This is a genomic window from Epilithonimonas pallida (assembly GCF_900182975.1).
GTDB classification, from domain to species: Bacteria; Bacteroidota; Bacteroidia; order Flavobacteriales; family Weeksellaceae; genus Epilithonimonas; species Epilithonimonas pallida.
This window is the reverse complement of the sequence record NZ_FXUO01000002.1, coordinates 519044-576714: the sequence shown is the minus strand read 5'-3', so window position 1 is coordinate 576714 and position 57671 is coordinate 519044. Positions and strand designations below refer to the sequence as shown.

General features: G+C 35.8%; 52 protein-coding genes (2 of these 52 running past the window's edge). 28 read left to right on the top strand and 24 right to left on the bottom strand.

All coding sequences use genetic code 11. The features are described from left to right. The 4 genes in view from miaB to QOL71_RS05790 are tightly spaced (at most 53 nt apart) and all read left to right on the top strand, a layout consistent with a single transcriptional unit that may run on beyond the window. Positions 1-991 carry the 3' portion of a tRNA (N6-isopentenyl adenosine(37)-C2)-methylthiotransferase MiaB gene (gene miaB / locus QOL71_RS05805; RefSeq protein ID WP_283416021.1) on the top strand. The gene continues 443 nt to the left of window position 1, outside the view, so the window shows 991 of its 1434 coding nt (coding positions 444-1434); its start codon lies beyond the left edge, outside the window; it ends in the stop codon at positions 989-991. A gap of 53 nt (positions 992-1044) precedes the next feature. Continuing rightward, a complete protein-coding gene (locus tag QOL71_RS05800) occupies positions 1045-2331 on the top strand; it encodes a sigma-54 interaction domain-containing protein (RefSeq protein ID WP_120212238.1) in 1287 nt (428 codons plus the stop codon). 14 nt (positions 2332-2345) lie between these two features. Continuing rightward, positions 2346-2897 carry an LPS assembly lipoprotein LptE gene (lptE, locus tag QOL71_RS05795; RefSeq protein WP_283416020.1) on the top strand — a complete coding sequence of 184 codons (552 nt, stop codon included), beginning with the start codon at positions 2346-2348 and terminating at the stop codon, positions 2895-2897. 3 nt (positions 2898-2900) lie between these two features. After that, positions 2901-4670, top strand: a complete 1770-nt coding sequence (locus QOL71_RS05790) for a hypothetical protein (RefSeq protein WP_283416019.1) — start codon at positions 2901-2903, stop codon at positions 4668-4670. A gap of 28 nt (positions 4671-4698) precedes the next feature. Here the strand turns inward: QOL71_RS05790 and QOL71_RS05785 are convergent, their stop codons facing one another. Both QOL71_RS05785 and QOL71_RS05780 read right to left on the bottom strand, forming a co-directional pair. After that, entirely contained in the window at positions 4699-5514 is an 816-nt protein-coding gene (locus tag QOL71_RS05785) for a GLPGLI family protein (RefSeq protein ID WP_283416018.1), read from the bottom strand. A 3-nt stretch (positions 5515-5517) separates the two neighbouring features. Continuing rightward, positions 5518-6480, bottom strand: a complete 963-nt coding sequence (locus QOL71_RS05780; protein WP_283416017.1) for a GLPGLI family protein — start codon at positions 6478-6480, stop codon at positions 5518-5520. A 224-nt stretch (positions 6481-6704) separates the two neighbouring features. On the opposite strand from QOL71_RS05780, the gene QOL71_RS05775 reads away from it, so the two are divergent. The 7 genes from QOL71_RS05775 (at position 6705) to QOL71_RS05745 (ending at position 12368) form a co-directional block, all read left to right on the top strand. Then, on the top strand, positions 6705-7034 hold the full coding sequence (locus QOL71_RS05775) for a HesB/IscA family protein (RefSeq protein ID WP_120212233.1): 330 nt from the start codon (positions 6705-6707) through the stop codon (positions 7032-7034). A 3-nt stretch (positions 7035-7037) separates the two neighbouring features. Continuing rightward, entirely contained in the window at positions 7038-8486 is a 1449-nt protein-coding gene (gene sufB / locus QOL71_RS05770; RefSeq protein WP_283416016.1) for a Fe-S cluster assembly protein SufB, read from the top strand. A gap of 137 nt (positions 8487-8623) precedes the next feature. Next, positions 8624-9016 (top strand): GxxExxY protein, encoded by a 393-nt coding sequence (locus tag QOL71_RS05765; RefSeq protein ID WP_283416015.1) that lies wholly within the window; start codon positions 8624-8626, stop codon positions 9014-9016. A gap of 104 nt (positions 9017-9120) precedes the next feature. Further along, positions 9121-9867, top strand: a complete 747-nt coding sequence (sufC, locus tag QOL71_RS05760; RefSeq protein WP_283416014.1) for a Fe-S cluster assembly ATPase SufC — start codon at positions 9121-9123, stop codon at positions 9865-9867. Between the two features lie 117 nt (positions 9868-9984). After that, positions 9985-11292, top strand: a complete 1308-nt coding sequence (sufD, locus tag QOL71_RS05755; protein ID WP_283416066.1) for a Fe-S cluster assembly protein SufD — start codon at positions 9985-9987, stop codon at positions 11290-11292. A gap of 207 nt (positions 11293-11499) precedes the next feature. After that, the gene (locus tag QOL71_RS05750; protein ID WP_283416013.1) at positions 11500-12027 is read left to right on the top strand and encodes a hypothetical protein; all 528 of its coding nucleotides are present in this window, start codon (positions 11500-11502) and stop codon (positions 12025-12027) included. Next, on the top strand, positions 12024-12368 hold the full coding sequence (locus QOL71_RS05745; protein ID WP_283416012.1) for a tRNA-binding protein: 345 nt from the start codon (positions 12024-12026) through the stop codon (positions 12366-12368). The genes QOL71_RS05750 and QOL71_RS05745 overlap by 4 nt, the downstream gene beginning before the upstream one ends. A 3-nt stretch (positions 12369-12371) precedes the next feature. On the opposite strand, the gene QOL71_RS05740 is transcribed toward QOL71_RS05745, so the two are convergent. The 5 genes from QOL71_RS05740 to QOL71_RS05720 form a co-directional block, all read right to left on the bottom strand. Beyond that, complete coding sequence (locus QOL71_RS05740; protein WP_283416011.1) at positions 12372-12716, bottom strand: DUF1801 domain-containing protein; 345 nt, start codon at positions 12714-12716, stop codon at positions 12372-12374. Further along, the gene (locus tag QOL71_RS05735) at positions 12717-14555 is read right to left on the bottom strand and encodes an ABC transporter ATP-binding protein (RefSeq protein WP_283416010.1); all 1839 of its coding nucleotides are present in this window, start codon (positions 14553-14555) and stop codon (positions 12717-12719) included. It lies immediately after the preceding gene. 56 nt (positions 14556-14611) lie between these two features. Beyond that, positions 14612-15538 carry a M28 family peptidase gene (locus tag QOL71_RS05730; RefSeq protein ID WP_283416009.1) on the bottom strand — a complete coding sequence of 309 codons (927 nt, stop codon included), beginning with the start codon at positions 15536-15538 and terminating at the stop codon, positions 14612-14614. 60 nt (positions 15539-15598) lie between these two features. Next, on the bottom strand, positions 15599-16177 hold the full coding sequence (locus tag QOL71_RS05725) for a hypothetical protein (RefSeq protein WP_283416008.1): 579 nt from the start codon (positions 16175-16177) through the stop codon (positions 15599-15601). An 84-nt stretch (positions 16178-16261) separates the two neighbouring features. Next, positions 16262-16651 (bottom strand): DUF4293 family protein, encoded by a 390-nt coding sequence (locus QOL71_RS05720; protein ID WP_283416007.1) that lies wholly within the window; start codon positions 16649-16651, stop codon positions 16262-16264. A 174-nt stretch (positions 16652-16825) separates the two neighbouring features. Here QOL71_RS05720 and rho point away from each other — a divergent pair, with 174 nt between their 5' ends. Next, the gene (gene rho / locus QOL71_RS05715) at positions 16826-18574 is read left to right on the top strand and encodes a transcription termination factor Rho (RefSeq protein WP_283416006.1); all 1749 of its coding nucleotides are present in this window, start codon (positions 16826-16828) and stop codon (positions 18572-18574) included. A 78-nt stretch (positions 18575-18652) separates the two neighbouring features. Here rho and QOL71_RS05710 read toward each other — a convergent pair whose 3' ends face one another. Then, complete coding sequence (locus QOL71_RS05710) at positions 18653-18946, bottom strand: GNAT family N-acetyltransferase (protein WP_283416005.1); 294 nt, start codon at positions 18944-18946, stop codon at positions 18653-18655. Between the two features lie 93 nt (positions 18947-19039). Continuing rightward, on the bottom strand, positions 19040-20251 hold the full coding sequence (locus tag QOL71_RS05705; protein WP_283416004.1) for a type IX secretion system plug protein: 1212 nt from the start codon (positions 20249-20251) through the stop codon (positions 19040-19042). Between the two features lie 129 nt (positions 20252-20380). On the opposite strand from QOL71_RS05705, the gene QOL71_RS05700 reads away from it, so the two are divergent. After that, a complete protein-coding gene (locus QOL71_RS05700) occupies positions 20381-21019 on the top strand; it encodes an MBL fold metallo-hydrolase (RefSeq protein WP_283416003.1) in 639 nt (212 codons plus the stop codon). Positions 21020-21031: 12 nt separating this feature from the next. Continuing rightward, positions 21032-21787, top strand: coding sequence for a hypothetical protein (locus tag QOL71_RS05695; RefSeq protein WP_283416002.1), 756 nt, complete (start codon positions 21032-21034; stop codon positions 21785-21787). Between the two features lie 34 nt (positions 21788-21821). Here QOL71_RS05695 and pckA read toward each other — a convergent pair whose 3' ends face one another. From pckA to rimP, 12 genes are all read right to left on the bottom strand, one after another. Continuing rightward, the gene (gene pckA / locus QOL71_RS05690) at positions 21822-23435 is read right to left on the bottom strand and encodes a phosphoenolpyruvate carboxykinase (ATP) (protein ID WP_283416001.1); all 1614 of its coding nucleotides are present in this window, start codon (positions 23433-23435) and stop codon (positions 21822-21824) included. Positions 23436-23553: 118 nt separating this feature from the next. Beyond that, on the bottom strand, positions 23554-24456 hold the full coding sequence (locus QOL71_RS05685; protein WP_283416000.1) for a GYDIA family GHMP kinase: 903 nt from the start codon (positions 24454-24456) through the stop codon (positions 23554-23556). A gap of 161 nt (positions 24457-24617) precedes the next feature. Further along, entirely contained in the window at positions 24618-25493 is an 876-nt protein-coding gene (gene fabD / locus QOL71_RS05680) for an ACP S-malonyltransferase (protein ID WP_283415999.1), read from the bottom strand. A gap of 126 nt (positions 25494-25619) precedes the next feature. Beyond that, entirely contained in the window at positions 25620-27620 is a 2001-nt protein-coding gene (locus QOL71_RS05675; protein WP_283415998.1) for a LysM peptidoglycan-binding domain-containing protein, read from the bottom strand. 38 nt (positions 27621-27658) lie between these two features. Next, positions 27659-29233, bottom strand: coding sequence for a bacillithiol biosynthesis cysteine-adding enzyme BshC (bshC, locus tag QOL71_RS05670; RefSeq protein ID WP_283415997.1), 1575 nt, complete (start codon positions 29231-29233; stop codon positions 27659-27661). 135 nt (positions 29234-29368) lie between these two features. Beyond that, positions 29369-31291: a putative porin gene (locus tag QOL71_RS05665; protein WP_283415996.1), complete on the bottom strand. Its 1923-nt coding sequence runs from the start codon at positions 31289-31291 to the stop codon at positions 29369-29371. Between the two features lie 87 nt (positions 31292-31378). Beyond that, positions 31379-32743 carry a T9SS type A sorting domain-containing protein gene (locus tag QOL71_RS05660; protein WP_283415995.1) on the bottom strand — a complete coding sequence of 455 codons (1365 nt, stop codon included), beginning with the start codon at positions 32741-32743 and terminating at the stop codon, positions 31379-31381. Positions 32744-32883: 140 nt separating this feature from the next. Continuing rightward, positions 32884-34332, bottom strand: a complete 1449-nt coding sequence (locus tag QOL71_RS05655) for a RagB/SusD family nutrient uptake outer membrane protein (protein WP_283415994.1) — start codon at positions 34330-34332, stop codon at positions 32884-32886. A gap of 12 nt (positions 34333-34344) precedes the next feature. Beyond that, positions 34345-37389 carry a SusC/RagA family TonB-linked outer membrane protein gene (locus QOL71_RS05650; protein ID WP_283415993.1) on the bottom strand — a complete coding sequence of 1015 codons (3045 nt, stop codon included), beginning with the start codon at positions 37387-37389 and terminating at the stop codon, positions 34345-34347. 284 nt (positions 37390-37673) lie between these two features. Beyond that, positions 37674-40517, bottom strand: coding sequence for a translation initiation factor IF-2 (gene infB / locus QOL71_RS05645; protein ID WP_283415992.1), 2844 nt, complete (start codon positions 40515-40517; stop codon positions 37674-37676). A gap of 108 nt (positions 40518-40625) precedes the next feature. After that, on the bottom strand, positions 40626-41858 hold the full coding sequence (gene nusA, locus QOL71_RS05640; RefSeq protein WP_120212209.1) for a transcription termination factor NusA: 1233 nt from the start codon (positions 41856-41858) through the stop codon (positions 40626-40628). A gap of 71 nt (positions 41859-41929) precedes the next feature. Next, entirely contained in the window at positions 41930-42397 is a 468-nt protein-coding gene (rimP, locus tag QOL71_RS05635) for a ribosome assembly cofactor RimP (protein ID WP_283415991.1), read from the bottom strand. Positions 42398-42581: 184 nt separating this feature from the next. Here rimP and QOL71_RS05630 point away from each other — a divergent pair, with 184 nt between their 5' ends. Genes QOL71_RS05630 through QOL71_RS05565 form a run of 14 tightly spaced genes read left to right on the top strand, consistent with a single transcriptional unit; the run spans position 42582 to position 54937 of the window. Further along, positions 42582-43748 (top strand): nucleotide sugar dehydrogenase, encoded by a 1167-nt coding sequence (locus QOL71_RS05630; protein ID WP_283415990.1) that lies wholly within the window; start codon positions 42582-42584, stop codon positions 43746-43748. Between the two features lie 29 nt (positions 43749-43777). Beyond that, positions 43778-44857 (top strand): dTDP-glucose 4,6-dehydratase, encoded by a 1080-nt coding sequence (gene rfbB, locus QOL71_RS05625; protein WP_283415989.1) that lies wholly within the window; start codon positions 43778-43780, stop codon positions 44855-44857. Between the two features lie 10 nt (positions 44858-44867). Continuing rightward, complete coding sequence (gene rfbA / locus QOL71_RS05620) at positions 44868-45728, top strand: glucose-1-phosphate thymidylyltransferase RfbA (protein WP_283415988.1); 861 nt, start codon at positions 44868-44870, stop codon at positions 45726-45728. A gap of 17 nt (positions 45729-45745) precedes the next feature. After that, positions 45746-46597 (top strand): ABC transporter permease, encoded by an 852-nt coding sequence (locus QOL71_RS05615; protein ID WP_283415987.1) that lies wholly within the window; start codon positions 45746-45748, stop codon positions 46595-46597. A gap of 11 nt (positions 46598-46608) precedes the next feature. Next, positions 46609-47199 (top strand): acyltransferase, encoded by a 591-nt coding sequence (locus QOL71_RS05610; RefSeq protein ID WP_283415986.1) that lies wholly within the window; start codon positions 46609-46611, stop codon positions 47197-47199. Beyond that, the gene (locus QOL71_RS05605) at positions 47196-48449 is read left to right on the top strand and encodes an ABC transporter ATP-binding protein (protein WP_283415985.1); all 1254 of its coding nucleotides are present in this window, start codon (positions 47196-47198) and stop codon (positions 48447-48449) included. The genes QOL71_RS05610 and QOL71_RS05605 overlap by 4 nt, the downstream gene beginning before the upstream one ends. Positions 48450-48452: 3 nt before the next feature. Then, positions 48453-49274: a hypothetical protein gene (locus tag QOL71_RS05600; protein WP_283415984.1), complete on the top strand. Its 822-nt coding sequence runs from the start codon at positions 48453-48455 to the stop codon at positions 49272-49274. After that, a complete protein-coding gene (gene fcl, locus QOL71_RS05595; RefSeq protein WP_283415983.1) occupies positions 49274-50197 on the top strand; it encodes a GDP-L-fucose synthase in 924 nt (307 codons plus the stop codon). Before QOL71_RS05600 ends, fcl begins: the two co-directional genes overlap by 1 nt. Then, positions 50198-51025: an alpha-1,2-fucosyltransferase gene (locus QOL71_RS05590; protein ID WP_283415982.1), complete on the top strand. Its 828-nt coding sequence runs from the start codon at positions 50198-50200 to the stop codon at positions 51023-51025. After that, positions 51026-52099 (top strand): GDP-mannose 4,6-dehydratase, encoded by a 1074-nt coding sequence (gmd, locus tag QOL71_RS05585; RefSeq protein WP_283415981.1) that lies wholly within the window; start codon positions 51026-51028, stop codon positions 52097-52099. After that, positions 52100-53062 (top strand): glycosyltransferase family 10 domain-containing protein, encoded by a 963-nt coding sequence (locus QOL71_RS05580; RefSeq protein WP_283415980.1) that lies wholly within the window; start codon positions 52100-52102, stop codon positions 53060-53062. Further along, positions 53059-53589, top strand: a complete 531-nt coding sequence (locus QOL71_RS05575; protein WP_283415979.1) for an acyltransferase family protein — start codon at positions 53059-53061, stop codon at positions 53587-53589. The genes QOL71_RS05580 and QOL71_RS05575 overlap by 4 nt, the downstream gene beginning before the upstream one ends. Continuing rightward, positions 53577-54134, top strand: coding sequence for an acyltransferase family protein (locus QOL71_RS05570; RefSeq protein ID WP_283415978.1), 558 nt, complete (start codon positions 53577-53579; stop codon positions 54132-54134). The genes QOL71_RS05575 and QOL71_RS05570 overlap by 13 nt, the downstream gene beginning before the upstream one ends. After that, the gene (locus QOL71_RS05565; RefSeq protein ID WP_283415977.1) at positions 54131-54937 is read left to right on the top strand and encodes a glycosyltransferase family 2 protein; all 807 of its coding nucleotides are present in this window, start codon (positions 54131-54133) and stop codon (positions 54935-54937) included. Before QOL71_RS05570 ends, QOL71_RS05565 begins: the two co-directional genes overlap by 4 nt. Here QOL71_RS05565 and QOL71_RS05560 read toward each other — a convergent pair. The 3 genes in view from QOL71_RS05560 to QOL71_RS05550 are tightly spaced (each overlapping or abutting the next) and all read right to left on the bottom strand, a layout consistent with a single transcriptional unit that may run on beyond the window. Further along, positions 54934-55941, bottom strand: coding sequence for a glycosyltransferase family 2 protein (locus QOL71_RS05560; RefSeq protein ID WP_283415976.1), 1008 nt, complete (start codon positions 55939-55941; stop codon positions 54934-54936). The genes QOL71_RS05565 and QOL71_RS05560 overlap by 4 nt on opposite strands. After that, positions 55941-56795, bottom strand: coding sequence for a glycosyltransferase family A protein (locus QOL71_RS05555; RefSeq protein ID WP_283415975.1), 855 nt, complete (start codon positions 56793-56795; stop codon positions 55941-55943). Before QOL71_RS05555 ends, QOL71_RS05560 begins: the two co-directional genes overlap by 1 nt. Beyond that, a protein-coding gene (locus QOL71_RS05550; protein ID WP_283415974.1) for a WaaS/CpsH family glycosyltransferase crosses the window boundary here: on the bottom strand, positions 56796-57671 show its 3' portion. 129 nt of this gene lie beyond the right edge of the window; only the last 876 of its 1005 coding nucleotides appear in the window; its start codon lies beyond the right edge, outside the window; its stop codon occupies positions 56796-56798.

Genomic DNA, 57671 nt, shown 5'->3' with positions numbered 1-57671 from the left:
TATTCTCTCAAAAGAAGAAACTTATGCTGACATCAATCCGGTTCGTTTAGGCGGAAATGGCGTTACAGCTTTCGTAACGATCACAAGAGGCTGTGATAACATGTGTACTTTTTGCGTGGTTCCTTTTACAAGAGGCCGTGAAAGAAGTCGCGATCCGCATTCTATTATTGATGAATGTAAAGATCTTTGGAATAACGGTTATAAAGAAATCACATTACTTGGACAGAATGTTGACTCTTACCTTTGGTATGGCGGCGGCCCGAAAAAGGATTTTGCCAAAGCTTCAGAAATGCAAAAAGCAACCGCTGTTGACTTTGCGCAATTACTAGAGCTAGTTGCCAATGCAGTTCCGGAAATGAGAATCAGATTCTCAACTTCCAATCCTCAAGATATGAACATCAATGTTTTTGAGGTGATGGCAAAACACAAGAATATCTGCAAATATGTTCACTTGCCTGTTCAAAGCGGAAGCGACAGAATTCTTCAATTAATGAATCGTCAGCACACGCGCCAGGAATATCTGGATCTGATTAAAAAAGCTAAAGAAATTGTTCCGGACATTTCTTTTTCACAAGATATGATCATCGGATTCTGTACAGAAACGGAAGAAGATCACCAGGATACGCTTTCATTGATGAGAGAAGTGGAATATGACTACGGCTATATGTTTGCTTATTCCGAAAGACCGGGAACGCCTGCTCACAAAAAAATGGAAGACGACATACCTGCAGATGTCAAACAAAGACGTCTGGCAGAAGTCATTGCTTTACAAGGTGAACTATCCAGAAAAAGAATGGCTTCTTATGTCGGCAGAGTTCACGAAATACTAATTGAAGGGGTTTCCAAAAAGAATAAAAACCAATGGAAAGGCAGAAATTCTCAAAATGCTGTTTGCGTTTTCGATATGCTGGAAGGACAAAAAATTGGTGACATTGTTTCCGTTTTCGTTCATGGAAACACACAAGGAACGCTTTTGGGGGAAACGGTTTAATCATTCATAACCTAGAATTTTTAAACTCAAATTTCAAAAACATCAATTAAACAATGGCAGACTTACAATCTATAAAAAACCGCTTCGGAATCATCGGGAACTTTCCTGCGCTTAACCGTGCTCTGGAAAAAGCTATTCAGGTAGCGCCAACCGATATTTCCGTTCTTGTAATTGGAGAAAGTGGTGTCGGGAAAGAATTCATCCCGAAAATCATTCATTCAGAATCAAGAAGAAAACATCAGCCTTATATTGTTGTCAACTGTGGTGCAATCCCGGAAGGAACCATTGACTCCGAGTTATTTGGTCACGAAAAAGGAGCATTTACAGGCGCAACTTCTACCAGAAAAGGTTATTTTGAAGTCGCTGACGGCGGAACGATTTTCCTTGATGAAGTCGGAGAATTGCCTTTGCAGACTCAGGTTCGGCTTTTGAGAGTTTTGGAAAGCGGCGAATTTATGAAAGTTGGTTCTTCGCAGGTTCAGAAAACCAATGTAAGAATCGTAGCGGCTACCAACGTTAATATGATGAAAGCCATTCAGGATGGGCGTTTTCGTGAAGATCTGTATTACCGTTTAAACACGGTACAAATTGATATGCCTGCTTTGCGAGAAAGAAAAGGCGACATCCATTTGTTATTCAGAAAGTTTGCGATTGATTTTGCTGAGAAATACAGAATGCCTGAGCTGAGACTGACTGATGATGCGGTTTCTTATCTGGAAAATTATTCATTCCCCGGAAATGTTCGTCAGTTGAGAAATCTCGTAGAACAAATGACTGTTGTTGAGCAGAATCGTGAAATCAATTCTGTGAAATTAGCAGAATATATCCCGATGAACGCCAACTTACCTGCTGTTGTCCAGAAAAATTCCGGCGGAAACTCCGGGTCAGACTTCAGTTCTGAAAGAGAGATTATGTATAAGATCCTTTTCGATATGAGAAGCGATATTAATGATTTAAAATCCTTAACTTCGGAACTAATTAAAAACAGAGGAAACAGCGATCTGAGTTCTCAGGAAAAAAATCTGATCAACAGAATCTACACACCGGAAACTCAAACGGCTAATCCTAATTCTTTGTTATACTTCGAAAATAATAACCAGAATGAAGTTCATCATCCGACAATCATTTCGGACAACGATGATCATCATTACAATGATGTAGAAGATATCGAAATTGAAGAAGCTAAACCAGAATCCTTGTCACTTCAGAACAACGAAAAAGATTTGATTATCAAGGCTCTGGAAAAGCATAAAGGCAGAAGAAACAGGGCTGCGGATGAGCTGGGAATTTCGCAAAGAACACTTTACAGAAAAATTAAACAATATAATCTTGAGGATTAAAAAGACTCAGAAAAATGATTCCAATATATCATCGTAATTTATTATTAAGGGCATTCAAAACTTGTATACTGTTATTTGTCTCGTCTTTCTTGATTTCCTGTTACAGTTTCTCAGGTTCTTCTTTGCGGGAAGATATGAAGACGATAAAAATCAATCCGTTTCCAAATAACGCTGCGAACAACTTGCCAAGTCTGAGCCAAGATTTTACGGTGGCTTTACAGAACCGTTTTCTACAAAGATCAGGCTTGAAAGGCGCAATAGAAAATCCGGATCTTTTGATAGAAGGAGAAATTACGGATTACAACATTACACCTACGAGTGTTGGAGCTTCCACAACCACGACAACAGGAAATATCATCCAGGCACAGCAAAATAAACTGACCATTACGATAAAAGTTCACTACGAGAATATTAAAGATCCGACTTTAAATTTTGACCGAACTTACAGTGATGAAGCAGTTTTCAACAGTGATCTCGACCTGAATGCAATTGAAACGGCACAGGTTAAAATTGTAAATGAAAGAATCATCAACAAGATTTTCAATGATATTGTAGCCAACTGGTAAAATATGAATACAAGAGTTTTAGAATTAATCAAAAATCCGAAAATAATTACCGAAAACGACCTCCGGATTTTGGAATCGGAGTCGGCAAAAATGCCTTATGCACAAAGTTTAAGAGCGCTTTACCTCTACGGAATCAATCTTTATCAATCAGAAAATTATAAAGAAAATCTTTCTAAAACCGCTGCTTACACAACTGATAAAAAAATACTTTATCACTTCATTAATTCGGAAAAGAATTCGAAAAAAGAGGAAATTCCAGCTCTAATTACTCCAGAAGAAAGCACTGAAAATCCAACAGTTAATAATACGATCCCGGAAGAAATAAAACCCGCAGAACCTGAATTAATTGCTGAAATTGAAAATGAGGAAAAGCCAGTCCTGAACAAATTCGATGTTGAAAAAATCATTGAAGTTGAAGAAAATAAGCAGAGTCCGGAATTTGTAGTAGTTGACGGCGAAAAGAATCGTCTTCTGTATGAAGGTGAAGAAAATTTTCTGGAAGAAAAAGCGCCAGAAGTCGATCTTGATGCAAGCAAGGAGTCGGGTCAATTAATTCTTAAGCAAGAAATTAAGGACATCAACGCTCAGATCGAAGTTGATGAAAACCGGTCAGAAGAATCGATTACTGTACAAGAAGAACCAATTGTTGAAGAAATCAAAACACAACAATCTGATGAGGAAGCTGAGTTGGAAACTTCTAATGATATCAGTTTTGGCGGCATTCAGGATTTTCTTCCAGATATCAAATTCTCGGTCCCGAAAAATCATTTGGATTATCTCAATCCCCCTAAAAAAGAGAAAAAAGAAGAGAAACCGTTTGAAGTAAAAATCAATTCTGAATCTGAAAAGAAGAAAGTTTTCGTTGATAAAATTCCGGAAAAAGAATTAGAAATTGATGATGCTAATGGAATCAGTTTTGAAAACACTCAGGCTTTTGAAATCGAAGCAAATAAAAATCAAAACATTGAGTCTGAAATTTTAGAAAAAACTCAGGAAATCAGTTTCGAAAACACACCAACTTTTGAGACAGAAGAAGCTAAAATTGAAGAAACGGAGCAACCTGAACCGGAAATAATTTCTCAAACTCAAAAAGTTAAAATTGAGGAAACAATTGAAGAACCTGTTTCTGAATGGAAACCGATGCAATTTTCCAATAATATTCCGGATGCTTTAATCGGAAAAACGAAAGAAAGAGAAATCCCGAAAATTATAGAAAAGACCGAAGTTACTGTATCAATTGAAGAGATAAAACCTCAAATTGTATCAAAGCCAATTGTTGAAGAAGAAACAGAATCAATCGTAGAACATAAAAACGAAACAGATTCGGAAAGACCTGTTTTCAATGTTTCATTTTTTGGAAACGAAGTTTCTAAAATCGAAGAGAAAAAAGAAGCTCCGGCAATAGAGGAAAAAACCGAGCAAACCACATCAAAAGAAAGTAATGTGGGAACTTTCATCAACACCTGGCAAAGCTGGCTGAAAATCGAAAGACCTGCTGAAGACACTTCAAAAGTAAAAGAAAAAATCATTGATAATTTCATCGAGAATAATCCTAAGATCTCTCAGTTAAAAGAAGAAAGCAACTATGTTGTAAAAGAGAAAAAAGACGATATTTCTCACCTGATGACAGAGACTTTGGCGAAGTTATACACAGAACAAAAACTGTATTCCAAAGCCATAAAAGCTTACGAAACACTTTCTGAGAAACATCCCGACAAGAAAAATTATTTCGAAGAAAAAATTGAAGAGATTAAAGAAATTAGAAAATCTTAAAACAAAAAGTCCCAAATTTGGGACTTTTTTATTTCAATTCGATTGGATTATTTCTGCTTTTGATTTCAGCTTCCATTTGTTTTTGTCTTTCCTGCTGCTGCTTCGGGTCAAAAGAAGGTCCACCGCCACCGCCAGCCGGCCCTCTTCCACCTCCGCCTTGGGCATTAAAAAAGCTCACAGGATCTTTCTGGAATTTTTTCTCCATATCCGCATACTTATTTTTCGGAATGTTAATAAACTGACCTCTGGTTTGTGGCTGCTGAACTTCCGCAATTTTTTTAGTCTGCATCAAGTCAAAGGAATAATCACCTTTTGCATCCTGAACTTTTACGATCAGACCTGGTAATCCGGAAAATTTATACGGTCCATCCTGCAAAGGAACTTGTTGAGTAAACCAGGCATACCAAGTCCTTCCTCCGAATTTAGTCTCGGCTTTTTGGGTTTGATAATCTCCGATTTTCACCGTTTCCGGCAAGATTTTCCAGTCAAAAGCAGGCGATTCGTTATAAGAATATTGATCTCTTCCGATTCTTGATTTATAAACCAGACTTTGATTAGTCAGGTCCTTTTCAATCGTGAATTGCATATTACTCCGCAAATTCTGCATCTGGGTTCTGTCAAAATTTTTGGTCGCTCTCATTCTTTCCATTAGAGAGTCTCTCTTCAAAGTGTTTTCTGCGTAGAAAAAAGATTTTTTACCGTCCGTATCCAGATAGGCCTGTTCGGTTTTCTTTTCTGTGTTGGTAGAATCCGGCGTTAATGTTACCTGATAAACAAAGCGTGTGCTTTGCTGGGCCATCAGCATTGGCATTGCTAAAACACTTAGTATTTTTAATAATTTCATATCTTATTTATTACTTAATTCTATTGGGTTTGTATTTCCAAAACTCATCATATTACCATTTCCTGTAGAATTTCTTGGCATATTTCCCATTTGCATATCGGGAGTTCGCATTTCTCCATTAGGCATTCCCCCATTCATCCCCTGTCCCGGTTGGCCGCCGAATCTGCCGTTCATTTCATTTCTTTGATGCATTCCTCTTCCACCACCAGGATTGAAATTATCCAAATCAATTTCAGAATCTTTATTCTTTGCCATTTCCATTTTTACAGAAGCTTTATCACCTTGAAAATTAATTCTTGTCGATTTTCTCGCATCCGGTTTTATATCTTCAGTAAAAGAATTTGGAATTGATAATTTTTTGACGAAATTAAATTTGTAATCGCCTTTATCATCTTCCAATTTCAAAATAAGGCCTGGCAATCCTGATAATTTGTAAGGTCCGTCAGAGATTTTGATTTCCGGCGCAAACCAAGCTGTCCAGATTCTTCCTCCAAAATTGATCGTTGCCTTCTGAACTTTGTAACCATTATAATCCGAGGTTTGCGGAGAAATATTCCAATTCAATTTCCTGTCTTCCTGATAATACACCTGCTTAGAACCAATATTTTCAACAAAATTTATCGTTTTATCAGCGTAATCTTTTGTAATAAAGTATTCAAAAAAAGTCGGCTGAATTGATTTTCCATTTGCTAGTTTTGGAAATTCCGGTTTATCCTTTTTTGATTTTTTGATTTCCGGCTTTTCCTGCTGCCTCAAAACTGTTTTCAAAGAATCCCGCAACAATTTGCTTTCACTAATGAATAATGATCGATTATTTCTCACATCAAGAAAAGTGGTTTCAACCTTCATATCGACAAGATTGATCGTATCCGGATTCACTTCCGTACGATAAACATATCTTTCGGTCTGACTCATCATTTTTCCCAAAAAGGAAAACAGCATCATCAAAATAAAAATCTTCTTCATAAACTAATGGTTTGATTAACAAATCTCAGCAAAGTTAATTATAAGAACAATCAGAATTAATAATTGTTTCTTTTTTGACAACGATTTAACATTAACAAACTGTAATTCATTATAAAACGAAATGATAAAGTCTATTTAAAAATCGTTAAAATAGATGCCGTCGATTTGAGATTGCGGAAATTAGTTCGTACTTTTGTAGACTAAAATCAGTCTAAATAAAAACAATGATACAAGTAAGCGATCAGGCAAAATCAAAAGCAGCTCAGTTGATGACTGAAGAAGGCTTCAACCCTGAGACTGACTATATAAGAGTGGGCGTAAAAAGTGGCGGTTGTTCCGGGCTGGAGTACGTTCTGAAGTTTGATAATGTAAAAGGCGAAACCGACCAGATTTTTGAAGACAATGGTGTAAAGATCGTTGTTGACAAAAAGTCAATCCTTTATCTTGCAGGAACCACGCTGGAATATTCCGGAGGATTGAACGGGAAAGGTTTTGTTTTTAATAATCCGAATGCAGCAAGAACTTGCGGCTGCGGAGAATCTTTTAGTTTATAAAATATGTCTAAATACACCGAAGACGACCTGAGAGTCGATCTCGAAAATCAAAAATACGAGTTTGGATTCGAAACGGATATCGAATATGAAGATTTCCCGATAGGTCTGAATGAAGATATCATCCGTGCGATTTCTGCTAAAAAAGAAGAACCGGAATGGATGACCGACTGGCGTTTGGAATCTTTCCGAATCTGGCAAAAAATGGAAGAGCCGAATTGGGCCAACATCAAATATCAAAAACCTGATTTCCAAGCTATCCGATATTATGCTGCGCCAAAGGCAAAACCAGAATTGGCAAGTCTTGATGAAGTGGATCCGGAATTACTGAAAACTTTCGCAAAATTGGGAATCAATATCGAGGAACAAAAAAGATTAGCGAATGTTGCGGTTGATATTGTTGTAGATTCAGTGTCTGTAAAAACAACGTTTCAGGAAACTTTGAAGGAGAAAGGTATTATCTTTTGTTCTATTTCCGAAGCTATCAAAGAACATCCGGAATTGGTAAAACAATACATCGGGAAAGTCGTTCCAAGAGGCGATAATTTCTACGCCGCTTTGAACTCCGCAGTTTTCTCTGACGGAAGTTTCTGCTACATTCCAAAAGGTGTAAGATGTCCAATGGAACTGTCAACTTATTTCCGTATCAATCAGTCTGGAACAGGACAATTCGAAAGAACTTTGGTCATTGCTGACGAAGGAAGTTATGTTTCATATCTTGAAGGTTGTACAGCGCCATCGAGAGACGAGAATCAGCTACACGCTGCTGTTGTTGAATTGATTGCTCTTGACAATGCTGAAATTAAATATTCTACCGTTCAAAACTGGTATCCCGGAGATGAAGATGGAAAAGGAGGTGTTTTCAATTTCGTGACGAAAAGAGGACTTTGTGAGAGAAATGCAAAAATCTCCTGGACTCAGGTTGAAACAGGTTCTGCTGTAACCTGGAAATATCCGAGCTGTATTTTGAAAGGTGATAATTCGGTTGGTGAATTTTATTCCATTGCGGTTACCAATATGCATCAATATGCAGATACAGGAACGAAGATGATTCATATTGGAAAGAATACCAAATCAACCATTATTTCCAAAGGTATCTCCGCAGGGAAATCCAATAACTCTTATCGTGGATTGGTAAAAGTAATGCCGACCGCAAAAGGAGCGAGAAACTTTTCTCAATGTGATTCTTTGCTAATGGGTAATGAATGTGGTGCACACACTTTCCCTTACATAGAAATCAAAGACCCGACTGCACAACTGGAACACGAGGCAACGACTTCGAAAATCGGAGAAGACCAGATTTTCTATTGCAACCAAAGGGGAATCGACACAGAAAGAGCAATTGCATTGATTGTGAATGGATTCAGTAAAGAAGTTTTGAATAAACTTCCTATGGAATTTGCCATTGAAGCTCAGAAGTTGTTGGAGATTTCTCTGGAAGGTTCAGTTGGATAGATTTTTATCGCAAGGTTAAACAACTTTGATTGTTTGAAAAAATTTTAAAGAAATACAAAGCCGCTAAAGCTTAGGAAAGTAATACAAGTTTTAAATTTCTACAATTAACTTGTTTATCTTTGCGAAAAATGACACAAATGACAGAGAATGAAATTTCAAAGATTGTCTTTGAAAGTGGGTTAAAGATTCATAGAAAATTGGGCATAGGCTTATATGAAAGTATTTACGAAGAATGTCTTTTCTATGAATTGAAAAAAGCAGAAGTAAAAGTCGAAAGACAAAAACCTCTGAATATCCAATATGAAGAATTATTGCTGGAAAATGCTTTTAGAATGGATTTATTAATTGAAAACAAGGTTGTTTTAGAAATTAAATCTGTTGAAAGTTTAAATAATTTTCACGCATCACAATTAAAAAATTATTTAAGACTAGGAAATTATAAGTTAGGAATGCTTATTAATTTTAATTCTCAACTATTTAAAAATGGTGTAATGAGAATTGCAAATGGTCTTGATTATAATACAAAATAAGAAACAATAGTATTTCATTGATAAGCGTTAGCGCCTTTGTTTCACTTAAAAAAGCAAAGGAAGATAAAAAAATCTTTGTCTAGCCTTGCGATAAATTTAAAAGTATGTTAGAGATAAAAAACTTACACGCCAAAATTGAAGACGGCGACAAAGAAATTTTAAAAGGAATCAATCTTGAAATAAAACCGGGCGAAGTTCACGCGATTATGGGACCGAACGGAGCTGGAAAATCGACTCTTTCTTCTGTGATTGCAGGAAAAGAAGATTATGAAGTAACGGATGGCGAAATTCTTTTCGAAGGAGAAGAAATCGGCGAAGATGCACCCGAGGAAAGAGCACACAAAGGAATTTTCCTTTCTTTTCAGTATCCTGTGGAAATACCTGGCGTTACTGTTACTAATTTTATCAAAGCAGCTCTTAATGAGACAAGAAAAGCAAACGGTTTGGAAGAAATGGGCGCTAAAGAAATGCTTGGTTTGATTCGTGAAAACTCTGAGAAATTAGGAATCAGAAAAGATTTTCTTTCCCGTTCTTTGAACGAAGGTTTCTCCGGAGGTGAAAAGAAAAGAAACGAGATTTTCCAAATGATGATGCTGAACCCGAAACTGGCAATTCTTGACGAAACCGATTCAGGATTGGATATCGATGCTTTGAGAATCGTTGCAGATGGTGTAAACCAATTCAAAAATGAGGGCAATGCTGTTTTATTAATCACGCATTATCAAAGATTGTTGAATTACATTCAGCCAGATTTCGTTCACGTTTTGGCGGATGGAAAAATCATAAAAACAGGCGATAAATCTTTAGCACTTGAATTGGAAGAAAAAGGTTACGATTGGCTTTTGAACTAATTTGAATATTAAATATAATTGTCATTTTGAATGCAGTGCAACGGAATGAAGAATCTAGATTCCTCGTTCTTCGGAATGACAAAAACCACTCAACCGATGCAAAATCAAACCATTACAATGGCTTTATTTGAACAAACAATAAATCAACATTCAGATTTTTTGGAATCGCTTCGTCATACTTTTTTGAATGAAGAGAGAAAAAACGCTCTTCAGAAATTTGAAGCAAAAGGTTTTCCGACCAAAAAAGATGAAGAATACAAATACACGAATCTGAAGGAAATCACGGAGAAAGATTACAATTTTTTCCCTTCAGAAGCGCATCACATTACCAAAGATCAATTGGACGAATTGCATTTGGGAGAAGAACATTTTGACTGGATTGTCTTCATCAACGGAAAACTTCACAAAGAATATTCTAATATCTCTATTGAAAATGCAGAATTCCTGACGCTGAATGAAGCTCTTAATGACTCAGCAAAAAGAGAAACGTTCAATCAATATTTCAATACGATTGCGAGCAAAGAATTAGCATTTACAAACTTGAATCTGGCTTATTTCAATGAAGGATTTTTCCTGAAAGTTCCGAAGAACATCGTAATCGAAAAACCGATTCACGTTTTTTATATCTCTGACAGTCAGGAAGAAAATACATTCTACAACACAAGAAATCTTCTGATTGTAGAAGCCGGCGCAAAAGTAGAAGTGATTGAAAGCCATCATAATTTTGATGAATCTTTTGTTTTCACAAACTCTGTGACGGAGATTTTCACTTACCAAAATGCAAAAGCAGATTGGCACAAATTACAGAACGACAGCGATACTTCTTACCTTGTAGACCACACATTTGCGAAGCAGGAAAGAGACAGCTTAACGACCGTGAACACCTTCTCTTTCGGAGGAAAATTGGTTCGTAACAATCTGGATTTCATCCACAATGGAGAAAATATCAATTCGTTTATGAACGGCATCACAATTATCGGGAAAGACCAATTGGTAGACCACCACACTGCCGTTCATCATAACACACCAAATTGTGAATCTTACCAAAATTATAAAGGAATTTTCAAGGACAAATCGCACGGTGTTTTCAACGGAAAAGTGTTTGTGAACAAGATTGCTCAGAAAACCAACGCTTATCAGCAGAACAACAACATTTTGCTGGATGAAGGCGCAACGATTGATACAAAACCTCAGCTGGAGATCTTCGCAGACGATGTCAAATGTTCGCACGGCTGTACCGTTGGACAGTTGAACGAAGATGCGATGTTCTATCTCAGAGCGCGCGGAATTTCCAAGAAAGAAGCGAGAGCATTGCTGCTTTATGCATTTGCCAACGATGCGATGCAGAATATTGACATTGAGCCACTCAAAGTCAAAGTCTCCAAACTTCTGGCAGAAAAACTGGAAGTTCAAATGGAATTTTAAATATATTAAATCGCATCTCTCAGGTGCGATTTTTTATGGGCGGACATTTCGCGCTATCCACTCCTACTCCTCACTCGGCGGCTCCACTGCGTTCCGCCGCCTCGCTGCGGGGTAACCGTTACTATCGCGGCCGCAGATTCAACTTCTTTTGAAATATTTATCACTAAATTGTAAATTTGAACTCTTATAAAAACTTATTTAGCACAAATGAACTACGAACAATTACAATTCAACCTCAACGCTTACAAAGAAACCGGCGAAATACTAGATGCTGCAAGATTCCTAATCCACGAATTCGAATTGCATGATGATAATTTTTTAGGATTTGGTTTTAGGGAAGAATTAGAAAAGCATTCGATATTGTTGACTGCTAATGGGGAAATCGGGGATATGCAGGAAGTGATGATTCCAAAAAACTTATTCGATTTTGATTTGACTTTGGTTCTTAATCTATTGGCTCACGAGATGCTGCACGTTCGTCAAAAATCACCGAAAATGATGATCATGGACAAAAACGAACGCGAATGGCAGGCTTACTACGAAATGTTATTTCACATCAATTTTCCGCAGATTCCGGAGCTTTCCGATTATTACAAAAACTTCTTTGGTGAAAAAGCTTTGATCTATTATGGAAGAATGGGCGAAGGAAGTGAACTTCAATCAAAATATTTGGAGCAAAAACTTGAAGTTGAAAAGCTTTTGCAAGACATTAAAAATAAAACCAATCAACGATGACAAAACCTGAAATATCCTGGAGTGATTTTGAGAAAATTGACATCAGAGTCGGAACCATTATTTCTGTGAATGATTTTGAAAAAGCCAGAAATCCTTCCTATCAATTGGAAATCGATTTTGGAGATTTGGGAATCAAAAAATCTTCTGCACAAATCACCGCTTTAAATCAAAAAGATGATCTGATTGGAAAACAAATTCTCGCTGTGGTTAATTTCCCAAAGAAACAAATCGCCAACTTTTTTAGCGAATGTCTTGTTCTGGGAGTTTATGGCGACAATAAAAGTGAAGTGACTTTGTTGAGTCCAAGTTTACCCGTGAAAAATGGACTGGAAGTTGGATAAAATTTATTTGATATAAGTTTTTACCTCATCAAGAATACTGAAAATCAATTCCATTGGTAAATCATCATCCATATTAACAAGCAAGATTTTAAACTTTTTTCTGCCTTCGGATAAAAGCTCGGGATAATCTAATCTATCACCGTGATAAAAACTTAAGTAATATTTCTGATGCTGTTTGCTGTAATAGAAATAGCAGAGCATTTTCTTTTTATATTTCAAAAAAGGAAGTCCAAAACTGAAAGTCTCGGTAATCAGTTCATCTGAATTGAGAATTTTTTCCCGGATAAACAAAAGCGTACTTCTCGCAGGTTCATCAATCCGGTAAAAATATTCCTGAATTGGATTCATTTAATCAAAATTCTGAAGCTCAACGAGCTTTCTATAAGTGCCGTCTTTTTCCATCAATTCTTGGTGAGAACCTTGCTCTATGATATCGCCTTTTTCCATCACAACAATATGATCCGCTTTCTGAATTGTTGATAATCTGTGCGCAATTACCAAAGATGTTCTGTTCTCCATCATTTTTTCCAATGCATCCTGAACATATCTTTCAGATTCTGTATCCAATGCAGAAGTTGCTTCGTCCAGAATCATAATTGGTGGATTTTTGAGAACCGCTCTCGCAATAGAAACACGTTGTTTCTGTCCTCCCGAAAGCTTGTTTCCATCGTCTCCAATATTGGTATCATACCCTTCAGGAAGGCTTTCTATGAATTGATGGGCATTGGCTATTTTAGCAGCTTCGATGATTTCTTCTCTCGTTGCATTCTCTTTACCCATTGCAATGTTGTTGTAAACGGTATCATTGAAAAGAACGGATTCTTGTGTTACCATTCCCAAAAGAGAACGATAGTCCTTCAGGTTTAAGTTCTTAACATTTTCTCCGTCAATCTCAATACTTCCTTCGGTTACGTCATAGAAACGTGTCAGAAGATTGGCAATGGTTGTTTTTCCACTTCCGCTTTGCCCAACCAGTGCTACAGTTTTTCCTTTTTCAATTTTTAACTCAAAATTTTTAATGATCGTTCTATCCTGATTATAATAGAATCCAACATCTTTGAAATGAATATCAGACTTCAGATCGTGGATCGGAACTGGATTTGCGATTTCATCCACACGAACATCTGCATCCAGAATCTCCATAACTCTTACCAAAGAAGCTTCGGCTTTCTGAACATTTGAAATGGAAGAAGACAAACTCTTAATTGGAGGAAGAATCTGGAAAAATACCCCTAAGAAAACCAAGAAATCTTCCGGTCTGATACTTTGATTCACAATAATCTCTTTCCCTCCATACCAAGTGATTATCAGGAAAGTAACAGCTCCAAGAAACTCGCTCATCGGCGAAGCCAATTCCTTTTTACGACCAAGACTTACTGAGTTACTAATCCATTTTGACATAGAATTGGAAAACCTATTACTCAGTAATTTCTCTGCATTGAATATCTTGATAATTTTAGAAGACTTCAAAGTTTCATCAACAATAGAAAAAATATTTCCCAACTCGTGCTGAGCTTCGTGAGAATCTTTCTTAAGGCTTTTTCCAATTAATGAAATCATTGTTCCCATCACCGGCAAAACAATTAAACTGAATAAAGTCAATTGAGGACTGAGATAAAATAATGTGACCAATGTACTGATCAGCATAAACGGAGAATTGATAAGATCTACCAAACTTCCCAGGATATTACCTTCAACTTCTCCAACATCATTCGACATTCTCGACATCATATCACCTTTTCTCTGTTCTGTGAAAAACGAAACAGGCAAAGCCAAAACCTTATTATACATTGCGCTTCTCAAATCTTTGGTAACACCAACTCTGTAAAAAATCAAAAGATAAGCGCCAAAATACCGGAAGACATTCCTCAAGAAAAATGTAAATGCCGTAATGACACAAAGCCAGGCCAAAACTGTTAATGCTCCTTTTTGATTAACCTCTGACTGGATAAAATAATAAGAATATTCTTTAATATACCCGAAAAAATTAGTGATATCGCCGTCATAAACAGGTTTCACCAGGTTGGCATCCATTTTTACACTTCCGAACAACATTCCCAAAACCGGCAAAATAGTTCCTAATGATGCTATTTGGAATATTGAATACAGAATATTAAAAAATAAACTGGCGTAGATATATTTTTGATGCGGTCTGGCAAATTTTAGAATTCGTCGATATAAATTCATTGAAAAAAATTGAAATGCAAAAATACGTAAAATAAATAGCTTACTTTATCAGGACGTTAGAAATCGTATTTTACCTTATTGTTATACTTTGGCTGGAAATTTTTGGTATTGAATTTCTCAATGGTCTTTGCAAAGTTGTTGATAATATTTGTCAAATTATCGGCATCAACAATATTAATATCATCATTCACAGCGTGATAATGAAACGCTTTATTCATATCAACTGTTGAAATAGAATGCGCAATGATTTTCTTTTTCACAAAATTGACATTATCAGATCTATAGAATAATTGCTGCCCTTGATATGGATCGGGATAAACTTTCAATCCATTAACTGCATTAGCATTAATCAATTCATCGAAGTCAGAAAACTCATCGCCTGTCATAAATACAGCATTTTTCCCAAATTGAGATTCGGTCGCCAGCATTTCGAAATTGAAAAGTGCTTTGATATTATTGAAAACAGGATTAAGATTTTGATTTTCGGACAAAGCTTTTGAACCCACCAATCCGATTTCTTCCGCATTGAATGCCATAAAAACCATCGAGAAATCAGTTTTTTTATCTTTAAAATAATCCGCAAGACCAATTACCGTAGAAACGCCGCTTGCATCGTCATCTGCACCGTTATAGATGTTATCACCTTCTTTATTATTAGTTCCGATATGGTCAAAATGTGCAGAAAAAGCTAAACTCTGTTCTGATTTTCCTTTCTTGATGCCACAAACATTATAACCTTTTTGTCCTTTGTATTCGAAAGGAATTAAGTAAGAATCTCCGAAGCAGTAATCCAGGTTATTTTGTTTAAATTCTTTAGCAATATACTCCGCCGCTTTATCATTTTCAGGCGTTCCGAACTTTCTGCCTTTCATCTCATCGGAAGCTAAAGTTGAAACGACAGCCACAACTTTTTCTTTGGAAATATCCTGAGCAAAAGAAAATAAAGAATTTGCCGCTAAAACAAAAAAGATTACTTTTTTCATATGTAGATTTTGTTGATTAAAGAATTATAAGTAGATTTTTTATTCTATTTGTTACGATAATCAAGCATAAAGGTAATATCGCTTATAAATAAAGAAAATCTCAAATAAAATAAAAAAGATCAAAACACCTGCATAATAGATATTCTTTTTAGATTTAATAAAAACCAAAGCCAAGCTCAACGGAATATGTGTTATTACCCGAATACCATACAGCGGCATCAATGATTCCAGATAATCTTTGCCTTTGTAAAGCGTATCGACCAGATCCAGGCAAAACATCACGGCGAGAAATCCGAAAAGCCACTTTCTGCGAGAGAAAAAGTAAGTTTTGTAATCGTTGTTATGGTCTTTCAAATCGGCAGGATAGAGCAGTGTACACAATACAAAAAATAAAATAATATAACCAATAATGAAAATGTACTGAGTAAAAGTCCATGATGTAATAGCACGCAATCGGTATTCCCACCACCAAAAATGAATCATCAAAATAAAAATATAAAGTACAAATAGCAGGTGGATCCAGAATGGCTTGTTCCTGCCCGGATGTTGTATAAATTTGACACTGCCATTCAGCAAAGTTCCAATTCCTAAACTTAGGATAATACTGATGATTGTTTTTAAGTGATTGAATGTGTCCACGTTATAAGCTTTTAACAAATCTATTAAAATAAAAAACAGCCTCCAAAAAGGAAGCTGTTCTCACTCAAAAAAATCGTCGTAAGTCTAACGAAGTCTGTCTACAGATTTTACGAGCCTCTCATCTTTCTTGATGTAAACATTTGCCAAAAGCAAACATACTACCGAGATTAACGGGAAAATCGGCTCAATACCCTTCTCAGGAATTTGCATTCCTCCGGATAAGTTTAATAGCCAGTAAGCCAAAAGACCAATCAACAAAGCGTTTATAAAAATGCTGATACTGTTCAGCAAGATTTGTCTTTTACGGTTTTTGAAACTAAAAATACTCAGCACTCCGAATAATATTAAAATCACTGTGGAAGCATTAATTGTCAGATATTTGCCAAGGATATCAAAATCCTGCGCGGTGATGTTCAGGAAAACACTTCCTAAAACGGCTAAAAATATCCAGACTGTCTGTATTCTTTGTAACATCTTTGTTATAAATTCTTTATAAAAAAGCTTAAAATCGTCTGCAAAAATAAAATAATTTTTGCGTAATTCAAAAATTAATGTAGATTTGCACTATAATCACCTATTTAGAAATGGTAACCTCCTGGTTTTCATTCTTACATACACAAATAAAAAAATTACCCTTTACGTATTTATATGTTTAACATTGAAACGCTACGGTCAAAATCCGATGAGGAATTGGCTCAACTTTCTAAAGATTTAGGCGTTAAATTGGCAAAGAAAAGCTCTCCGGAAGATACAGTTTTTGCAATTCTGGATTATCAGGCTTCTAATCCAAAAATCATTAAAGATTATTTAAACGCCACTCAAAAGAATATGACGAAAAAAACAGAAGAGAATTCTACTGAAAAAGCTTCTCCTGCCAAAAAAAGAGGCAGAAAACCTGCAGAAAAACCGCAGGAACAGATTGAAGTGTCTCCAGTTGCAGAAGCACCTGTAAAAGAAGAAACACCAGCTGAAGAAAAAAAGACACAAAGTCCTCCCAAGAAAAAGCCAAGAGCAAGAATCAATCAAAACCAGTCAGAGGAAACAACAGCTTCTGAAACCGCTCCTAAAGCTGAAGAAGTAACAGAGGAAGTCAAAGCACAACAGCAGCAACCTCAACAACAAAACAATCAGCAGCAAAAGGCAAATCACAACAAAGGCCAGCAAAAAACACAAAGACCTCAGCAACAGCAGGCGAATCATCCTCAACAAAATAATTCGCAGCAAAATAATCAACCTACAGAAACGCAACAACCACAGGAAGCACCGAAAAAAGAATTCAACTTTGACGGAATTGTAACCATTGAAGGTGTTTTGGAAATTCTTCCTGATAATTACGGATTCCTTCGTTCTTCAGATTTTAGTTATATCTCTTCTCCGGACGACGTTTATGTTTCTACCAATCAAATCAGAAATTATGGTTTGAAAACGGGAGACACTGTAAAAGGGATCGTAAGATTGCCGAAAGAAGGTGAAAAATATTTCTCTCTTCAGAAACCCACAGAAGTTAACGGAAGAGATTTGGCTTTTATCAAGGACAGAGTTGCTTTTGAATATCTGACACCACTTTTCCCTCAGGAAAAATTCAATTTGGCTGGTAAAAACTCAACACTTTCTACAAGAATCGTTGACCTGTTTGCGCCAATCGGAAAAGGGCAAAGAGCAATGATTGTTGCACAACCTAAAACCGGTAAAACTATTTTACTAAAAGATATTGCTAATGCTATTTCTGCTAATCATCCGGAAGCTTATATGATGGTTCTTCTCATTGATGAAAGACCGGAAGAGGTGACGGATATGCAAAGAAGCGTGAATGCGGAAGTGATTGCTTCAACTTTTGATGAAGCAGCTGACAAACATGTAAAAGTAGCGAATCTGGTTTTATCAAAAGCACAAAGAATGGTAGAATGTGGTCACGATGTTGTGATTCTTTTGGATTCCATTACACGTCTGGCAAGAGCTTATAACACGGTAACGCCTGCTTCCGGGAAAATACTTTCTGGCGGTGTGGATGCAAATGCGCTTCACAGACCGAAACGTTTCTTTGGTGCAGCGAGAAAAATTGAAAATGGCGGTTCTTTAACCATTATCGCAACAGCTTTGATTGATACAGGTTCTAAAATGGATGAAGTGATCTTTGAAGAATTCAAAGGAACCGGAAATATGGAATTGCAATTGGATAGAAAAATCGCTAACAAGAGAATTTATCCGGCTGTAGATCTGGTTGCATCCAGTACAAGACGAGATGATCTTTTACAGGATGAGGCAACTCAGCAGCGTATGTGGATTATGAGAAAATATCTGGCTGATATGAATCCTCTGGAAGCTATGGAATTTGTTCAGAAACAAATGAAAGTGACCAGAAACAATGAAGAGTTTCTGATGTCTATGAACAAATAATCACAATATTTACAAAAAAGCTCGGCTCGCATATGCGAGCCGTAACTTTTTTACTACCAAGGTAATAAAATTTATTTTTTAAGCAACGAAAACATCTTCTACATCTGTTTTCCTGCTAAGAACTGCATGAGCATAAGAACAGTGCGCTTTGATAGACCATCCATTTTTTCTTGCAAAATCTACAGATTTCTCAACAAGCATTTTACCAAGACCTTTCCCTTCGAATTTTGGAAAAACCATCACATAGCTTACAATCAGTTTCTTGAGTTCAGGAACGATCGTGTAAGTCAGCCTGCCAATTTCTTCCTGTTGATTCTTCATTGAGATAAAACCGCCATTTCCAGACTTTTTATTTTCGAAGAGAAGCTCCATAAAATTTATTTTCAAAATTATTAGCTAAAATTATTCCAAAAAACCAGATTATTAGCAATGAATTACAAATTAAATTATAATTCTATCAAATAATCATCTCACCGGTGTCCTAAACTCTCCATAGCCAATCAATCCATCGAAATTTCTTCCAAAAGGTGTGTAGTATAAAAATGCCTGATAAAGATTCTCTGTCTGCCAAAAGTTTCCATTCACTTCACCATAATTTAGTTTGCCATCAGAATCTTTTGTAGCAATGATATAATTATAAAATCCTTGTTTCAGGTAGATTTTAGCGATATACTTCTGGGCTTTCTCATCATATTGCATTTGGCTAATTTTATCGGCTTTATAATCATTGAACATCCCAAGAACATAGAATTCTTTATCTGATTTTTGACTGTCTAGTGCAAAATAAACCCAGGAATAATCGCCCTCTCTGTCTGCGTTTCTTTCGATTCCAAGATCATTCCTTCGGAAATAGAAGGCTCCATTCACGTCCGGCTGATATTGGTAATCACCAGGATAAGCCCACACCGGATAGAGGTAAGTATAGTTTCTCCCATCAATGTTTTCTGTATTGGCGACCATGTCCATCGGCTGATTCATAATTTTGTTGTCAAAATAATAGAACTCATTATTTCCGGGAAAAGCTAAACTTAACTGCTGAAATAAAATCTGATTGCCGATCGTTGTACTTGGGCGGATATTATTGAGCGAAATTCCCCAGTTATTATTCTGAATCACACTCAAAGTCAAAGAAGAAAGATTATTGGTAATACCTGCGCCATTTCCGGTGCCTTGAATTTCAATCCTTTGTTTTGCAGCGGGATTTTTAGCATCAATAAATCTTGTTACATTAATCCCAAGATTAGCGCCGTCCTCATAGATTGAAAATCTTTTAGTAAAGAGAGGTTTTTCCTGAGAATCTTTATAAACAATGATTTCATAATTCCCGGAAATCTTTGGCTGAATTTTCTCATTAGGAAACACCAATTCGTAATGTGTGTATTTTTGATACGTGTTGAATGAATATTGAAAATTCTCAATCAAAGCGTTCATGCTTCCATTGGCATATTCGGTGAAAAACAAACCGTCTTCTTCCCAGTTTCTATTATAATGTTTATATGTGTAACGATATAATTGACTACTATTGGAAAGGTCATCGAACCTCAAAATCAACTGCTCATCCTTCCCAATCACAGGCGTTTCGTCATTGGTCTTAGGATTGAAAACCTGAATACTTCTGATCTCCTGAGCAAAAGAAATAATACTTAAAAAAACGAAAAGTAGTCTAGTTAGCTTCATCTGCTGATGTTGATTTTTATATTGGTGAGACGGAACGTTCAGAACATTTCTAGTTTTACCGAAAATTTGTCAAAAACGTTTTATAATGCTAAGTTAATGTTTTATATTTTTACATCTAAATTAAAAAGAATGTTGCACGTAAAATCCTTTGCATTTAATCCATTTTCTGAGAATACATACATCATTTATAACGATGAAAAGGAGGCTTTTCTTATAGACCCCGGAAATATGCCCGAAGCCGAGACCGAAACTTTGCATAATTTCATCAAAACCAATGAGCTTAGTATCAAAAATATTCTGCTGACGCACGCACACATCGACCATATTCTTGGTTTGCAATGGGCTTTTGACACGTTTGCCATTCCGGTTCTGATGCATTCTGATGAAAAGGAAATCCTTGACAGCGCTTCTTTCACAGCGAAGAATTACGGCTTTTTCTTTCCTGCATTCAAAGGAGAAATCCAATATATCAAAGAAGGCGATAAATTAAATTTAGGCACTGAAATCTTTAAAATTTATGATGTTCCGGGACATTCGCCGGGAAGCGTAGCTTTTTATAATGAAAATAACGGATTTGTGATTTCCGGCGATGCATTGTTTATGATGAGTATTGGAAGAACCGACCTTTACAAAGGTGATTACGAACAATTGATTTCAAGCATTAAAAATAAATTATTGACTTTGCCAGAAAATACAAAAGTCTACAGCGGACACGGAGAACCAACATCGATTGGTTTTGAAAAAGAGTATAATCCTTTTCTTAAATAAAATTGATTCGTAATGAAATACAAGATTTTATTTTTCTTTTTACTGATTTCTAACAGTATATTTTCTCAAAACGAAAAGCTGGATAAAACTAAGACTGAAAATATTCAAAAAGTAATTAAGTTATTTCAGACTAAAAATATTGACGGAATTACTAATATCGTTAATTATCCTCTAAGAAGAGAATATCCAATTCCTGATGTCAAAAACGAGGCTGAATTCAAGAAGAGATTTAATCAGATTTTTGATGCGAAAATCATTAATGAAATTTCAAATTCCAAAATTGAGCAATGGTCAGAAGTCGGCTGGCGAGGAATAATGCTTGATAATGGAGATTTGTGGATTGATACAGATGGAAGAATTATAGCACTGAATTATCAAAGTCCATTTGAAACAAATCAAAAAAACATCATTATCGTTAACGAAAAGAAAAATCTATTTTCCACTTTGAGACAATATAAATCGCCAGTTTATAAATTGACAACTAAAAGTTATTTGATTAGAATTGATGAACTGAGCAATGGAAAATACCGTTATGCTTCTTGGAAATCAGGCAAAAAAGAATCTACAAAACCCGATTTGATTTTGACTAATGGCGAAATCAGAATGGAAGGAAGCGGCGGTAATCATACCATCACTTTCAAAAAAGGCGAGTTCAGTTACATTATTTACAGAGGAATTATTGGCGAAAAAGATGCACCGGAAATCGATTTGACCGTTGAACAAAACAATAAAGTTATCCTACAACAAGACGGAAAATTAATACAATAAAAAAACGCTTCCAAAATTGGAAGCGTTTCTATTTTTAGTCCTGATGAACTTCTGACAATATCGGTCCCGAAGAAACCAATTCCAGAGCTTCTTCATTATCTGTAAACTGCTCAAAATATTTGATATATCTCGCAGCCAAATCTTTAGCTTTAGCTTCCCAATCAGAGCTATTCTCATAAGTATCTCTCGGATCCAGGATATTTTCGGAAACATTCGGCAATGCAACAGGGAATTCCAGATTCATTACAGGAACTTTGTTGGTTTTGGCTTTATCAATACTTCCGTCAATGATCGCATCGATAATTGCTCTTGTGTCTTTTAGAGAAATTCTCTTTCCGGTTCCGTTCCAGCCTGTATTTACCAAATAAGCTTTTGCACCGTGTTCTTTCATTTTTCCAATCAACGTTTTGGAATACATTGTTGGATGAAGTGTCAAAAATGCTTCTCCAAATGCGGGAGAAAAAGAAGGTGTCGGCTCTGTAATTCCGCGTTCTGTTCCTGCTAATTTTGATGTATAGCCGCAAAGGAAATGATATTGCGCCTGTTGGTCTGTCAGGATAGAAACCGGGGGTAAAACCCCGAATGCGTCAGCCGACAAATAAATGATTTTACTCGCGTGACCAGCTTTGGAAGGCAGAACAATTTTGCTGATATGATAAATTGGATAGGAAACCCTTGTATTTTCCGTAATCGAACCATCAGCATAATCTACATTCCCTTCGTCATCCGTAACCACATTTTCCAATAATGCATCTCTTCTGATTGCACCATAGATATCTGGTTCTTTTTCTTTACTAAGGTCAATCACTTTGGCGTAGCAACCTCCTTCATAATTGAAAACACCATTATTATCCCAACCGTGCTCATCATCACCAATCAGATAACGTTTCGGGTCAGCAGAAAGTGTAGTTTTCCCCGTCCCGGAAAGTCCGAAGAAAACAGCAACATCGCCGTCCTCGCCTACATTGGCAGAACAATGCATAGAAGCCATTCCTTTCAGAGGAAGGTAATAATTCATTATCGCGAACATTCCTTTCTTCATTTCTCCGCCGTACCAAGTTCCACCGATAATCTGCATTTTCTTGGTCAAATCGAACATTACAAACACTTCAGAATTAAGTCCGTGTTGTTCCCAGTTCGGATTGACAGATTCGGAAGAATTAATCACTACAAAATCCGGTTCTCCATAATTCTGAAGGTCATAATGAGAAGGACGAATGAACATATTCATCACAAAATGAGCCTGCCAAGCCACTTTTGTGACAAATCTCACTTTCAATCTTGTATCCTCATTAGAACCACAAAATGTATCGATAACGTAGATTCTGTCGCCAGAAAGGTCTTTGGTTACGATATCTTTTAACTCATCAAAAACTTCGACTGTAGTTGGGCGATTGATGTTTCCGTCCCACCAAATCGTATCCTGAGTAATATTGTCTTTTACAATATATCTGTCTTTTGGAGACCTCCCGGTAAAAATTCCCGTTTTTACAGCCACAGCTCCCGACTTTGTCAAAACGCCTTTAGCAAATCCGGAATTGCTTGGGTCCATTTCTGCCTGAAAAATTTCTTCGTAAGTTGGATTGTGGATAATCTCTTTCGGATTGAAAATACCTTGACGTTCAAGATAAGACTTTAACTTGTCCATTTTTAATTTTTTTTGAAGATTAAGGGTGTTGGGACAAATGTAAAAATATCAGCGAATTATCAAAGTTTTAATTAAATGACTTTCATCAGTTCAAATAAAATTGATAATTAATTAATAATCAATTAATTAAATCTGACCAGGAAAAAATTTTAGAGAAACCTTGGTTTTTGAAATAGTTAACATAATCTCCAAATTTGGACGTCAGAACGAAATCTCCACCCCAAGCTCCTAAACTTTTGACAAAGCTTGGACAATTTTGAAAATATTTTTCTTTCACAGTTGGAGTTTCGAGAAAATCGGACAGTTTTTGCTCGTGAATGGTCATTAATTCTGAAAATTCTTCCAAATTCTGACTATTCACAATCAATTTGGTTAATTCAGAATATTGATTGATTAATTCCGTTGAAGTTGGCTTAGACTTGTAAAGAGAAATTCCCTCTCTTGTATCTTGCTTTTGATTGAGATGAATGAAAATCAACTCATCTTTGAAATTTGGGTTGAAATTTATTTTATGATAAACTCTTTCAGGAAAACGACTGTATAGAACGGCAGATTTTTCTTTGGCAACAGCAACATCGTAACCACTTCCACCAAGACTTATTTCATTAAGAATAAAAGCGTCAACATCCGCCCATTCTGCAAGATTGGCCATCAATGTAGAACTACTTCCTAATCCGAAGTCTGAAGGAAACTGAAGATTGGTTTTGATGTGATACGAAATGTCGCTTTTTAGTTTGGTATCAGAAAGATTCTGAACATTTTTGAGTGTTTTAAGAATGAATTCAGCTGCTTTGAAATCATTAGTTTCAAGGATTTCCCAATTTTTATAATTGATAACAGCTTTGAGCCATAATTGATTCTGATGATAAGCTTCCCAAACAATCAATGACTTCTGGTCTTCATTCTCTGTATAAAAAAGCTCTTGTCCCAGCTTTGTTGGAACAGCCAGGACAAGAGCGCCATCAACAGCAACATATTCTGAGGTAAGCATTAACTTGCCTGGTGAAAATATCCTGTTCATTTGTTGATTATTTTAATTTATTTTAAACGTAGAATCTTATGCAGCCCGACTTGAGCGGAAATCCTTTTTGCTTTTTTGCTAAAAATTAAAAAGATTGGGAGCCCTTCGACTTCGCTCAGGATAAACTACAGGCGGATTAAGCTGCTCTAAAAATTCTATTCTTAGATTGCAGAAGCAACCGTTACTTCCGGATTGATTTTCTTAATCAAACCTTGAAGCGTTTTCCCCGGACCAACTTCTACGAAGTTACTTGCTCCGTCTTTTATCATATTCTGAACACTCTGAGTCCATTTTACCGGACCTGTCAATTGTGCAATCAGATTTTTCTTGATTTCTTCCGGATCAGAAACTGCAGTTGTTGTGATGTTCTGATAAACCGGAATCGTTGCTTTTCTGAACTTTGTATTTTCAATCGCCGCAGCCAATCTCTCCTGAGCAGGCATCATCAAAGGTGAATGGAAAGCACCATTTACAGGCAACAGTAAAGCTCTTTTTGCACCAGCCGCTTTCAAAGCTTCGCAGGCTTTTTCCACAGATGCAGTTTCACCGGAAATTACCAATTGTCCGGGACAGTTGTAATTGGCAGGAACTACAATACCTTCGATTTCTGTACAGATTTCTTCAACTTTCGCATCTTCCAGACCAAGAATTGCAGCCATAGAACTAGGATTAATATCACAAGCCATTTGCATTGCCTGTGCTCTTTCGGAAACTAATTTCAGTCCGTCTTCGAAAGACAAAACACCGTTAGCAACCAAAGCAGAAAACTCGCCTAAAGAATGTCCGGCAACCATCTGAGCGCCTAAACCGTTCGCTACTTTTACAGCAGCAACCGAGTGCAGGAAAATAGCTGGTTGAGTTACGCTGGTTTTTTTAAGGTCATCGTCTGTCCCATTGAACATTACTGAGACAATATCAAAACCAAGAATATCATTGGCAGAATCCATCAGGTCTTTCACATCCTTTCGGGAATCGTAAAGTTCTTTTCCCATCCCGACAAACTGTGAACCCTGCCCAGGAAATACAAGTGCTTTCATATATTTATAAATGATAATTGATGAATTATAAATGATTGATTCATCAATGTTTTAAATTTTATTTTATTTCTACGGGTGAAAGTGCGAATCCTGAATCAATTATCATTCATCACATATCAACTATAATTATTGCATCAATCTCACCACTCTGTAACCGTTGTTGATGTAAGCGCCGTTTGGTTTTGCTTTTACAAACTCGAATTTGGTAGCCAGTTGTGTTTGTGATTTTCCGATTTGTTTGAAGATTTCTCCTTTTTTATTTTCTCTCGTTAGCATATCATTCATCACGTCGAAACCGATTACCGCATATTTTGAAGGTGTTTTGCAGTATTTTGCTTTGTAAGCAGCAAGAATTTCTTTTTCAAAATCTCCGTCATAATTAATTTTTCTGTCCATCAGATAAACCAGACTTGCTCTGGAAAGGTCATCCACATTTTTCTCAAAACTTGGACTGTAGAACATACTGAATGCTTTTACACCTTCTGTTTGTTTTCCAAGATTAATGATTTTGGAAGCAAAAGCCGCACCTGCAGACTCGTCATCGTCCGCCAGAATGGCAATCACAGGAACCGATTGTCCAGTCATCATATTATTTTCCAGCTGAATTTCTGATGAGGAATTAACAATAACTACATTCGGTTTTGACAATGATTTTTCCAACCCGGCTTTAATTGCATTAGCATTCGCTTTGGAATTGTCTGCAACGATATAGATTTTCTGGTCCTGATAAACCTGACCAACTTCTTTTACGATTCTGTCAGAATAAACTGAATTTTCAGTTTCGATGATAATCAAATTGCTGTAATCAAAAAGGTCTTCTGAATTTGCGAATGGCGCAACGACAGGAATTTTTTTATCATTCACGAACCTTAAAACTTCAAGAACACTGGATTTGAAAAAAGGTCCGACAATCAAATCTGTATTATCCGGATTGATTTGGGAAAGGCTATTTTTGAAAGTTGTTTCGTTTCCGGCATCTACCACTTTGATGTCCAGTTTTTGTCCGTTGGTTGCGTTTCTTTCCGCAGCTAATTTCGCACCCGTCAGGAAATCCATAGACATTGTTCTGTACTTCGCATCGTTGGCATCAAACCCAAAAGGCAACATCAACACAACACTCAAAACATCTCCGCTTTTCTTGGAATACATCGGGTCTTGTTTTTTGATTTTCAAAGTCATTCCGGCTTTCAGTCCGTCAGCAAGATTTGGATTAAGGCTAATCAACTGGTCCAGCGTCACATTGAATCTGTTCATAATACTGAACATTGTATCGCCACTTTGAACTGTGTAAGTTACATAATCATCTTCTGAAGAAGCTATGTTTGACGAGTTTTTCACAGATTCGGAAACCGTAGTCTGTCTTGTCGTTTCCGTCACCGGAGCCGAAGTTGTATTGCTTTGAGAATTATCTTCAACCTTGATAGAATTATTAGAAGAAGTTGCAATAGAATCAGAACCCGAAACTCTGATTGCTTCACCTGGCTTCAAACCAGAAGATTCCAATCCCGGATTCAATGCGAATAACTGCTTCTGAGTCAGGTTGAACTGTCTTGATATTTTATAATAATTGTCTTTTGCCTGAACAACATATAAACCTTTGTCAGAAGAAGTCGTTTCAGTTTTCGTTACCGTTTTTACTTCCGTAGGTTTTTCTGTATTTGTCTGAACAACTGCTGTTGCTGCAGGCGCAGAACCACCAAATTTCTGAATGTTATCTAAAGGCAAAGTAATCTTATCCCCTATTTTCATATGAGAATCCAGTTCAGGATTCAGTTTTCTAAGGTCAGCCTCAGAAATTTGATATTGTTTTGTAATGCCGTAAATGGTTTGCTTTGGCTGCAACGTAATGGTTCCTGTTTTTCCTGTTTTAGCTACAGAATTTGTAGAAGCAGGCGTGGATGCTACATTTTTTGTACCGCTACCACCTTTTGAAACGACAATAACATCGCCGATTTTCAGCCCATTATCTTTTGCGGAAGGATTCATCCGATACAATTCATCTACCGTCAAACCATACTGTTTGGAAATCCCGTAAGGTGTTTCCTTAGCTAGAACGGTGTGGGTTTTCTGCGCAGAAAGCCCCAAAAAGCTGATAAGTCCCGATAAAATGAAAATCTTTTTAATCATCCTTTTTTTTATATTGTTACAAAAATAATGCTTTCAATTTAAATGGGCGAAATAATCAATTCCGATTTTTGAACATCCATTTGTTGATAAGTTTCGGCAATCCATTCTTTTCCTAAATCTGCGTAGAACACGCTGAAATTGAGCACTCTTTCCTGCCAGGTTCCACCCGGATGAACTTTCAGAAACAAATTTTGCATCTGGTCCAATTTCTCCGATTGTTTTATCTTTTCGGCTTTCAGAAGACGTTTTTGCATTCTTTTGAATGATTTTAATTGTCTGGTTTCTTCTGCATTCACAAGATTAGCAAAGGTTTTATCTGTCTGTTCCGCTTTTGTTTTTATTTCCGAAAACGAATGAATCAAATCCTGTTCTTTCTGTTCAAGAAGTGACTTGATTTCGTTGTTGTCTAATATTTTTTTGTTGATGGCCTCCGCAAAGTTCCCGAAGAAATCTTCAATCTTCAATCCTGAATTTTCAATTTTTCTGAAGGTTTTTTCTTCCAGAAACAACATCGAGTTTCTCGGAATCAAAATAGGAAAAGGAAGATTGATGGATTCGAAATAATCTTTCAACTCTATCCAATACATAATCTCAGCGTTTCCGCCAACATAAGCCAGATTTGGCATAATCGTTTCCTGGTAAGCCGGACGAAGAACTGCGTTGGGACTGAATTTTTCGGGATGATTTTCCAGTTCGTTGAGAATCTCTTCTTCTGAAAATTTCAAATCCGTATCAAGAATGAAATAATCATCGTTGATTTTCTCAATCCGGTTTCTGGTTTCCGTCAAATAAAAGAGATTGATTTCTCTTGGATTGACCTGAACTTTGTGATATTCTTTCTCGAGGAATTCTCTTTGATTTTTAGTTGTTTCAAAAAGCTGATTGGATAATAATTCTTTTCGGAAAATATCTTTGACCTGATTTTTCAGCTCTTTTTCGTTTCCGTCAATCGTCAGTAACCCATAATCTGCAAATAATTGATTGACCAGATATCTGATGGCTTGCGTGTGGGTTTTCGTTTGTTGATAGGCTTTTTTAATCCAAAGAATCAATTCGGTTCCATAAACATTATCTTTGAATTCTTTCTCAAATTCCTGAACAAAAAAGTTCTCATCGATTGTAATCCTACCAACATCGCCACCAGCATTACCTTTGATTTCGTAGTAATGGTCACGTGTTTTGAAGTGGTTGATTTCTTCAAAATCGTGGTCTTCTGTCGCCATCCAAAAAACAGGAACAAAATCATACTCCGGAAAATTGGATTTCAGAAATTCTGCAGTTTTGATGGTCTGCAAAATCTTATAAACAAAGAAAACCGGACCTGTAAACAGATTGAGCTGATGACCTGTTGTAATGGTGAACGTATTGTTATCTTTCAAAGAAAACAGATGTTCCAATTGTTTAGGTGATAATTGCTCTTCCTGATTCTGAGAAAAGATTGCATTGTAAAGCAATTCTCTTTTGTCATCAGAATACGAATTTTGTTTCTTCGTAATTTGATTTTTGAAGTTGTCTAAATCGAATGTTTTATTCTGAAATCCGTCCAGTTTTTTTCCTAAGAAATCTTTTACAAGCTGTGGAATACTGTGTATATGTTCGAAACCGATGGTCATTTGGTTGTCAGTTGTTGGTTGATCGTTGCTGGTTCGCAGCCCGACTTGAGCGGAAATCCTTTTTGCTTTTTTGCTAAAAAGTAAAAAGATTGGGAGCGGAAGGCGGAAATAGCTGCCATAATTATTCTAACAAAATTAATGGAAAAGATACCAAACCACACCTAAATTAAGACGAAAATCGTAAATCGGGTAATCTGGAGCCGTGAAAGATTTGTTCTGCATAAAGGTCTGGTTGATGTGCTGTCCTTCCACATAGAAAAACATTCTCTTTACTTTCATATTAATGTAAACATCAGCAATCGGCTGACCTCCAATAGAATAAGAATTAGCCCCCGGCAGAATATACTCGTTAAGAATTGGCGAAAATTCCCGTGACGCAAATTTGGTAAAGTAGTACAATTTCACTCCAGCCTGGATTTCTGCTGCTTTTTTGAATGCAGGAGTCTGATAATAAATATTTAATCTTCCGATAAAATCGGGCATCGGTAGCAAATCAGTGTTGGTCAATGCTTTTTGAAACAGTACTCTTCCGTTAAAATTGAATTTGCCATATTTCAATGTTGCATCTCCTCCAATCTGAGAAATGTTAAGTGAAGATGAACTTTGTTGTGGTTTTGCCGAATTATCAAAATAGGTATAATTATCAATTCTGTAATAATCTACAAAAAGCTGCGTGTTGAACCATTTTGCTAATCTCAGAGTTCCGCCGATTTGAGTAACAGCTTCGTTGTTGGGGTTTTGCAGATAATAGTTGTAGTTGAGATAATGTGAAGAATTGACCAAATAATTAAAACTCGGATAAGCGGACTGGAAGTTAATTCTGCCTTCTATCAAATAATCCTTAATCGGTTCAAAAACCAGTTCGTTGGTGGTTTTGATGTAATTTCCGAACTCTGAACCTTTGGAAATTTCTAAGAAAGACTTCAGTTGAATCTTATCTAGCAATTTGATTTGTAAATTCCCCACTGCTCCAAATCTCTGTTCTTTGAAATAACCCGGAATTTGTAGCAATGGAAAAGCATTTTTGTTCCCGAATGTGATGTATTGATGTCGGAATCCTGCATCCAACTTGAATTTCTCATTATCCCAAACCAAGCTGAAAGTGTTGCTAAGATTGTTGGAGAACTTTTTATTAGTTAATGGAAATCCTGAAATATCCATTCCACCAAAAAAATCTACATCCGAAGCCGTTTCTGAGAAATAATATTTATTACCCTGATGATAAATCGTATGTCTTAGCTTGAATGGATATTTTGTTGGATCAAAAGGTGCGAACTCCTGACTGAAATAATATCTTCTGTAAGAATATCGGGATTCGGCGCCCGATAAATTGGTTTCGAGGTTCTGACGGTTATTAAATCTGGAATCCCCACTTAAAAACACGTTCAAATCTGCAATTCCACCATTTTCCTGATTGTTCACATTCTGATGAATGTAATGAGCATAGGCTTCATATTTGTTATTCTTAGAAATATAATGCCCACTAAAAATGGTATTATTACTCGAAGCCAAACTATTCCGGTAAAGTCCCTGAGACCTTAATCCCATATACTCTATGGCAAAATTGAAATTCTTTCCTATATTCTGAGTATAAGTTGTATGCAACTGCCCTCCGTTTTTCATTGCGTTGTTATAGAAAAATGTGGTTGTCGGTGTTTTTACGTCATAATAGTTGATATCATTTTCCCCTAAAAGATAAAACGATTTGTTTTCAGGAAGGAGTGTCAGATTCTGTTCCGAGTTCTTTTCATAGACTAAATTCTGAAATCCCGAACCGATATTGGCATACTGAATTTTCCCGAAATTATCCTTTTTGTTATATTGGGTTACAACATAAGATTTCTGAATCGCAAAGGTGGTGTCAAAAATTTTCTTTTCTGAAAATCTTTTCTTGACCTGATAATCGTATATGGTCGGCTTGTATATCTCTAATGAATCTTTCTCCCCAGAGTCTATTTTCAATGTATCTGAAGGCAGCTTATTAGAGTCGGTTTTGTTGACTTGTTGTGCATTAATCAAAACACAAAAAACAAGGAACAGTATTGATAAATATTTCATCAAGAAAATTTGAGTACAAAAGTACTAATTATCCTCAAATAAAAACCCCCGCAGATTGCGGGGGTTTTTTATATAAAATAATCTAGATTATTTTTTGATGAATTTTGTATTCTCAACAGAACCATTACCATAATAAGCTTGCAGGATATAAGTTCCTTTTGCTAAATTAGAAACATTGATTTGTTTTGCATCATTAACGGATTTAACTTTTTTACCGGATAAATCATAGATATTAACAGATTTGATTTCTTTGTTAGCAGTAAGATTTACTACATCCACAGCCGGATTAGGATAAACCTGTAAGTTAGCTTTAGCAGAAGCTTCATTAACTGCCAATGATAAATCACCTACAAATTTAAAAATACCGGCAGAACCTGTAGGACCATCACTAAAGAATCCACACCATCCTGTAGTTGAGTTTAAGAAGCTGACAGTACCTCTTTGCCCACCACTTGCACCGGCAATATTATCAATAATAGTCCAAGTTAAACCACCATCTCGAGTGTAAGCAGAACCTGTACCTTGTGCTGCATCAGAATCGATACCTGTAGTAACATAAGTATTTGCCGTTCCCGGAACATATGTCAGATCTCCAAAGAACCAAGTTCCTGTAGCTTCAACCGGATCCCAAGTAGCTCCGCCATCATCTGTAGAATAGAGTACAGCATCAACGTCATTATCAATAGCAATCAATAATCCGTTATTAGCATCCCTGAAAGCCATTTTAGCAGAAGATCCGTCAACACCACCACCGGAAGCACCACCACCAAAGTCTAATGCTGGTGATTGAAACGCAGTCCAAGTTGCACCTCTGTCGTTTGATCTAAGGATTCTACCTTTAGTTGTTCCCAACCAAACACTATTGCCAGTCACAGTTTTTACACCTGTTAAACCATATTCAACGCCAGCAAGAGGAGCAGGAGCATTTGCAACTGCAGTCCATGTAGTTCCGCCATTGGTAGTTCTGAAAATTTGGAATGTTGAACCTACAGGATCCCCAGCGGTGAAGCCTTCATTAGCATCCCAAAAATAGATAACGTTAGCAAATGAAGCTGTTGAATAAGGCGCAGATGTTGTTCCCTGTCTTGTCCATGCAGCACCACCATTGGTTGTTTTCCAGATACCATTTCCATTAGTTCCGGTAGATGGCGCAGTTACAACCCAAGCTGTGTTTGCATCTATAGCTGATATATCGCCAACTAATGCTGCTGATACCGGACCTGTCACTGTGCCTGAAGTCCAATTGGTACCATCTACTGTTTTTGAGAAAGTTTTTGGATATGTTCCAGCTCCAGAACCATCATAAATACTTATCCATACGGTATTTGCATTGACAATAGATATTTCTCTCGGAGCAAAACTCGTAGCCTGCTTGATACCTTGCGGTGTCCAAGATTGTGCAGAAGCTAACGAAAGAGAAAGTAAACTTAAAGAAAGTAAAACTTTTTTCATAATAATTTTTTTTAATAATTAATAATTTAATGCTAAAATAGAAAAAAAAATGTGAATAAAAAAGCACGTATCTATTTTTAACATCTTTATAACAATAATAATCAAGACAATAAATTTATTGTCTTGATTATTTATAAATATTAATAACCAGGATATTGTTTCAAATTAGGGTTACTATTTAATGCTGTTTGTGTTACTGGCAATACAAATAACTTATCTCCTCCTGGTACATTGCAGTTCATCGTGCAATTAGAGTTTTTAATTAGTGGTAAATTGTGACGTTTTAGATCCAAAAATCGTTGTCCTTCTCCGTAAAATTCTTTTTCTCTTTCTTTAAGAATATCATTAAGAAGATTCGTTCCTGCATATGTAGAACCCCCTCTAGATATAGCAAAACTATTAAGTTCCGTTAAAGCTAAAGAAGTTTGCCCAGTCAAATATAATGCCTCTATTCGGTTCAATTGAGCTTCAGCAAATCTTAAAATCTTAAGATTTCTTAAGAAAACTCCTCTCTCTGTCAATCTCGGATATTTATTTGTCCAAACGCCAACAAGAGGATTTCCACCACCAGTTGTTGTTAATAAACCATTAGCACCTGTGCCTCTTCTTACATCTGTTGAAGGAAAGCTATTGTAAAAATTTAATGTAAACATAAAAGATCTATTTGGATCAGCTCTATAATATAAGCCTGGTAATGATAAATTAGAACCAATTCCAGTGTATCTATTTGTATCAAAATTTATATCTAATTCCCATATAGTTTCAGGCTGACCTTCTGATACTGCATCAAGATTACCTGAAAAGTAATTTTGATAATTCTCTTTGGATATTGGCGCAAAAGAAGAATTAGGATTGTTTTTTAAATTTACAATTTCTGTAGCGTATTGTAATGCTAATTGTGCATCCCCAGTAGCTTTCCTGGTAAGATAAACTCTTGATAACAAAAGTTTAGCTGCTGTTTTACTAAGAAGCACCCTACTTGATGGTACTTCATCAGTAGCATTCATTCCAGCCTGTAAATCAGATATGATTTGATTGTATACTTCTGCTACAGTGGCTCTTGCCGGGGTTATGGAAGAATCGTAGTTACCAAGCACAAGAGGAACTCCATATTCTTGATTAACTCCAGATATTGGAGCAGGAGAGTAGTAGCTAACCAATGTAAAATAAGCTAGACCTCTTAGAATTTTAGCTTCTGCTTTAATTCTCTTAACATTAGAACTTTCAGCAACAATATTGTTATTAATAACCATATTACATGATACAATGATATCATACATGCTTCCATAAAAACCGAAATCATTGTTTAGAGCATTATAATTTAAGTTTGCTGCAAATTGATACTTGTTGTTGACAACAAATAAATGATCTGAAAGAATATCTCCAAAAGCTAAAACCTCAGTACCATAATTTCTTGTTGAAGCCATAGAAAGATATGCAGTATTCAAAAATTGCTGCATTTTAGCCTCAGTATTCATATTTGTTATATCATCAGAAACTGGAGGAAATAGATCTAACTCCTTTTCACTACAAGAGTTAAAAATAGAAAAAAGCAATATAGTTGCTATTATATAATAGTATTTTTTCATTATAAATTATTTTTAAAAACCAATTTGAATTCCCATAGAAACCGTTCTTAACACAGGTGACGAATACCAATATCTTCCCTTACCTAACCATGACCAAGCATTGGAATTTGATTCAGGATCATAATCAAGATCCTTATCAAATACATATGTCAGCAAGTTTGTACCTCTTAAATAAACTGTAAGATTATTGATTCCTACAGATTCTTTAAATAACTTCCCAAAAGAATATGCAATTTTCATTTCTTTTAAACGGATATGATCTCCTTTATTTAAAAAACGAGATGATTCTAATCTTCCTGTCAAAGGGTCTCCAACAGTTGCTCGAGGATTTGAAGCACCAAAATTTTCTGCACCTGGCGCATCTGTCCAACTATCATATAATGCATCATTAATTTGATTCCTTACAGGAAATCTACCATCGTGAATTGTGTAAGAATGCACACCATTTTGTACATAAAAATCAAATTGTCCTGAAAGCAAAAAGCTTAAAGACCAGTTTTTATATTTAAATTCATTTGTAATACCTACGTTGTATACAGGGAAAGCACTTTTACCCATCCAAGCTGGATCCGCATCTGTTCTTTTATTAGTTACATCTGTTTTAGAGCCATCAGTATAAAACAATGGGTCACCTGCTTTGATACCTTTAGTAGGGTCATCATGTTGCGCAATTCCAGCAAATAAAACTACATAATATTCTCCAAATATGTGTCCCGGAGCAAGTGCAACCAATTCATTATCTGCATCTCCCGCCCCTGCTTCTGGATCACTTGGTCTGAATTGATATAAATCATAATTAAATTTATCCAACATTGTTTTAGAATAAGCTCCATTAGCATTAATTGACCATCTAAAGTTTTCATTTTGGATTGGAGTAGCATCAATAACAAGTTCAAAACCTTTGTTACTTATTGTTGCTACATTATCATAATACTGATTGGGACCACCTGTTTCCAAAGCTGGACGTGCATAAAATATTGCTTTATCTGTAATTTTATTATAATAATCAAATGTAAATTTTAAACGATCATTAAAAAAACCAATGTCCGCACCAACATCAAAATGCTTTGCCTCTTCCCAAGTTAAGCTTGGGTTTCCAGGATCAAGTATGTATCCATAACCATTATTGCCACCGTAACCAATATTCGAATCATAATTAACTAAAGCATAAGCATTATATTGATTTCCCCATTGATCAGCATAAGGAATATTTCCTAAAACTCCATAGCTAGCTCTAAAATTTAGCGTGGAAAATAATGCTGGAGTAAATGATTCATTTTTTACATTCCAAGATCCTCCAACAGACCAAAAATTCCCAAATTTCTCTATTCCAAGAGTAGAGTTACCATCTCTTCTAATTTGCCCTGTAATTGTATACTTATTCTCAAACGTATAGTTTAGTCTTCCAAAGTATGAGATCTGAGTCCATTCATAATCTCGGCTATCAGCTATTTGAGTGTCAGTATATTGAAAATAAGGTCTTGGATCATTAGCAGTAAACGACAAAGCTGATAAAACATTATACTGATGATTTTGGTATTCCATTCCAGCAAATAGCTCTAGATTATGCTTTTCTGCAAAAACATTTCGGTAACTAAATGTGTTAGACCAGTTCCAATCAAAAATAGTAGTTCTTGCATCTTGTAAAAAACCTTTTCCGCTAGGAATTGTCATTAATGTATATACTGGATGTCCAGCTCCAATTACCTGCAACTCTTTCATATTCTGTGCTTGAGTACCAAATAATGAATTAAATGAAACATTTTTCATAAATTGATAATCCATATTTATCGATGCAAGGAAAGTATTGATTGTAGATTTTTGATACGAATTATTTAATAATGAGACTGGATTAAAGCCTTCACTCATATCAGTTTCAATGCCATTATTTGTTGGGTGAGGATAAGCCATATCATTTCCAGTTACAGCACCCCATTGTGCCTGATTATATGTTCCATCAGGATTAAACACTGAACGTAAAGGAGAATTCATGATGGAATTAGTTACCGGATTGGCGGATGCTCTACCCCCAAAATAAGTATTTCTTTTGACATTTGAGTAACTAGCACTTAATCCAAACTTCAGTTTTTCTGAAGCTTTATGATCTACAGCCGAACTAAAACTAATTCTATCAAATTTACCTGCCTGAATTAATGGTAAATTTTGATAATAGGAACCTCCAAATCTAAAAGAAGTATTCTCTCCACCACCAGATGCTCCAAAATTATAAGTATTTACTACTGCTGATTTTCTATTAATTTGCTTTGTCCAATCTGTATAATTTCTATTATATTTTATTGGTTCTGTATCTGGAATAAAATTATCTAAATAGTATTGAGTAGCATCAGCCAAGCTTCCAAAAGTTGTAGGAATAGTAAGTTGACCACTTTGCATTCCTCTACTATTCCACATTAAAATACCTCCGTATTTAATATATTCATCACCATTCATAAGCTCAAGTTTATCATAAGCTCTATCTTGGAGACCCGTTTCAGTAGAAAATTCGAATTTTGTCTTTTGATTGAATTTTCCTTTTTTGGTTTTAATTATTATGACACCATTCGCTCCTCTTGAACCATAAAGTGCTGTTGCAGAAGCATCTTTAAGCACTGATACAGATTCAATCGAGTTAGGATCAATAGATGCTAAGGGATTCCAAGATTCCATCATTTGTGCATTATCCGCTCCCTTCCCAAGTACTACACCATCTATAACATAAAGAGGATTTGGCGTTCCTATTAAAGAACTCACACCTCTAATAATTACCATATTTGATGATCCAGGATCACCACTGGCAGAAGAAAAATTTAAACCTGCAACTCTACCATTTAATACCTCATCAACTGTAGAAAAGGGCGTAGATTCAAAATTTGCTTTTGAAACTGTATTATAAGAACCTACTTTTTGCGCAGGATCCAACTTTACACCTCCTACTAATACCACCTCTTCAATATCTTTTGTTTTTGTGGTAGTATCACTTTTCTTCTTTTGTGCCATTAATGCTTGCCCCGTGAAGAACAATACGCCAACGGATAACAATCGTAATTTTACATTCATATTAACACTATTTAATTATAATCTGCAAATATGTTAAAAAAAATTAACAAGAACAAAAAACAAAATATTTCATGGTAATTATATTAGTAAATAATTAAATTATTAATATAAAAAAAAAGAAAATATTTAAAAATTAATTGATTTACTAATTATAAATTGAGAATTACGCATCACTAGCTTAACCAAACTATTAAACATTTTTAAAAACACAAAACACTTATTTAGAATTATTCCAAATAAATGTTTTTTGCATAAAAAAACCTGCTAATCAGCAGGTTTTGATATTATTTCAACTTTTTCTTAACAGCTACTTCTTCGTAGACTTCAAGAATATCGCCGACTTCTATGTCGTTGTAGCCTTTGATATTAAGACCACATTCATAGCCTTTTGTGACTTCTTTGACATCGTCTTTGAAACGCTTCAAACTTCCCAGTTCACCATCGAATTTCACAATGCCATCTCTTAAAAGTCTAATCTTAGAATTTCTGGTTACTTTTCCTGTAAGAACCATACACCCTGCAATCGATCCAACTTTAGAAATCTTAAATACTTCTCTGATCTCAACGTTACCAATCACTTGTTCTTGTATCTCCGGAGAAAGTAATCCTTCCATCGCTTCCTTAACCTCATCAATTGCTTTATAGATAATAGAGTAAGTTCTGATTTCAACTTCTTCTTTATCAGCAATATCTTTTGCATTAACACTAGCTCTTACATTAAATCCGATAACAATCGCATCCGATGCTGCAGCTAATAGAATATCACTTTCTGTAATCTGTCCAACACCTTTGTGAAGGATGTTAACCTGAATTTCCTCAGTTGACAATCTCTGTAACTGATCAGACAATGCCTCTACAGATCCATCCACGTCACCTTTAAGAATAATATTCAGTTCTTTGAAATCTCCTAAAGCGATACGACGTCCAATCTCATCCAACGTAAGATGTTTCTTAGTTCTGATAGATTGTTCACGTTGAAGTTGTTCTCTCTTATTAGCAATAGACTTCGCTTCTCTTTCGTCAGCAAAAACCCTGAATTTATCACCCGCAGTTGGCGCTCCGTCCAAACCAAGAATGGTAACAGGAATTGATGGCCCTGCTTTTTCCATTGGTTTACCTCTTTCGTCCAACATAGCTTTCACTTTACCGTGATTTTTCCCAGCAAGTACATAATCACCAACAGTTAAAGTTCCATTTTGAACTAACATTGTAGCTACATATCCACGTCCTTTGTCCAAAGCCGCTTCAATAACAACTCCACTTGCTTGTTTATTAGGATTGGATTTGAGTTCCAAAAGTTCGGCTTGTAAGAGAACCTTTTCTAATAACAACTCAACATTGTTACCAAATTTAGCTGAAATTTCTTGCGCTTGAACATTTCCACCCCATTCTTCAACCAATACATTCATAGCAGAAAGCTGCTCTCTGATTTTATCAGGATTAGCATTTGGCTTATCCACTTTGTTGATGGCGATAATCATAGGAACGCCAGCAGCCTGTGCGTGCGCAATAGCTTCCTTGGTTTGTGGCATTACGTCATCATCGGCAGCCACTACAATAATCGCAATATCGGTAACTTGCGCACCTCTCGCTCTCATCGCTGTAAAGGCTTCGTGACCTGGTGTATCTAAGAATGTAATTCTTTGTCCATTTTCCAGCTTCACATTATATGCACCAATGTGCTGAGTAATTCCTCCGGATTCACCGGCAATAACATTTGTTTTTCTAACATAATCCAGCAATGATGTTTTACCGTGGTCAACGTGTCCCATCACCGTTACGATAGGTGCTCTTGGCAACAAATCTTCTTCTGCATCCGGTTCTTCTTCGGCTGCAGCCTCTTCGATGTCAGCATCCGAGAATTCGATTTTATAACCAAATTCGTCAGCTACCAATGTTAAGGTATCAGCTTCCAAACGCTGGTTCATTGTTACCATCACGCCTAATGAGAAACAAGCAGAAATAACTTCAGTTGCACTTACATTCATTAATGAAGCCAATTCACTTACTGTAATGAATTCTGTAACTTTTAAAGTTCTGTCTTGTGCGTCGATCTCTTGTTGAAGCTCGTCTTGCTCTCTTCTCCAGGTTCTCTTTTCTTTTCTATGTTTGGAACCTTTAGACTTACCTCCTTTGTTAGTCAGTTTTTCTAAAGTTTCTTTAATTTGATTTTTAACCTGCTCATCCGTAAGTTCAACCGGCATTACACGAGCTTGGCCTCTGTTGTTTCCACCACGGTTGTTGTTATTGCCTCGGTTGTTATTATTTCCGCCACGGTTTCCGCCTTGGTTATTGCCACCTTGACCCTGCGGACGGTTTTGACCGCCTTGGCCTGGTCTGTTTCCTCCTCCTTGCTGATTGTTACCTTGGCCCGCATTATTCTGTCCTGGAACGTCTTTAGTAATTCTTTTCCTCTTCTTCTTTGCAGCATTGTTAGAATTACCAGAAGGTTTTGGTTTGTTAAACTGAGAAAGGTCGACAGTCTGTTTTAAGATTTTCGGACCGTCTAATTTTTGATAAACCGTTTCAATTTTTTGAGGTTCATCTGATTCTGGAGCAGAAGTTACAACAGGTTCAGGTGCTTTTTCAACTTTCGCTTCAGGTTTTTTTTCTTCCTGAACGGCTGGAGCTGGCGCTTCTTTAACTTCTGCTTTTTCTTTAGAAGCTTTTGATTTGTTGCTTTCAAGTTTTGATAAATCAATTTTATCCAAAACTTTGAACTCTTGTTTCTCCTCCTTCTTTATAATTTCCGGCTTTTCCTCATGAACCTTTTCCTGTACCGGTTCTGCTGGAGTTACCTCTTCAGACGGTTTTGTAGGATTAAGATCTATTTTTCCTAGAACCTTGGTTTCAGGTTTTAGATTTGCTTTGGCTCTTATTACCTCAGGAGCTTTTTCTTCAATTGCTAATTTTTCATCAGGAACTTTAGAAATCACTACCTCATGAGAAGCTTTTCTTTGTTCTCCATCTTTTCGGAACTCAGCTTCCAATGCAGAAAATGCCTGGTCTTCTAATAGAGCGTTAGGATTACTGTCCACAGCTATGCCTTTGCTCTGGAGATATTCCACAGCTCTGGGTATAGATATGTTCAGTTCTTTAACGGCTTTATTTAATCTTATTTTTGGCATAAATATTAATTTGCTTTTGGCTTTTAGCGTTTTAAGCTTTCAAGCTTCTATTTTTCTTTTTATTAAGTTATTTGATTCTCAGAATTAATTCTGAAATAAATTTCAATCTTATTCTAATTCTTCTCTTAGAATATTTTTCACTTCTTCAATTGTTTCCTCTTCCAGGTCAACAATATTCAGCAACGCTTCTGTATCTTTATCAAGAACACTTCTTGCAGTATTCAATCCGACTTTTTTGAACTCATCGATAATCCAAGATTCGATCTCGTCATTGAATTCTACCAATTCAACATCATCGTCCTCAGACGTTTCTCTGTAAACATCGATCTCATATCCTGACAACCATGATGCCAATTTGATATTCTGACCTTGTTTACCTATCACTTTAGAAATCTCGTCAACCGGTGTATAAACCAAAGCATAATTAGTTTCCGGATTAACCTCAATCTTGTTAATTGTAATGTTTCCTAAAGCTCTTTTCACAAGAATCTCAGGATTCTTAGACCATTGGATCACATCGATATTTTCGTTTCTTAATTCTCTTACAACCCCGTGGATTCTTGAACCTTTCACACCCACACAAGCTCCAACCGGATCAATTCTGTCATCATAAGCATCTACGGCAATCTTCGCTTTTTCACCTGGGATTCTAACTACTTTTTTCAAGATAATTGTTCCATCCTGGATTTCTGGAATCTCAAGTTCCAATAATTCTTCAAGGAATTTAGGCGCTGTTCTGGAAACCATAATCTGAGGTTTTGATCCTCTGAAATCCACACTTTCCACAATCGCTCTTACATTATCACCTTTTTTGAAAAAGTCAGAAGGGATTTGGTTTTCTTTTGGAAGAATGAATTCATTCCCTTCATCATCCAACAAAATCACGTGCTTGTGACGGATATGGTGAACCTCTCCAACTACCAATTCTCCAATCTTGTCACGGAACTGATCATATAAAGCAGCATTAAAATGCTCTTGGATTTTTGTAGCCAAGATCTGCTTAAGTGTTAAGATATTTCTTCTTCCTAATTTGGAAACAGGAATCTCTTGCGTATATTCTTCACCTACTTCAAAAGTCGGGTCAATTTTTCTAACTTCAGAAATCTCGATTTCCAGGTCATCATCCTCAGACATCTCATCCTCAACAATCACTTTGTTCAAAAAGATCTGAAAATCTCCTTTATCAGGATTCACAATCACATCAAAATGGTCATCAGAATCATATCGTTTTCTAAGAAGAGTCTTAAGAGAATCTTCGATAATAGCCATTAAATCTATTTTGCTGATATTTTTTATTTCTTTAAAATCACCAAAGGCTTCTATTAAAGCTAAATTATCCATATTTAATTTATAAATGATAATTGATGATTGATAATTGATCGTATAACAAGTCAATATCTTTCATCATATTGTTAAAATTTTATTACTACTAATGCTTTTTTGATTTCGGAATAAGGAATCTCTTTATCTTCAACCACATCTTCTTTTCCTTTTCCAATTAATTTAGGTCTTCTGTATTCTAGTCGGATTACAATTTTTTCTTCATCCACATTCACCAATTCTCCTTCAACTTTGGAATCATCACTTAACAATATATCAATTGATCTTCCAATATTCTTTCTGAATTGTCTTGGAAATTCCAATGGCTCACTCAATCCAGCAGACATTACCTGCAAACTAAAATCGTGCTCTTCACGATCCATATTAAATTCAATTGCTCTGCTTGCATCCAAACAATCCTGAAGCGTAACACCATTGTCACCATCCAAAATCACTGTAATATCCGAAGATGCAGAAATTTTAAGATCTACTAAAAAAAGATCCGGTCTTGTTAAAAGAAACTCGTTGAGTAAACGATGTATTTCCGTTTTAAAATCCATAATTATCACCAGCTAATTATATCTACGAAAAAAGGCATTCTTGCGAAAGCCTTCCCATTTTTCCCGTAAATCTTTTGCAAAGATAATTATTTTTTCTTTAATATACAAGAAACCAATTATTTCAATTATACATACTGCAAGTAATTTTTTCTTATTTTTGCCAGAATTTTAAAACTTATTCTTTGTGAATATTACAATTGTTGGAACCGGATATGTTGGGCTGTCTAATGCTGTTTTGCTAGCACAACATCATAATGTGATTGCCCTGGACATTATTCCGGAAAAAGTTGAAATGCTCAATAATAAGCAATCTCCAATTGATGACCCCGAAATTACGGAATTTCTAAAAACCAAAAATCTGAATCTAAAGGCAAGTCTTGATAAAGACGAGGCCTATAAAAGTGCGGACTTTATTATAGTAGCCACCCCAACAGATTACGATCCTTCTACCAATTACTTCGACACCAGTAGTGTTGAAAATGTGATAAAAGAGGTTAAAACCAATAACCCAAAAGCAGTTGTCATTGTAAAATCTACTGTACCTGTTGGCTTTACAGAAAATCTGAAAAAAGATTTAGAGTTTGACAATATTATATTTTCTCCGGAATTTTTGAGGGAAGGAAAAGCACTTTACGATAATCTCTACCCATCGAGAATTATTATTGGTGAACAAAGTGAGCGGGCAGCGGTTTTTGCGGATCTTTTGAAAGAAGGCGCTATAAAAAAAGATATCCCCACTCTTTTTACCAATGCAACAGAAGCAGAAGCTATCAAATTATTCTCGAATACCTATTTGGCAATGCGTGTAGCTTACTTCAATGAGCTGGACAGTTATTCCCAAATCCATGGATTGGACAGCCGTCAGATTATAGAAGGTGTAGGACTGGATCCAAGAATCGGTTCTCATTATAATAATCCATCTTTTGGTTATGGCGGTTATTGTCTTCCAAAAGACACTAAGCAATTACTTGCTAATTATAATTCGGTTCCCAATAATCTTATCCAGGCTATTGTAGATGCTAATCGCACAAGAAAAGATTTTATTGCGGACTCTATTTTGGAAAAAAAACCAAAGAAAGTCGGTGTTTATCGATTAATAATGAAATCCGGATCAGACAATTTCCGGGCATCTGCAATACAAGGTATTATGAAAAGAATCAAAGCAAAAGGCGTGGAAGTAGTTGTTTATGAACCTGTTCTGAAAGAAGAAACTTTTTTCGGTTCGAAGGTTACTCGGGATTTAGATGCTTTTAAACTAGAATGTGACATTATCATATCCAACCGAAATACACCAGAATTGGAGGATGTGAAAGAAAAAGTATACACTAGAGATTTATTCGGAAACGATTAAAATTAAAAGTTATTTTTATAAAAACATTTATGAAGAATATTATTATCACCGGAGGAGCCGGCTTTATTGGGTCGCACGTTGTAAGAGAGTTTGTAAAAAACAATCCCGAGACAACGATCATCAATCTTGACGCTCTTACCTACGCGGGAAATCTTGAAAACCTTAAGGACATTGAAAATGAGCCTAATTATGTTTTCGAAAAAGCCGACATCACCAAACCTGAAGAATTAAGAAAAGTTTTTGAAAAATATAACCCGGATGCAGTTGTGCATTTAGCCGCAGAAAGTCACGTGGACAGAAGTATTACCGATCCGATGGCATTTATCAACACAAATGTAAACGGAACCGCGAATCTTTTGAATCTTTGTAAAGAATTCTGGACATTAAATCCCGATCACACTCACGGAAGATTTCCTAACGAAAAAAGAACAAATCTTTTCTATCATGTTTCTACAGATGAAGTTTACGGAAGTTTAGGAGAGACAGGATTCTTTTTAGAAACAACAGCCTATGATCCGCAATCGCCATATTCAGCTTCGAAAGCAGCTTCCGATCATTTGGTAAGAGCTTATGGAAATACGTACGGAATGCCGTTTATTATTTCAAATTGCTCTAACAATTACGGTCCGAATCATTTCCCTGAAAAACTAATTCCTCTTTGTATTTCAAATATTATTAATGAAAGGCCTTTACCTATTTATGGTGACGGAAAATATACAAGAGACTGGTTATTCGTAATCGACCACGCAAAAGGAATCCATCAGATTTTTAATGAAGCTAAAACGGGTGAAACTTACAATATTGGAGGTTTCAACGAATGGCAGAATATTGATCTTGTAAAAGAACTGATCAAACAAATGGATGCAAAACTAGGAAGACCGGAAGGCTATTCTGAAAAGCTGATCACCTTTGTAAAAGACAGACCGGGTCACGACAAACGTTACGCAATCGATGCTACAAAACTTAATTCTGATCTTGGATGGAAACCATCTGTAACGTTCGAAGAAGGTTTGGCAAAAACCATCGACTGGTATCTTGAAAATAAAGAATGGCTGGAGAATGTAACAAGCGGAGATTACCAGAAATATTACGAAAAGCAATACAATTAAATAACACAAGATGAAAGGTATAATTTTAGCCGGAGGTTCCGGAACAAGACTTTACCCTCTTACCATTGCTGTCAGTAAGCAGCTGATGCCTGTTTACGACAAACCGATGATCTATTATCCGCTATCCACTTTATTATTAGCAGGAATTAAAGATATTTTGATAATTACAACTCCACATGATCAGGCAGGATTCGTTAAACTTTTAGGTGACGGTTCTCAAATCGGCTGTAATATTGAATATGTGGTACAACCAAGTCCTGATGGTCTCGCACAGGCATTTATTTTAGGAGATCAATTTATCGGAGATGATGCCGCTGCATTGGTTTTAGGCGACAATATTTTCTACGGTTCCGAAATGGGAACTTTGCTTAAAAATAAGACAAATCCTGATGGAGGTGTAGTTTTCGCTTACCACGTTTCGGATCCGGAAAGATATGGTGTTGTGGAATTTGATGATGAATTTAAGGCCGTTTCTATTGAAGAAAAGCCTTTACAGCCAAAATCAAATTACGCTGTTCCCGGATTATATTTTTACGACAACGATGTTGTAGAAATTGCCAAAAACATTAAACCTTCTGCAAGAGGAGAACTTGAGATCACTGATGTGAACAATGTTTATCTTCAAAATGGAAAACTGGAAGTAGGCGTATTAGACAGAGGTACTGCTTGGCTCGATACGGGAACTTTCGATTCTTTAAATGATGCTTCCGAATTCGTAAGCGTAATCGAAAAGAGACAAGGCTTCAAAATCGGGTGCATAGAAGAAATTGCTTTCAGGAACAAATTCATTAATGAAGAAAAACTTCTGGAAACAGCCGCAAAATATGGTAAAAGCGGATATGGTGAATATCTGAAAAACCTTATTAAATAACTCAAACACAAGCACAAATGAGTGATTCTCATAAACATCAATGGACAGAAACGATAGAATCCAGTCATTCTCTTTTAGATCTTAATCTGAAAGAAGTTTGGCGCTACAAGGATTTGGTTTACATGTTCGTTAAAAGAGATTTTGTTTCCAGCTTTAAGCAGACTATTCTGGGACCAATTTGGTTTTTTATTAATCCGATTTTCACAACAATCGTTTATCTTGTTGTATTTGGTAATATTGCTAAATTATCAACAGACGGAGCTCCTAAAATTTTGTTTTATCTGGCGGGAATCACTTTGTGGAATTATTTTTCAACTTGTCTTAATTCCACTTCTAATGTTTTTACGGCTAATGCCAGCATTTTTGGAAAAGTTTACTTTCCAAGACTCGTAATGCCTATATCCATTGTATTTTCTAACTTAATGAAACTCGGCGTACAAATGGCATTATTCCTGGTTGTTTTCTTTTACTATTTATTTCAAGGAGAAGTACAACCCAATTGGTGGATTCTTGCAACGCCTTTTTTAATTGCATTAATGGCAATCTTTGCATTGGGATTAGGAATGATATTCTCTTCTTTAACGACTAAATACCGTGATCTTCAGATGCTTCTAAGCTTCGGGATCAGTTTGTATATGTATGCTACTCCTGTCATTTATCCTGCTTCCAGTTTGAAAGGAATTTTCAAGACGATTGCATTTTATAATCCATTAACCGGAATTTTTGAATGTTTCAAATATGCTTGGTTAGGAGTTGGAGATTTCAGCCCAATGATGTTGATCATAAGTACTGTTATTATTTTCATTATTCTGGCAATCGGAACAGTGATCTTTAACAAAGTTGAAAAAGGCTTCATGGATACCGTATAAATCTGAAACTGATGAATTGGATCAAATTTTTCAAAACATTAAAAAAATACTATTATCTGGAACCTGCTTTCGATAATATCATTACAGATTTCAGAAAAGTCGAAAACCTTAAAAAAAAATATAATTGTAATATCGATTATCGTGTAAGAATCTCTTATGATGATATAGATAATTTTGAAATTGGGAAAAATGTTTATATCGGCGCTTATTCAGTCATTTTTGTGACGAATGAAAATGATAAAAGAGATTGCAAATTAATCATCGGGGAAGATACTTATATCGGTGAACAAAATAATATCAGAGCAGCCGGCGGAACAATCAAAATCGGAAAGAAATGCTTAATATCTCAACAGGTAAGCATTATAGGATCCGACCATACTTATAAAAAAGGGATATACATCCAGGATCAGCCATGGAAACAGGAAAACGGAGGCGTTGAAATTGGCGATGATGTTTGGATTGGCTGTTCGGTACAAATAATGGCAGGCGTCAAAATAGGAAACGGAGCAGTCATTGCAGCCGGAAGTGTTGTTACAAAAGATGTTGAAGAGAATACAGTAGTCGCAGGAGTTCCCGCAAAATTTATAAAACACAGAGAATGAAACCTATCGCAATAAAAGCAGAAGACATTTCGAAACAATACCGCCTTGGACAGGTCGGAACGGGAACTTTGTCTCACGATCTTAACCGTTTTTGGCACAGAATCAGGGGAAAAGAAGATCCTTATTTAAGAATTGGTGAAGTTAATGACAGAACAACAAAGGGCAACAGTGACTATGTCTGGTCTCTCAGAGATATTAATTTCGAAATAGAACAAGGTGATGCCGTAGGAATTATAGGAAGAAACGGAGCCGGAAAATCGACTTTGCTAAAATTATTAAGCAAGGTTACAAAACCAACTACCGGAAAAATATATACCAACGGGAGAATCGCTTCATTGTTAGAAGTAGGAACAGGTTTTCATCCTGAAATGACAGGTCGTGAAAATGTTTTTCTGAATGGTGCTATTCTTGGAATGACAAGAAAAGAAATCACGAGAAAATTTGATGAAATTGTTAACTTTTCCGGTGTTGAGAAATATATTGACACGCCGGTAAAACGATACAGTTCCGGGATGTATGTCCGCCTGGCATTTGCTGTTGCGGCACATTTGGAATCAGAGATTTTGATTGTTGATGAAGTTTTAGCGGTTGGAGATCTGGAGTTTCAGAAAAAGTGTCTCGGAAAAATGGGAGATGTAAGTAACGGCGAAGGAAGAACCGTTCTTTTTGTAAGTCATAATATGGCTTCGATAAAACAGCTTTGTAACAAAGGAATTTTTCTAGAAAAAGGAAATATAAGATATGACGGGAATATCGATGAGTGTATTAATCTTTATTCTAATGACAATATCTCTGCAGATTCATCTATTCTGGATGTGCTGAATATCAAAGATACGAATTTAAGCATATCTCATTTCTCTGTTAACGGAATTAATGGAACAATGGTTCCAATGAATTTTGATGACAATAAATTGACTATAAGAGTTGAAGGCGAATTGAAAGAAGAAGCTGAATTTGAGCTGGAATCTTTATTTTTCAATAACTTTGATATTCCGATGATGTTCTACGCACCAGGTCATTACGAGGGTGTTAAAAAATATTCTAAAGGTAAATTTGTAGTGGAAAAAACCATTCACCTACCGGAAGGAATGAACAAAGGAAATCTATATATGCACGCTTATCTTGCAAATCCCGGAAAGAAAATGTACACCGATCTGAAAAATAAGATCAGAATTGAATTCGAAGGAACAAGAATGCAGACGGGTTGGGTTTTCCAGATAGATAGCGCAGGAATTTTGTATTTGAAATAAGTTTTGAAAAAGAAATTCATCACATACGGAAGCAATGCTTTTCTTCAGTCTTCAAAAAGAATTATTGAAGAAGCAAAATCATTAAATGTTTTTGATGAAACACAACGTTACGGATATGCGGATTTGCCTTATGCGTTGAAGTCTTCTCCACTTTTTATTGATAAAAACAAAGGTGGACATTGGATCTGGAAAGCCTATGTCATTTTTGACAGTCTTTCCAGGTTGAATAATGGAGATATTTTAATTTATGTGGATTGCGGAAGTGAACTAAAAAACCCTGTTGGCTGGAAAACTCAATTTGAAGAATTAAATCATTCTGATGCCATTTTTTTCCAATATAGAGATAATCGGGATTACGGCTGGAAAAGATTCAATCCAAATCTTACAGACGATCCGAAACTGAAATATTGGACTAAAAAATCAACAATCGAGCAATTCCAGAATCTTTTTGAAAATGATAAAGAATGGTTGGAAAAAAATAAACTTTGGGCTGGATTTACAATTATTAAAAAAACGCCCGAAACTTTTCAATTGGTAAAAGATTGGTTGGATATAATGATTTACAGACCTGATCTGGTTGCTGATCCTCTGATTTTTGAAAGAAATCTTCAGGAAGAAGGATTTGCATCTCATCGTTACGATCAAACTATTTTATCTATAATTGTAAGATATTATCAGAAAAAAAACAATATCTCAGTTAAAGATGAAGAAAGCGAGGGAAATTATACTCATCAAATTGTAAAAGCATCTCGAAGAGTTGATAAAACTAAAGACAATAAAATAAAATCGTTCTTAAAAAGAACATATTACAGAATAAAAAGATAATGGAAAAGAATTCCAAAATATATGTAGCAGGCCATCGCGGGCTGGTGGGAAGCGCCATTCTAAGAGCATTGGAAAAGCATGGCTTTACGAATCTTATCACAAAAACTTCCAGCGAAGTTGATTTGCGTGATTATCAACAAACTGCAGATTTTTTTGCAAAGGAAAAACCGGAATATGTATTCCTGGCAGCAGCAAAAGTTGGCGGAATACAAGCTAATAATACTTACAGAGCTGAGTTTCTGTATGACAATATGATGATCCAGAATAATGTGATTCATCAGGCGCATATCAATAACGTGCAAAAATTACTGTTCTTGGGATCAAGCTGCATTTATCCAAAAATGGCACCTCAGCCTTTGAAAGAAGACTCTCTTCTTACAGGAACTTTGGAACCGACGAACGAACCTTACGCGATTGCAAAAATTGCAGGAATCAAAATGTGTGATGCTTACAGAAGCCAGTATAATTCTAATTTTATCTCGGCAATGCCAACTAATATGTATGGCCCGAATGATAATTATGATCTGAATAACTCTCACGTTTTACCTGCTTTGCTGAGAAAATTCCACGAAGCAAAAGAACAGAATCTTCCCGAGGTTGTTGTTTGGGGAACGGGAACACCGTTGCGCGAGTTTTTACACTCCGATGATTTAGCAGAAGCTTGTATCTTTCTGATGGAGAATTATGATGATTTCGGACACGTGAATGTCGGGATCGGAGAAGACATCAGCATCAAAGATTTGGCACTATTGGTAAAGAAAATTGTCGGTTACGAAGGTAATCTCGTTTGGGACACTTCGAAACCCGACGGTACTCCAAGAAAATTAATGGATGTTACCAAAATTAATGACATGGGTTGGAAAGCAAAAATCGGATTGGAAGAAGGCATCAGAGATGTTTATGAAAAAAAATTCAGAAACTAGATGCTGATCTGTCTCTCCATATTAGGCGGTGGCCGTGGCAACGACTTGTTCCAGTTTATGCACGCAGATGCATTTTGCAGAAGAAACGGTGTGACTTTTTATTCCCCTACTTTTACGGAGAAATATTGCAAGGATTTCCCAAATCTTCCAGAGTCGCCGAAAATGCCTTATCTGGTTAAGAAATTTTTATACAACAGATATTATAGAAAACTTAACCCAAATTGTATCATCGGTTTTACTGACGAAAGAGAAATCCCAAAATACAGAGAGCAGATCAAAAAAGATTATCTGGTTAATTTTTGTTACGGTTGGTTTTTTAATAATGATCTTTACAGGGAAGAAGATATCAGGCATTATCAGAAACTGTTTGAACCAAGAGTTAACAAAGAGACTTTAAAACAAAAATATCTTCAGCGTAATGCAGATGAAAAAATCATCAGTGTCCATGTCAGAAGAGGGGATTACAAAGGCTTTATGGAAGGAAAATATTTCTTCGATGATGATCTTTACATCAGGAAAATAAAAGAATTTCTCGCTGCAGTTCCGGAAGGAAATTATAAATTTCTGATTTGCACTAATGATGAGGAATTTGATTTGGAGCGTTATAAACAGGAATTTGGAAATGTAATTCAGTCAAAGGAAGGGCCGATAGAAGATCAATATCTGATGTCTCAGACAAATTATCTTTTAGGAGCGCCTTCAACATTTTCTCAATGGGCCAGCGTAATGGGAGAAGTTCCTTATTACCATATCTATCATCCGGAAGAAACGATTACGGAAGATAAAATCATTAAAGAAATAAGAGGTTATAAATACAAAACAAAATAGATGAAAACAGCATTAATAACAGGGGTAACAGGACAGGACGGTTCTTATTTGGCAGAACTACTTTTAGAAAAAGGCTATAACGTTCACGGGATCAAAAGAAGAGCTTCTTCATTTAATACGCAAAGGATTGATCACCTGTATGTAGATCAGCACGAGAGCCACGTTAATTTTAAACTGCATTACGGCGACCTGACAGATTCTACCAATATCATCAGAATTATCCAGGAAGTTCAGCCGGATGAGATCTATAATCTGGGTGCAATGTCCCATGTGAAGGTGTCATTTGACTCTCCTGAATATGTGGCCAATGTTGACGGAATCGGAACGTTGAGAATTCTGGAAGCTGTAAGAATTCTGGGTTTGGAAAAGAAAACCAGAATCTATCAGGCGTCGACTTCAGAGCTCTATGGCGGTTTGGAGGAAAATAAAAATTCAGCCGGTTTTTATGATGAGAATTCTCCTTTCTATCCGCGTTCGCCTTATGGTGTTGCAAAGATCTACGGATTCTGGATCACGAAAAATTACCGCGAAGCTTATGATATGTATGCCTGCAACGGTATTCTTTTCAATCATGAATCCCCAAGAAGAGGAGAAACGTTCGTAACAAGAAAAATTACAATGGGTGCCGCAGCAATCGCTAAAGGAAAACAAGAGGTTTTGTATCTTGGAAATCTTAATGCACAGAGAGACTGGGGACACGCAAAAGATTATGTTGAAGCCATGTGGAGAATTCTACAGCAGGATGTTGCGGAAGATTATGTCATCGCAACCGGAAAAACGACTTATGTAAGAGATTTTGTAAGAATGGCTTTTGGTGAAGCAGGTATTGAATTGACATTCGAAGGGGAAAATGAAAATGAGGTGGCAAAAGTGGCAAAATGCAATCATCCTGATTATCAATTAGAAATCGGAAAAGTGGTTGTAAAAATCGATCCTCAATATTACCGCCCGACAGAAGTTGATCTTTTAATTGGAGATCCTACGAAATCGAAAACAAAGCTCGGCTGGGAACCGAAATACGATCTTGCAGGCCTAGTAAAAGAAATGATGCGGGAAGATCTTAAATTATCCTAGTTGAGCCTCAAAAACCTCATAAAAAATGCAATTGCTGATTATAAACGCTTCCGGAAGGATCAGCGGAAATATAGCAATGACAATATACGGTATTACAATTTTTGGGCTTTGCCTAATTCTGATGCCAGCTGGTTTACACAGTTCATTAAACACAGGAACATCAATCCAAACGGAAAGAAAATCACATTTCTTTCCGTTGTTGGAAATCCTAAAATTTCTAATTTCATCAGAAGCCCAAAAATATTTTTCACAGGAGAAAATATTGAAAATCAGGAACATCCTTCCTTTATTTTTAAAAAATATCATTTGAAGAATCATGACTTATCTCTTGGTTTTTCTTATCTGGATGATAAGAAATATCTCCGGTTTCCCCTTTGGATTCTATACATCATCCCTTCAAATGCAAGTTTTGAAGATATCAAATCTTTGATTGATTCTTACAACGATCCAAAGCACAGACATAATAATAATCGCGAAAATTTCTGCGCTAACATATCCAGAGCCGATAACAACGGCATCAGAAAAACTATCATTGATCTGCTCGTTCCCATAGAAACTGTAAAATGTGCAGGCAGCTTTCTCAAAAACACCAATGACCTGCAGGAAAAATTTGGTGATAATAAAATTGAATATCTCAAAACATTCAGATTCAACATCTGTCCTGAGAACAGCAATACGAAAGGTTATGTCACAGAAAAGCTTTTTGAAGCTATTATTGCGGGAAGTATCCCTATCTATTGGGGAAGTCATAACAGGCCGGATCCTAAAATCATCAATCAGGATGCTGTATTATTTTTTGATCCGGAAAATCCTCAGCTCTTATTTGATAAGGTTAATCTGCTTTGGAAAGACAAAAATGCGTACGAAGAATTCTGCCGGCTAAAACCATTCACAGATCATGCAGCGGAAGTGATTTGGGAGTGGCTAAATATATTGGAAGAAAAAGTAAAATCGGTGATATGAAAAGAATTTATTTTATCGATTTACTGAGAGGCTGGGCTATTTTAGGCGTTATTGCGGTACACTCTTTCCAGATAAGCGGAGACAAAAACTCTTCCAATTTCATTATTACGGCTGCCAAAAATGGTGGCTTTGGGGTGTGGCTGTTTTTTATCGTAAGCGCATTTACAATCTTCCTGACACTTGATAAAAAAAGAGATTTTCCTAAACTTATGATAATCAAAGATTTTTTCATCAAAAGGTTTCTGAGAATTGCCCCGATGTATTATCTGGCAATCTTCTATTACACGATTTTAGGAATTCTGACCTATAATCAGATTTCTGCAACGAATATTTTATCGAATTTCTTTTTCGTTCACGGTTTTTCTCTTCAGACCATGAATGACCTTGTGCCGGGCGGCTGGTCTATTACCGTAGAGATGACATTTTATGCCATTATCCCATTTGTATTGTATAAAATAAAAACCCTGGATCATGCTGTGATTTTTTTCATCATCTCTTTAATCATCAGATCATTATGTATATTGTAACTGAAAACATTATAGGAAACGAAGGAAAAAACGGCATATATATATATCTTTTCTTTCCTGCACAGCTGCCTGTTTTTGCAATGGGAATCATACTCTATTTCTTCGTAATAAAACAGCAGTCGTTGAAAGCAGTTTCGTGGTTCAGTTATTTGATGTTAGGTTTATTATATATCGCATCTTTTTTCCTGCAGGAACGTTTGTTTTATCAGAATTATATGCTATTCGCTTACTTTTCTTTTGGAATTGCTATTTTATTGAGCAAAAAGAAGCTCTGCCTACTTGACAACAGATTGTTCCGGCAGATCGGGACAATCAGTTACAGTCTCTACATTATTCACTTCATTATCTTTTTCTGGCTTGCAAGATATCATTTAAATGCACTTTATTTGGCATCTCCTATCGTTAATTTCATTCTGTTCTTTTCATTAACATTAATTTTATCTTCAGCATTCTCTTATCTAACTTATCAATTCATAGAAAAGCCTTTTCAAAATCTGGGAAAGAAATTAATTATGAAAGAAGAAAAACCTATTTTTGCCCCATGACAATCAGCATCATCACAGTAGCCTATAATAATAAGTTTGGATTGGAAGAAACCATCAAAAGCGTGGTAAGCCAAACCTTTAAGGATATAGAATTTATAGTCATTGATGGCGGCTCCACTGATGGCAGTAAAGAATTATTAGAATCCTATTCTTCGCAAATCAATTTCTGGATCAGTGAGCCCGACAAAGGGATCTACAACGCTATGAATAAAGGGATTGCAAATGCTAAAGGAGAATACTTGATCTTTATGAATAGCGGAGACCGTTTTTCTTCACCCGAAATTCTGGAAAGCATTGCACCTCATTTTAATAATGAAGATATCGTTTACGGAAATGCATATTATGAACTGGAAAACCGTAAAAAATATGAATACAGAATCCCATCTAGAATAACTATCGGAAGTCTTTTAAAAGAACCGATTTGTCATCAGTCAGCGTTTTTTAAAAAAGAACTTTTCGATAAGTACGGCATGTATGATGAAAACAATAGAATTGCTTCTGACTGGACTTTTATGATGGATTTGTTCATTCATCATAATATTTCTCAGAAGTATGTTAACGAATTTATCAGCATCTTCGAAAAAACCGGCATCAGTAACACCAATACGGATTTGAGTTTCTCTGAACAAAAAAAATATCTGGCGGAAAACGTTTCCGAAGAAATCCAGAATATGGCAAAATATTTTGATGAATATTCCAAATTCTACAATGGGAAACCAGGAACAATACTGAGACAATTCAAGGACAAAATCTATGGGTTAATTTATAGAAAAAGTAATTACGAAAGAAAATATATCGATTAGATTTTCAAAAGGGGATTGATATATTTTGGGAATTTCCCGTACAGGAAAAAGTCTTTGTCAAACTTAATTTTATAAAGATAGTAAGCCAAAATCGGATTAAGTGAGAACAAATCTTTTTCAGGGAAGTTCTTTTCAAACTCCTTTCCTATTCTCTTATAGAAACTTTTAAAAATCTCAAAATCCATTTTGCAGACATTACTCAGAATCGTAAAGTTTGCAAAATTCTTAAGATATTTTTCAACCAGATTTGTTCTTGTATAAAGATGTTTTTCTTTAGCAATCTCCAACTTTTTTGCCAAGATAATAAGATAATGTTCTATGTTTTTCAGTCCTATTGTGGCTGTCATAGAGGCAGGGTTTGACAAGGAATAATAAACATAAGTTTTTTGCTCTAAAAAATTGATTTTCTCCGCAGCAACCGCTGTCTCAAATGCCCAAAGTTCATCCTCGTGCAAAAGATCATCCAGAAATTTGAGATGATTCTTTCTCAGAAAATCAGTTTTATATAATTTGTTCCAGGCCGTTACTGCCCATTCTCCAGAGAAAAATCCGTCAAGAATTTCCTTACTTATATAACTTTCTTTATTATTTTTGAGTGTGTGATAATGACTTTCTTTCGGAACATCATTGAGCAAAAAACGTGTCTTTCCAAGTACAATATCCGGATCATTTTCCGTTTTATCGATAAAATGCTGAAGAGAAAACTCATCGGCCAAAGTATCATCATTATCCATAAAAAGAATGTAATCGCCTGTCGCCAGATCCATTCCTTTGTTTCTCGTTCTACTTAAACCAAGATTAATTTCATTATCAATAATTTTAAAATTAATATTTAGATTTTCAGCAACATAATCATTCAAAATGTTCCAGGAATTATCCTTGCTTTTGTCATTGATGACAATCACTTCAAAATCTCTGTAGGTCTGATCTTTGATAGAGTCGAGACACCTGACAATATAGTTTTCAGCGTTGTATAGAGGAATGATGATGGATATTTTTTTCATTATTTTTTGTGCTTATTAATTACAACTCTAAGGATCAGAAGAGGATTGATTCCAAAGAATTTTTCTGTGAAAGGTCTGTTGGTTTTGGATACGATATCCCAATAGGTTTTCGCAAGATTCAATCTTTCTTCTTGGGATAATTTATCATGAAAACGCTCTTTAATATTGAGCAATGATCCTTGGGGATTCTTCAAAAGTAATTTGTAAAAATCATTAGATAATCCATCTTCAAGATAATCTCCAAAAGCCAGAACTTTGTCTGTAAATAATATTTTATATTTCCGCCCTATCCTTCTGTGTATCAGAGACTCTGAACAGAATTTTTCCCCTTGAAATTCCGGAAAATAGAATTGCTGATGGATTTTGGTTTTGTAGCAATAGATCATTTCCCCGGGAAATTCCCAGTCATACTTTGCTCTTCCGGAAACAATCCACTCTCTTTTTCCATACTTTTCTTTATCAAAAACAGTTTTATCAGAAAATCTGATGAACGTAAAACCCGCAATCTGATCATCATTCCTGATTTTATGGGAAAGACGTTCCATTTCGTCAACTGCATTTACTGCCAGATAATCATCGCTGTCTATTACACAAAAAAATTCAGTTTTTGTATTTCTCAGTCCGTTGTTCACAGCAACATGCTTTCCTTTATTTTCCTGAAAAATATAATGAATTTCGATTTGATTTTCGTCGTGAAACATCTGGACTAAAGTTTTAGTTTCGTCAGAAGAACCGTCATCCACAATCAGCCAAATAAAGTTTTTATTGCTCTGATTTTTAAGACTGTTATAAAGCTTTGAAAGAATATAAGCCCTATTGAACGTAGGTGTAAAAACAGTAAGAAACTTTGTCATCTAAGGCAAATTTATAGGTTCATAATCTCCGTAATCCAAAGCATATTTCAGCCAGTTTTTAATACCATATTTTTCAACTATTTTCCTGTCAATTTTATGATACGGTTTTTGTAGAAATTCTTTTAATCCCGTAAAATTTTCAAAGTCTGTGATGAAAATATTATCCGGATGATAAAAGTCGTAATCTTTAAGATTATGGTTATTGGAAACAAATTTCTGCTCCTGATTCAGGCATTCGAAAAATCGGAAAGCAACACCATTATGCGTACTCATTTTGAAATCTACAACCGCTTTTGCTTTCTCAGTATATTTTTCGTTCTCGGCTAAAGAGATTCCTTTATGCCGCAAACTTACCGATTTCGTTTTCTTTTCTTCTCTGAATTCCGGAATTGTCAAAATAGCCTTAAATTTCAGATCATTTTCTTTAGAATAATCTTCGATATTATAAGCCCATTTTATACGCTCATCCAATCCTACTCCAACATAAAAAAGATCAAATTCTTCTTTTGCCGGATCGTGAAAAATATTTTCAGTATAATGATAGATCGGCAAAGAAAGAAGATTGTACTGTGAGTATTTTCTGATATCATTGCCATCAAAAACCAGTCTTCTGTCAAAATATTTGTAGTAATCAAGAATTTTGGGATACATATCTACACCGTCCCATTGGTAACTTACCATTTTTTCAGACTGCTTTCTGACTCTTTTGATAAGCTTTTCAGAATACATATCCGCTCTTATAAAAAAAGCAATGTCATAAGTTTTGTTCTTCAATTGTTTTTCAGCGAATTTTTCAAAAAGCTGTTTTTCTTTTTTGATGAAATAATTTTTGTCTTTCAAGATTAATCTTGAAAAAATATTTCCGATTTTATGAAC

Coding starts and splice junctions, on each gene's coding strand:
- QOL71_RS05800 (WP_120212238.1), top strand. CDS start 1,045: ATGGCAGACTTACAATCTATAAAAAACCGCTTCGGAATCATCGGGAAC.
- lptE (WP_283416020.1), top strand. CDS start 2,346: ATGATTCCAATATATCATCGTAATTTATTATTAAGGGCATTCAAAACT.
- QOL71_RS05790 (WP_283416019.1), top strand. CDS start 2,901: ATGAATACAAGAGTTTTAGAATTAATCAAAAATCCGAAAATAATTACC.
- QOL71_RS05785 (WP_283416018.1), bottom strand. CDS start 5,514: ATGAAATTATTAAAAATACTAAGTGTTTTAGCAATGCCAATGCTGATG.
- QOL71_RS05780 (WP_283416017.1), bottom strand. CDS start 6,480: ATGAAGAAGATTTTTATTTTGATGATGCTGTTTTCCTTTTTGGGAAAA.
- QOL71_RS05775 (WP_120212233.1), top strand. CDS start 6,705: ATGATACAAGTAAGCGATCAGGCAAAATCAAAAGCAGCTCAGTTGATG.
- sufB (WP_283416016.1), top strand. CDS start 7,038: ATGTCTAAATACACCGAAGACGACCTGAGAGTCGATCTCGAAAATCAA.
- QOL71_RS05765 (WP_283416015.1), top strand. CDS start 8,624: ATGACAGAGAATGAAATTTCAAAGATTGTCTTTGAAAGTGGGTTAAAG.
- sufC (WP_283416014.1), top strand. CDS start 9,121: ATGTTAGAGATAAAAAACTTACACGCCAAAATTGAAGACGGCGACAAA.
- sufD (WP_283416066.1), top strand. CDS start 9,985: ATGGCTTTATTTGAACAAACAATAAATCAACATTCAGATTTTTTGGAA.
- QOL71_RS05750 (WP_283416013.1), top strand. CDS start 11,500: ATGAACTACGAACAATTACAATTCAACCTCAACGCTTACAAAGAAACC.
- QOL71_RS05745 (WP_283416012.1), top strand. CDS start 12,024: ATGACAAAACCTGAAATATCCTGGAGTGATTTTGAGAAAATTGACATC.
- QOL71_RS05740 (WP_283416011.1), bottom strand. CDS start 12,716: ATGAATCCAATTCAGGAATATTTTTACCGGATTGATGAACCTGCGAGA.
- QOL71_RS05735 (WP_283416010.1), bottom strand. CDS start 14,555: ATGAATTTATATCGACGAATTCTAAAATTTGCCAGACCGCATCAAAAA.
- QOL71_RS05730 (WP_283416009.1), bottom strand. CDS start 15,538: ATGAAAAAAGTAATCTTTTTTGTTTTAGCGGCAAATTCTTTATTTTCT.
- QOL71_RS05720 (WP_283416007.1), bottom strand. CDS start 16,651: ATGTTACAAAGAATACAGACAGTCTGGATATTTTTAGCCGTTTTAGGA.
- rho (WP_283416006.1), top strand. CDS start 16,826: ATGTTTAACATTGAAACGCTACGGTCAAAATCCGATGAGGAATTGGCT.
- QOL71_RS05710 (WP_283416005.1), bottom strand. CDS start 18,946: ATGGAGCTTCTCTTCGAAAATAAAAAGTCTGGAAATGGCGGTTTTATC.
- QOL71_RS05705 (WP_283416004.1), bottom strand. CDS start 20,251: ATGAAGCTAACTAGACTACTTTTCGTTTTTTTAAGTATTATTTCTTTT.
- QOL71_RS05700 (WP_283416003.1), top strand. CDS start 20,381: ATGTTGCACGTAAAATCCTTTGCATTTAATCCATTTTCTGAGAATACA.
- QOL71_RS05695 (WP_283416002.1), top strand. CDS start 21,032: ATGAAATACAAGATTTTATTTTTCTTTTTACTGATTTCTAACAGTATA.
- pckA (WP_283416001.1), bottom strand. CDS start 23,435: ATGGACAAGTTAAAGTCTTATCTTGAACGTCAAGGTATTTTCAATCCG.
- QOL71_RS05685 (WP_283416000.1), bottom strand. CDS start 24,456: ATGAACAGGATATTTTCACCAGGCAAGTTAATGCTTACCTCAGAATAT.
- fabD (WP_283415999.1), bottom strand. CDS start 25,493: ATGAAAGCACTTGTATTTCCTGGGCAGGGTTCACAGTTTGTCGGGATG.
- QOL71_RS05675 (WP_283415998.1), bottom strand. CDS start 27,620: ATGATTAAAAAGATTTTCATTTTATCGGGACTTATCAGCTTTTTGGGG.
- bshC (WP_283415997.1), bottom strand. CDS start 29,233: ATGACCATCGGTTTCGAACATATACACAGTATTCCACAGCTTGTAAAA.
- QOL71_RS05665 (WP_283415996.1), bottom strand. CDS start 31,291: ATGAAATATTTATCAATACTGTTCCTTGTTTTTTGTGTTTTGATTAAT.
- QOL71_RS05660 (WP_283415995.1), bottom strand. CDS start 32,743: ATGAAAAAAGTTTTACTTTCTTTAAGTTTACTTTCTCTTTCGTTAGCT.
- QOL71_RS05655 (WP_283415994.1), bottom strand. CDS start 34,332: ATGAAAAAATACTATTATATAATAGCAACTATATTGCTTTTTTCTATT.
- QOL71_RS05650 (WP_283415993.1), bottom strand. CDS start 37,389: ATGAATGTAAAATTACGATTGTTATCCGTTGGCGTATTGTTCTTCACG.
- infB (WP_283415992.1), bottom strand. CDS start 40,517: ATGCCAAAAATAAGATTAAATAAAGCCGTTAAAGAACTGAACATATCT.
- nusA (WP_120212209.1), bottom strand. CDS start 41,858: ATGGATAATTTAGCTTTAATAGAAGCCTTTGGTGATTTTAAAGAAATA.
- rimP (WP_283415991.1), bottom strand. CDS start 42,397: ATGGATTTTAAAACGGAAATACATCGTTTACTCAACGAGTTTCTTTTA.
- rfbB (WP_283415989.1), top strand. CDS start 43,778: ATGAAGAATATTATTATCACCGGAGGAGCCGGCTTTATTGGGTCGCAC.
- rfbA (WP_283415988.1), top strand. CDS start 44,868: ATGAAAGGTATAATTTTAGCCGGAGGTTCCGGAACAAGACTTTACCCT.
- QOL71_RS05615 (WP_283415987.1), top strand. CDS start 45,746: ATGAGTGATTCTCATAAACATCAATGGACAGAAACGATAGAATCCAGT.
- QOL71_RS05610 (WP_283415986.1), top strand. CDS start 46,609: ATGAATTGGATCAAATTTTTCAAAACATTAAAAAAATACTATTATCTG.
- QOL71_RS05605 (WP_283415985.1), top strand. CDS start 47,196: ATGAAACCTATCGCAATAAAAGCAGAAGACATTTCGAAACAATACCGC.
- fcl (WP_283415983.1), top strand. CDS start 49,274: ATGGAAAAGAATTCCAAAATATATGTAGCAGGCCATCGCGGGCTGGTG.
- QOL71_RS05590 (WP_283415982.1), top strand. CDS start 50,198: ATGCTGATCTGTCTCTCCATATTAGGCGGTGGCCGTGGCAACGACTTG.
- gmd (WP_283415981.1), top strand. CDS start 51,026: ATGAAAACAGCATTAATAACAGGGGTAACAGGACAGGACGGTTCTTAT.
- QOL71_RS05575 (WP_283415979.1), top strand. CDS start 53,059: ATGAAAAGAATTTATTTTATCGATTTACTGAGAGGCTGGGCTATTTTA.
- QOL71_RS05570 (WP_283415978.1), top strand. CDS start 53,577: ATGTATATTGTAACTGAAAACATTATAGGAAACGAAGGAAAAAACGGC.
- QOL71_RS05565 (WP_283415977.1), top strand. CDS start 54,131: ATGACAATCAGCATCATCACAGTAGCCTATAATAATAAGTTTGGATTG.
- QOL71_RS05560 (WP_283415976.1), bottom strand. CDS start 55,941: ATGAAAAAAATATCCATCATCATTCCTCTATACAACGCTGAAAACTAT.
- QOL71_RS05555 (WP_283415975.1), bottom strand. CDS start 56,795: ATGACAAAGTTTCTTACTGTTTTTACACCTACGTTCAATAGGGCTTAT.